We start from the raw sequence: 54,947 nt of genomic DNA on the forward strand, positions 1-54,947 counted from the left end.
AACCACGATGACACGCGCCGCGTTACAAGGGGTGTGGATGGCACCGCCGCAGGCCTACCTTCATGGCGGGAGCACAGCCATGAAGCGTTTGATCTTTGCAGGTATGTTGCTGTTGGCGTCGGGCACGGCGAGCCTCGCCGACGGACTGTTCTGGGTGGTCGGCAATCGCGCCACCGGAAAATGCAACATCGTGACCAGCAATCCCGTGATCTTCGGCGACGTCTGGTTCGGTGACGGTCCTTACAAATCGAAGGCCGACGCCAAGCTTGCCCGTTCGACCATCCGCGCCTGTCCCGCACCCACGCCTGACGAGGAAAAGGACGAGGACAGCACGAACTAGGTCGACAGCAATCTAGTGCAAAACGCTGCCTTCGCGCTCGGCGAGGCCGCGATCGACCGCTGCGGCGTAGGCCTTTGCAAGCTCCGTCTCGAGGTGCTCGTTGATCAGCAGCAGCGCGCGCACGGCACCGCGCAGGTCACCGTGGCAGCTTGCCACGATCTCGTCGATCGCAGTATCTTTGGATCTCAGGCTCATCGAAATTCTCCGGTTCAAATCAGGATAAATCCTGCCGGTCTTCCCGCATCCCTGAGGGTTGCGAGCACGATCGGCGCCCACCTGCGTCTAAATGGCGGAACCGACCATGGCGATTATAAGGAAGCCGCGATGACGAGTGCATGAAGCTGTTTCGAAGCCTGCGTGCTCCGGGGAGCAGTATTGATTTCATTGCGTTTTTCTCGCTTGAATTATGCACATATCCACAGCCCCGGCATTTCAAGTGGAGCGCGGGGGCTCCCCGGGCGAAACTGCCGGCCGCAAGCCACGTAACTGCCCTGTGCCTTGGGTCGCCCGGATTCCGTCCATGATCGTGATGTCAGTCGTGACCGCGCTGGTTGTGCTGGCGCTGGTCACGCAGGCCGGCGTCCTCGCCGTGCAACGCGCCTTTCCACCGCAGGGCCGGATGATCGAGGTCGAGGGTGCCGTGCTTCACCTCGTCGATATCGGCCCGCGCGATTCGGGCCTGCCGATCGTGATGCTGCACGGCGCGAGCTCCAACCTCGAGGCAATGCGGCGGCCGCTCGGCGATCTCCTCGCCAGGAACCATCGCGTCATCCTGATCGACCGTCCCGGCCACGGCTGGAGCACGCGGGCGCGGCGGCAGGATTCGACGCCGGAGGTCCAGGCGCGAATGATCGATGAGGCGCTCGGCAAGCTCGGGATCGATCGCGCGGTGTTCGTGGTGCATTCCTGGAGCGGCGCGCTCGGCGCGCGGCTGGCGCTCGATCATCCCGGCCGCGTCGCGGGCCTTGTGATGCTCGCGCCCGTCACCCATCCTTGGCGCGGCGGCGTCGGCCGCTACAACGAGATCATCGCAACGCCCGTAATCGGCCCGCTGCTCGCCTACACCATAACCCTCCCGCTAGGCTATTTCCTGAGCGAGTCCGGCGCGCGCAACGTCTTCCTGCCGCAAACGATGCCGGACGGTTTCGTGCAGGACTCCGCGACGCCGTTGCTGCTGCGCCCGCGCGAGTTCATCGCCAATGCCTATGATCTGGTGTCGCTGAAGCAGGCGGTGGCTGCGCAAGCTCCGCGCTACGGCGAGATAACGGCGCCGGTCACGATCATCGCCGGCGAACCCGACAAGACGGTAAAGACCGCCATTCACGCCCGCCCGTTCGCCGCCACCGTGCAGAATGCCAAGCTGATCGTGCTGCCTGATCTCGGCCACATGGTGCAGAACGCGGTGCCCGATCTCGTGAAGACAGAGATCGAGACGATGATCGGGAAAATCGTCCCGGCGCAGGCGACCGCCGATTAGAGCGTTTTCGAGCGAAGTGGATGCCGGTTCGCGTGAAGAAAACGCGTCAAAACGAGAAGCTGGAGCTTCGGTTCAGAACCGAAGCTCCAGCGGCCGCCGTTCCCGCGCTTACTGCTTGATCTTTCCGTCTTTGTCGAACTGCGACACGTAGGCCCAGAGATTGTTGATCTCGGTCTCGTTCTTGATGCCGGCGAACGCCATCTTGGTGCCGGGGATCTTGGCCTTGGGGTCCTTGATGTATTCCTTGAACACGGCCTCGTTCCAGGTGATGCCGGAATTCTTGTTGGCGTCGGAGTAATTGTAGTCCGGCGCGGTGCCGGACTTGCGGCCGTCGAGGCCGTTGAGCTCGGGGCCGACCTTGTTCTTGGCGCCTTCGCCGATCGCGTGACAGGCCAGGCATTTGTTGAACGACGACTTGCCGGCCGCGACGTCCTGCGCCATCGCGGCGGGTGCGGTGGCAATCGCGGTGAGGATGGTCAATGCGCCAAAAATCAGTTTTGTCATCGGGTGCTCTTCGTCTCTTCCCTGGGGGCTGGTCAGTTGCATGCCTGATCGGCAACGGTCGGACCTGCCGGTTTTGGCAGGCCTGCTCGGATTGGACAAGCCGCCAAACCATGGCAGGTTTCACGATTTCCTACTTGTCCCAGAGCGAACTCGCGCAGGATCGTCGATCCGACTTTCGGACGGCCTACCCAAACCACCGCGGACGTGGTTGATTTACCGCGACAAATCGATCATGCGGCCTTGGCCGGAAGGATATGCCATGAAGGAAATGTTATGGCCATCATGATGCCCGCGAGCGACCAGGCCGTGCTCGCGCGCCGCGCCGAGATCGTGGCTGCATTGCGCGCAATCGTGCCGGGCGAAGGCGTGATCGACAGCGCCGCCGAGATGCGGGCCTATGAATCCGATGGGTTGACGGCCTATCGGCAGCCGCCGATGGTCGTTGTGCTGCCCGACACGACCGAGCAGGTTTCGCTGGTCCTGAAATATTGTGCAGGGCAGGGCATCAAGGTGGTGCCCCGCGGCTCCGGCACCTCGCTGTCCGGCGGCGCGCTGCCGCTGGAAGACGGCGTGCTTCTGGGCCTCGGCAAGTTCAAGCGCATCCGCGAGATCGATTTCGACAACCGCGCCGTCGTCACCGAACCCGGCGTCACCAACCTCGCGATCAGCCAGGCCGTCGCCCATGCTGGGTTCTACTACGCGCCGGATCCGTCATCGCAGATCGCCTGCTCGATCGGCGGCAATGTCGCGGAGAATTCCGGCGGCGTGCACTGCCTGAAATACGGCATGACCACCAACAACGTGCTCGGCTGCGAGATCGTGCTGATGAGCGGCGAGATCCTGCGCATCGGCGGCAAGTCGGCGGAAAACTCCGGCTACGATTTGATGGGCGTCATCACCGGCTCGGAAGGCCTGCTCGGTGTCATCACCGAGATCACGGTGCGCATCCTGCAAAAGCCGGAGACGGCGCGCGCGCTGATGGTCGGCTTCGCGCAAGTCGAGGCGGCCGGCGAATGCGTGGCGCGCATCATCGGCGCCGGCATCATTCCCGGCGGCATGGAGATGATGGACAAGCCCGCGATCCACGCCGCGGAGGCCTTCGTCCATGCCGGCTATCCGCTCGATGTCGAGGCCCTCCTCATCATCGAGCTCGACGGTCCCAAGATCGAGGTCGACGAGCTGATCACGCGGGTCGAGACGATTGCGAACGCTTGCGGCTCGACCACCTGCCAGATCTCGACCTCGGAAGCCGAGCGCAATCTGTTCTGGGCCGGCCGGAAAGCCGCCTTCCCCGCCGTCGGCCGCATTTCGCCCGACTATCTCTGCATGGACGGCACCATCCCCCGCGGTGCGCTGCCGAAGGCGCTGGCGCGCATCCGCGAGCTCTCGGAAAAGTACCAGCTTGGTTGCGCCAACGTGTTCCATGCCGGCGACGGCAATCTGCATCCGCTGATCCTCTACGATGCCAACAAGCCCGGCGAGATCGAGCGCGCCGAAGCCTTCGGCGCCGACATCCTGCGCGCCTGCGTCGAGTTCGGCGGCGTGCTCACCGGCGAGCACGGCGTCGGCATCGAGAAGCGCGATCTGATGCCGGAAATGTTCAGCGAGATCGACCTCAACCAGCAGCAGCGTCTGAAATGCGCCTTCGACGCGCAGGGCCTGCTCAATCCCGGAAAGGTGTTTCCGACCCTGCACCGCTGCGCCGAGCTCGGCCGCATGCACGTCCATGCCGGGAATCTGGCATTCCCGGACATCCCCCGGTTCTAGGCGCTTGCGCCGATGGAAGGGCTTGCGATGCACGCCTCTTTCCTCGGCAATGCCTACAGCAGTCCGTATTGCGCCCGCTCGCGCTTCGCCAGCAGCGGCAGGGCTTCGCCAGCGATCCAGGTCTTGAAATGCGCGCTCTCCTGGTGCGCCTTGAATGCCGCCTCGTCGCGGAACAGTTCGTAGAACAGGAACTGGGCCGGATTGTCCTTTGCGCGCGAGATCAAGAACAGCTTGACGCCGTCCTCGCGCTGGGCCTCCGGCAGGAAGCGGTCGAGGATCGCGGCGATCTTGTCGGCCTCGCCCGGCTTCGCTTCCCATTGCGCGACGACGAGCAGGCCGCCGCCGTCGACGGCGTCGCTGAGCGATTTCTGCGTGGCATAGTGGTTCATGATGTCGTCTCCGTCGGTTGGTCTCTCGGTGCAGATTTGTAGCGATCGGCTGTCGGCTTTGGTTCGCCGGTGATCGAAGTGTCGATGTCGTGAATGCTTCGATGAGGATCGAATCTTGGCCGTGGCTCCGAGGTCGAGCCGGATCGCGCGGCAATGGCCGCTGTCGTCACGCTGCATTTGATTTTGGCGGCGAATTTCGCTACCGCCTTTGCCCGTGGATACGCTCAAGGTACGAGACGCCAAAGACGTCGAAGAGGTGGTGCGCGCGGCGATTGCCAATGAGCAGCCGCTCGAGATCATCGGCCATGGCTCCAAGCGCGGCATCGGCCACGCGATGGCGACCAACGCCGTGCTCGACGTCTCCGCGCTGAATGCCATCACCGGCTACGAGCCCAACGAACTCATTGTCACGCTCCAGGCCGGGGCGCCGCTGGCCGACGTGCTGTCGCTGATCGATGCCAAGAACCAGCAATTCGCCTTCGAGCCGATGAACACCGCGCCGCTGCTCGGCACGCCCGCGCTCGGCACCATCGGCGGCATGATCGCGGCTGGCCTGGCCGGTCCGCGCCGGATCAAGGCGGGCGGCGCGCGCGACCATCTGCTCGGGGCGCATGCCGTCTCCGGTTTCGGCGACAGCTTCAAGACCGGCGGCAAGGTGGTGAAGAACGTCACCGGCTACGACCTCTGCAAGCTTCTCGCCGGTTCCTGGGGCACGCTGTCGGTCATGACCGAGGTCACGCTGAAAGTGATGCCCAAGCCGGAGGCCGAGCGGACGCTGTTGCTGCGCGGGCTCGACGATGCCGCCGCCAACAAGGCAATGACGGCGGCGCTCGGCTCGCCTTTCGATGTCTCCGGGGCCGCGCATCTGCCGACATCGGCGTTCCGGACCGAGATCGAAGGTCTCGGCGATATCGCAGGCCAGGGCGAGGCGCTGACCGTGCTGCGGCTCGAGGGCATTGCCGCCTCGGCCGCCCACCGTGCCGGCTCGCTGCGCGAATTGCTGGCGCCGTTCGGAACCGCAATTCTCGTCGAGGACACGGCGTCAGCGGCGCTGTGGACCACGATCCGCGACGTCCTGCCGTTCGCGGCCAGTGGCGCGCTGGGGGCCTGGCCGGTCTGGCGGATCGTCTGCCCGCCGGCGTCGGGCGCGGCGCTCGGGACCCTGCTGGCGCGCGAGACCGGTGGCGACGTGATCTACGATTGGGGTGGTGGACTGATCTGGGCGGCGGTGCCACCGAAGCCGGACGCGCATGCTCGGGCCGTGCGCGAACGTACGAATGCCGCCGGCGGGCACGCCACGCTGATCCGGGCGGCCGAGGACATCAGGCGCGCGATCGATGTATTCCACCCGCAAGCCCCTGGCCTTGCCGCGTTGAGCGAGCGGGTCCGCGCCAGTTTCGATCCGAAGACCATCCTCAACCGGGGGCGGCTGACGCGAGGCACTGCCGCATGAAGACCGAATTTTCACTCGCGCAGCTCGCCGATCCCGACATCGCGGAAGCCGACAAGATCCTGCGCGCCTGCGTCCATTGCGGCTTCTGCACCGCAACCTGTCCGACCTATGTGCTGCTTGGCGACGAGCTCGATAGCCCGCGCGGCCGCATCTATCTGATCAAGGAGATGCTGGAGAAGGACCAGACGCCGACGGCCGAAGTGGTCAAACATGTCGACCGCTGCCTGTCGTGCCTGGCCTGCATGACGACCTGCCCCTCGGGCGTGAATTACATGCATCTGGTCGATCAGGCCCGGGTCAGGATCGAGCAGCGTTACGAGCGGCCGCTCGCCGAGCGGCTGCTGCGCCGAGTGCTGGCCTTCGTCCTGCCGCACCCGCAGCGTTTCCGCGCCAGCATGTGGCTGGCGCGGCTGGCCCGCCCGCTGGCCGCGTTCCTGCCGACGCCGCGGCCGTCGGCGACGCCCGGCCTGGTTCTGCGCCTCAAGGCGATGCTGGCGCTGGCGCCGGACCGGCTGCCGCCGCCCGGGCCCGCCGCCGGCAGTGTGTTCGCGGCACTCGGCAAGAAGCGCGGCCGGGTCGCGCTGCTCCAGGGCTGCGCCCAGCAGGTGCTGGCGCCGCGCATCAACCAGGCCGCCATCAGTCTCCTCACGCGCCACGGCATCGAGGTCGTCCTTGTCAGGGACGAGCAGTGCTGCGGCGCCCTGACCCATCACCTCGGCGACGATCAGGACGCATTGGCACGGGCTCGCGCCAATGTCGCGGCGTGGCGCGCGGAAGCGGCCGGCGAGGGGCTCGACGCCATCCTGGTGACGGCGTCAGGCTGCGGCACCGTGATCAAGGACTACGGCTATCTTCTGCGCGAAGACGCTGCGTTTGCCGCCGATGCGGCGAAGGTCTCTGCGCTCGCCAAGGACATCACTGAATACGTCGCCGGCCTTGGACTCGCGGCCACGACGCGACAGGACAACATCGTCGTCGCTTATCACTCTGCGTGTTCGTTGCAGCACGGGCAGAAAATCACGGGCCTTCCGAAAGAATTGCTTTCCAATAACGGATTCGTGGTGAAAGATGTGCCGGAGAGCCATTTGTGTTGCGGTTCGGCGGGGACTTACAACATTCTCCAGCCCGAGCTTGCGGGCCGGTTGCGCGATCGCAAGGTCGCCAACATCGCGAGCGTCAAGCCGGACATGATTGCCGCAGGCAATATCGGCTGCATGGTGCAGATTGCCAGTGGCACGTCAGTTCCGGTCGTACACACGATTGAGCTTCTCGATTGGGCTACGGGCGGGTCGCAGCCGGCATTGAACGCGCAAGACTGAGCTTTCGAAGACTAAGCTTTCGAAGGCTGAGCTTTCGTCCGGAGATAACGGCTGAAGACACCCGATCGACCATTGTTCGGCGGCAACAGGAGGATCACGATGGCGAAAGCGAAGAAGAAAAAAAGCAAGAAGGCCAAAAAGGCCAAGAAGGCAGTAGCGGCGAAGAAGACCTCAAAGAAGGCAGCCAAGAAGTCCGCGAAGAAATCCGCGAAGAAGTCTGCCAAGAAGGCTCCAAAGAAATCTGCGAAGAAGGCCGCGCCAAAGAAGGCCGCTAAGAAGGCTGCGCCTAAGAAGGCCGCCAAGAAGGCTGCGAAGAAAGCGGCGCCGAAGAAGGCGAAGGCAGCTCCGAAGCCGTCAACGCCGGCAGCTCCGGCTCCCGAGCCTGCCGCCGAGACAAGCTGGGCGATGCCTTCGTCTTCTGCGGACACGACACCGGCCGAAGGACAAGGTTAGGCCCAAGGTCAGGCCAAAGGCTGGATCCAATCCGACGACCATGATCGGCAACAGGAAGGCCGCAGCCGGCGATGCTGCGGCCTTTTTGCATCGGCGCGTCGGCGCGCGGGGATGATCTCGTCGGGAAGCAGCCTGATTCGTGGCACGGGCAGCACGGTACCGCCGGACCCGTACTAACGCGGGCCTCCCAGTGCACTTTGGAATGCAAATAATGTGATCGAGAAGACACACGGGCTGACAACCTTTCGTGGAATCGTCAGAACGCCCAAAAAGTCGGCAGATGCCCGCGTTTTTTGCTTCACGGTTTGCCTCACCCCATCCAGATTGCCGCAGTTACGAAATTTGCAATCAGGTCGAGCGTTCCGGGGGCTTCCGGGATCCGGCTGGGGTCTTAGAACTGGTGATGGGGATCGAAATGAAAAAAGTGGCTTTGTTGGCAACGGCGCTGGCAATGGTGACGGGCTCGGCTTTCGCGGCAGACATGCGAGTGAAGGCACTGAAGGCCCCGCCGGTGGTCGCGTTTGATCCCTGGGATATCGCCTTCGGCGGCGCCATCATGAGCGACTACATCTTCCGCGGCGTCACGCAGTCGAACCACAAGCCGTCGGTCGCGGCCTATTTCGAGCCGCGCTACAACGTCAACAAGGACCTCCAGCTCTACGTCGGCGTGTCCGCCGAGAGCATCTCCTTCGCCAATCGCGCTGCTGCTGAAGTCGACATCTACGGCGGTATCCGCCCGACCTTCGGCGCCTTCGCCTTCGATATCGGTGTCTGGGGCTACCTGTATCCGGGCGGCAGCTGCGCCGACAACGTGCTCACCGGCGGCATTCCGGGCGGCAACGTCTGCGGCGTCAGCACGACCACTATCTTCCTCGCCGACGGCAACGTCATGAAGAAGGACGTCAGCTTCGTCGAAGTCTACGGCAAGGTGAACTACACCATCAACGACAGCTTCACGGTCGGCGCGACCGAGTACTACTCGCCGAACTTCCTGAACTCGGGTGCCTGGGGCAACTACGCTTCGTTGACCGCCAAGTACACGGCGCCCAGCACGGCCTTCGGTGCTTCCGGCATGGGCATGTACGTCTCGGGTGAGTTCGGCCGGCAGTGGTTTGGTACTTCGGACGCCTTCTACGGCACCGGCGTCGGCACCGTTTTCGCCAACGGTATCCCCTACAAGGACTACAACACCTGGAACATCGGCATCGGCTTCACCTACAAAGTGTTCACGCTGGACCTGCGTTACTCCGACACCGACCTGAACAAGGGTGATTGCAACGCCTTCACCAGCGCCTTCAACGCCACCGGCACCACCAACGTCACCGCGATCAATCCGGGCGGTGCTGGCTCCAACTGGTGCGGCGCGGCCGGCATTGCCAAGCTGTCGTTCGACCTGACGGCCATGAGCAACCTGAAGTAAGCTTCTTCCCGAAGCGACTTGATGAGGGCGGCAGGGCAACCTGCCGCCCTTTTGCTTTGGGGCTTTGGGGCGTAGGCCAGGGGCCCGCATGGTTCGAGACGGCCGCCTCCGGCGGGCTCCTCACCATGAGGGGTCACAGATCTCACCGCGAGGACAGACCTCATCCTGAAGGCCGAAAAAGGCGGGCGTCTCGAAGCACGGCCGCAACCAAGGGCCATAGCCTCAGAGCTTCGTCGGGCCGTCTCAGCGTGCCGCGCTCGGCTCCTTCTCGACCGGCACACCACCGTCACCGAGGACGTGGATCGCGCCGTGCTTCACCATCGTCACCTTGCGGGTATGGAAGGCTTCCAGCGTCGAGCGGTGGCCGATCGAGACGAGGGTGGCCTGTGGCAGCTTCTCCGCCAGCAGCCGGTACAGGCGGGCCTCGGACGGCTCGTCCAGCGAGGCCGTGGCCTCGTCCAGGAACAGATAGTCCGGCGCGTGCAGCAGCGCGCGGGCGAGCCCGAGGCGCTGCTGCTCGCCCAGCGACAGCATCCGGTTCCAATGACCGTCCTCCTCAAGCCGCTCGGCGAGGTCGGGCAGGCCGACCGCGATCAGCGCGTCCCTGACGCGTGCAGTTTCAAATGCGCCCGGCGCGGCCGGATAGACCACCGCGTCGCGCAACACGCCGACCGGGAAATAGGGGCGCTGGGGCAGCATCATCAGCTTCGCTTTTTCCGGGACGAAGATGGTGCCGGTGCCGAACGGCCAGATGCCGGCGATGGCGCGGAACAGCGTCGACTTGCCGGAGCCCGACGGTCCGGTCACCAGCACGCGCTCCGGCGTCTGGACGGAGAAGGCGTCGGTGGCGACCAGCGGCGTGCCGCTCGGCAGGTTCACGCAGAGCTGTTCGAGGGTGATATTGCGATTGCCGCCGGCGGCCTTGAGGGCGATCGCAGGCTCGTGCGGCGGCAGGTGCGCGGCCGCATCGACCGACATCTCGAAGCCGTCGAGGCGGGCGACGATCGAGCGCCATTCCGCCAGCGATCGGTACGCCGTGACGAAGAACGACAATGCGCCCTGTACGCTCGAGAAGGCGGAGGCGGTCTGCATCATGTCGCCAAGCTGGATCTTCTTGGCGAAGAAGGCCGGCGCCACCAGCACGTAGGGAAAGATCACGGCGGCCTGCTGATAGCTCGCGGTGAACGCGGTGAGGCGCTTGGTGCGGCTCATGATGGCATACCAATTGCCGATCACGAAGCCGAAGCGGTCCAGCAGCCGGCCGCGCTCGGCGCCTTCGCCCTTGAGCAGCGCGATCTGCTCGGAATTCTCGCGGACGCGGACGAGGTTGAAGCGGAAGTCGGCCTCGAAGCGCTGCTGCTCGAAATTGAGATTGACCAGCGGGGCACCGATCCAGTGCGTCAGCGCGGTGCCGAAGATCGCGTAGACCAGCGCGCCCCAGCACAGATATCCGGGGATCATGAGGTCGGCGCCGAACAGGTGCAACGGCGCAGCGTTGGAAAGCCCCCAGAGGATGATCACGAAGGAGAACAGCGTCACGATCGACGAGAGCAGGCCGAGCCCGATGGTCAGGGTCTGCTCGACGAAGTTCTTGACGTCCTCGGTGATGCGCTGGTCCGGGTTGTCGGCCGCATCGCCCTTAAGCTGCATGCGGTAGTGGGTGGCGCCTTGCAGCCATTCGCCCAAATAGTGCCGGGTCAGCCATTGCCGCCAGCGGATCTGGAGCCACTGGTTCAGGTACAGCTTGTAGACCGCCAGCGCGATGAAGGCGGAGGCGAGGCCGATGAAGATCCAGATCTCCCTGACGAAGCTATCCCAGTCACTTGCCTGCAGTGAGCTGTAGAACCGGTTCTGCCATTGATTGACCAGGACGTCGATCGCGACCAGCGCCAGCTCCATCGCGATGACTGCGGCAAGCAGGCCGCGGCCGGCCCATTTGTCCTCCGACCGGAAATAGGGGGCGGCGATTCGCCAGACGATCGCGAGCGTGGCGCTGATGTTCTTCACAGAGCTCTGTCTCCTGAGGGATGTGCACAACTGCCCGGGGCCAAAGACTTGGGACGACGGCGGAAATCGGCGCGCTTAGACTAAAGTCGCAAGTCCTGCAATTTGCGTTGGCTTGTCGCAGCTTGCAACCCTAGCATGGGGCTCGACGGCGCGGGGTGGGGGCCTTCGGGATTTCGCGAGCTTGTGAGCGGACGGGAACCGCTGCATTCGCGAGGAATTCGCGTCCAGCTCGGGGGTTATCGCTTCAGCGTCAAGCAGGATCGGCTGTCCACGCGGGCCGCCTGCAGCACACATGCGTGGGGGAGGAAGATCATGTGGAATCAAGTTTATGACCCGTTGCACAGCCCCGTGCTGTCGACGATCGCGGCGGCAGTCCCTGTCGTCACATTGCTGGTCCTGATCGCGAGCGGACGGGTCCAGGCTCATATCGCAGCGGTCATCGCTGTGATCGTGGCCAATTTGATCACGATCTTCGTCTTCACCATGCCGGCGAACATGTCGATCCGCGCCTCGGTGCTGGGCATCGTCACCGGGTTCTTCCCGATCGGCTGGATCGTTCTCAACGTCATCTTCCTCTACCAGGTGACGGTGAGCACCGGGCGCTTCGAATTGCTCAAGCGCGCGGTCGGCGGCGTCACCGAGGACCGGCGGCTGCAATTGCTGCTGATCGCGTTCTCGTTCGGCGCCTTCTTCGAAGGCGCCTCGGGCTTCGGCACGCCGGTCGCGATCACGGGCGCCGTCCTGATCGGCCTCGGCTTCTCGCCGCTTGCAGCAAGCGGCCTGTCGCTGATCGCCAACACCGCGCCGGTCGCTTATGGGGCGCTGGGCACGCCGATCCAAGGCCTTGCCTCGGTGACCGGGCTTGATCCCTACATCCTCGGCGCGATGGTCGGCCGGCAATTGCCGTTCTTCTCGCTGATCGTGCCGTTCTGGGTGGTGTGGGCGTTCGCGGGCTGGAAGGGCATGAAGGACGTCTGGCCGGCGATCCTGGTCACCGGCGTGTCGTTCGCGGTCCCGCAATTCGTGATCTCGAACTACGTCAATCCCTGGATCGTCGACATCGGGGCGTCGCTGATCTCGATGGGGGCGCTGATCCTGTTCCTGAAGGTCTGGCAGCCCAGGCAGCTCTGGCTGTCGCCGGCGCTGCGCGGCCGCGATGAATCGGCCGCCACCATGGCCGCGGCAAAACCGATGGACAAGACGCCGCTGACGCAGAGCGAGCTGTTCAGCGCGCTGCTGCCGTGGATCATCGTCTGCATCGTGATGCTGATCTGGGGCAATGGTGGATTCAAGACCTGGGCGAACTCGATCTTCACCTGGAACTATCCCGTTCCCGAGCTGCATCAGATGATCAACAAGATGCCGCCGGTCGCGCCGGGGCCGACGAAAGAGAGCGCGGTGTTCGGCTTCACCTATCTCTCGTTCACCGGCACCGGCATGCTGATTGCGGCGATCATCTCAGGCTTCCTGATGGGCGTCGGTCCTGGCCGGCTCTTGACGGAATACGGGCGCACCATCCGGCTTTGCGCGATCTCGCTGATCACGATCTCGGCGATGCTCGCGATTGGCACGCTGACGCGGCTCTCCGGCGTGGACGCGACGCTCGGTCTCGCCTTTGCTGCAACCGGCGTGCTCTATCCCTTCTTCGGCACGCTGCTCGGCTGGTTGGGCGTGGCGCTAACGGGATCGGATACCGCTTCCAACGTTCTGTTCGGAAATCTTCAGAAGATCACCTCCGAGCAGCTTGGTCTGTCGCCGATCCTGATGGCTGCGGCGAACTCGTCCGGCGGCGTGATGGGCAAGATGATCGACGCCCAGTCGATCGTGGTCGCGTCCACCGCGACGAATTGGTACGGGCACGAGGGCACGATCCTGCGCTTCGTGTTCTGGCACTCGATCGTGCTGGCCTCGTTGGTCGGCGTGTTCGTGACGCTGCAGGCCTATGTCTGGCCGTTCACGGCGATGGTCCTGAAGTAGCAGGCCACGCCCGGCTTCAAGCCAAATCCCCGCGAGGTTGCTCCTCGCGGGGATTTTTGCGTGGCCCATGGGCGAACCTTCTCAACGGCGCCGCCGTCTTATAGAAGGTGCCGCAAATCACGTCGGTCGAGAGGTCTCATGGTTTCGTTCAGGCAGATGGTGTGTGCGGCGGTTGCAACGCTCGCGATGTCCACGCTCGCGCGTGCGGAGGACGGTTTTCCGTTCGGCACCGAGATGACGCTGGAGGCGCTGCCGCAGCCGGGCTCGAAGCGGATTCCGAACATCGAGATCGGCGACAATGGCGAAGTCGTGCTGGAGCTCTGGTGCAAGGGCGGCAAGGGCCAGTTCTCGGTTGCCGGCAACACCGTGATCTTCGTCCCCGGCCAGATCCAGGACCGCTCCTGCCCGCCGGCAAGGGCCCAGGCCGACGACGATCTCGTTGCAGCCCTGGGCAGTGTCGAGACCTGGAAGCGCCAGGGTGACGTGCTCACGCTCGTCGGCCCCAAGCCGCTGCGCTTTCGCGTCAACGGCAATTAGCCCCTGCTGTCATTCCCCGCGACCCGGCTACGCCAAGGCTTCGCCGGGGTTGAGGTCCAGGGGCGCCGAAGCTTTAGCACAGGCGGCAGGCGGGGAATCCAGTACGCCGCGGCTTCTCGATTCATCAAAACCTTCTCGGAGTACTGGATCGCCCGGTCAAGCCGGGCGACGACCGAGAGTTGATATGCGGGCTACATCACTTCCACACCGACTTGTCGGCGTCCCAGCGCTGGCCTTTCAGCTCCTTGGTGAGCGCCTCGACCGAACCGTTGTCGTCGGGCTGATCGCCTTCCTCGTCCGCGGTCGCTTCGTCCGAGAGATTGAGCTTGGCGCCGCTGCTCTCGTCAGTGGTCGTGGTCGCGGGACTCCCGATCCAGAGCATGAGCTTGTCGGTCGTGCCGGGCTTGTCGGGCGAGACGAGGCCCGCGACCTCGATCGTGTCGGTGAGCTCGAGCGCGGGAAAATCCTGGTTCGGTCGCTTGAACACCAGCTTGAGCTTGCCGGTCGCCGGGTTGAAGCTTTGCGAGACCGGCTTTGCCGCGAGCGTCCTGCTCAGCACGCCAGCCACCGCGGCCGCGAGCTTGTCGTGGTTGATCTTGTCGCCCTCGCGCCAATCGGCGGCGGCAATGCGGATGGTGCGGTCCATCTCGGTCATGCCCGCGGTCCAGCCCGCGGCGGTGACGCCGGGCGTCGCCTTGAATTTCGCCAGCAGCGCGCCGGCGCGCTCCGGATCGACCGACATGTTGATGGTCTGCTCGCCCGCGCGCAGCGCGTCGCAGCCGACGGTGAGACTCGCCAGCGTCACCTCGACGTCCTGGCCCTTCAGGCTCTTCAGGAACTCGGTCGCGGCATCCAGCTTGACCTTGACCGCGATCGCTTCCGGCGAGACGTCGGTGAAGTCCTTCGGCTGCGGCGTGATGCCGTCGTCGGAGGTCTGGTTGTCGAGGAATTCCTTCTCGCTGAGATCGGAATTGTCGGGCGAGGTGACCTCGGTCACGGTCTGGCCAATGCTGATCTGGCCGCGGAATTCGAACGTGTCTCCGGCCTGTTTGCGCAGCAGCTTGACTGTGACCGGCGCCTTCGCGCCGAGGCTCTGCGTCGTACCCGTCAGGTTCTGGCCCGCGACCTGGAGATTGACGACGAAGCGGTCCTTGCGGTCGGAATTCTTCGCGACGGGATAGCAGACGTCGAGCACGGCTGCGGTGACGGTCTTGCCCTGGCGTGTCTCTTTCAAGATCACGTCGGCATTGCCGTCCATCAGCCCGTCGATCGAGGTGAAATAGCGCGTCTCGACGCCGCCGGGCGCCGTGGCCTTCGGCGCCAGCTTCATCTGGGCGGATGCGACCTCTGGCGAACCTGCAAGCAGAGCCGCCAGAACGGCCGTGGAGCAAAACACAAGCGCGCGCATCGACGAAATCCCCGGGCAAAGTGGGCATGATCCGGAAAGTGTGAAGCGGTTTTCCGACGAGATCAGGCCCAAACAATTCGAATCGGCCGTCACCGTAGTGGGTTTTGGCCGCCGGTTGAATTGGAAAGCACGGGCCATGATCGGCAAAAAGAAGGCCGCCCGGAGGCGGCCTTCGCAGCACTGTCAGGCGAGGTTCGGCCTTAGAAGCCGCCCATACCGCCACCGGCCGGCATGCCGGAGGCGGCTTCCTTCTTCGGCGACTCCGCGACCATGGCCTCGGTGGTCACCAGCAGACCGGCGATCGATGCGGCGTCCTGGAGCGCGGTACGCACCACCTTGGCGGGGTCGATGATGCCCTTCTCGACCATGTCGACATACTCCTCGGTCTGGGCGTCGAAGCCGAAGGTCTCGGACTTGTTCTCCAGGATCTTGCCGACGACGATCGAGCCTTCCACGCCCGCGTTCTCGGAGATTTGGCGGATCGGGGCTTCCAGTGCCTTCAGCACGATGTTGATGCCGGCCTGGACGTCGGCATTGGCGTTGGTCAGACGGCCGACCGCCTTCTTGGCGCGGAGCAGCGCGACGCCGCCGCCGGGGACGATGCCTTCCTGCACCGCGGCGCGAGTGGCGTTGAGCGCATCCTCGACGCGGTCCTTCTTCTCCTTGACCTCGATCTCGGTGGCACCGCCGACGCGGATCACCGCGACGCCGCCTGCGAGCTTGGCGAGGCGCTCCTGGAGCTTCTCACGGTCGTAATCCGAGGTGGTTTCCTCGATCTGGGCCTTGATCTGGCCGACGCGGGCCTCGATCTCCGGCTTCCTGCCGGCGCCCTTGACGATCGTGGTGTTCTCCTTGTCGATCACAACCTTGCCCGCGCGCCCAAGCATCTTCACCGTCACGCTCTCGAGCTTCATGCCGAGGTCTTCGGAGATCAGCTGGCCGCCGGTGAGGATCGCGAGGTCCTCGAGCATGGCCTTGCGGCGGTCGCCGAAGCCCGGCGCCTTGACGGCGGCGACCTTCAGGCCGCCACGGAGGCGGTTGACGACCAGGGTGGCCAGCGCCTCGCCCTCGACGTCCTCGGCGATGATGACGAGCGGCTTGCCCGACTGCACCACGGCTTCCAGCACGGGCAGCATGGCCTGCAGGCCGGACAGCTTCTTCTCGTGCAGGAGGATGTAAGCGTCCTCGAGCTCGGCCGTCATCTTCTCGGGGTTGGTGACGAAGTAGGGGCTGAGATAGCCGCGGTCGAACTTCATGCCCTCGACGATGTCCACCTCGGTGTCGAGTGACTTGTTCTCCTCGACGGTGATGACGCCCTCGTTGCCGACCTTCTGCATCGCCTGCGCGATCATCTTGCCGATGGCGGCATCGCCGTTGGCCGAAATGGTGCCGACCTGGGCGACCTCGGAGGAGGCGGCGACCGGCTTGGCGCGCTTCTCGATGTCCTTGACGACGGCCGCGACCGCGATGTCGATGCCGCGCTTGAGGTCCATCGGGTTCATGCCGGCGGCAACCGACTTGGCGCCTTCGCGGACGATGGACTGGGCCAGCACGGTCGCGGTGGTGGTGCCGTCGCCGGCGAGGTCGTTGGTCTTGGAGGCGACCTCACGCACCATCTGGGCGCCCATGTTCTCGAACTTGTCCTCGAGCTCGATCTCCTTGGCGACGGTGACGCCGTCCTTGGTGATGCGGGGCGCGCCGAACGACTTCTCGATGAGCACGTTGCGGCCTTTCGGGCCGAGCGTCACCTTGACGGCGTTGGCGAGAATATCGACGCCGCGCAGCATGCGTTCGCGCGCGTCTCCGGAAAACTTGACGTCTTTGGCAGCCATGGTCTGCAATTCCTCTTCTTCGTGATGTGTCTTGCTAATTGGGTCGCCTCATTCCGGGGTCCGCGATCGAACCCGGCGGAATGATGCATGCCCGGATCGAGTGACCCGGGCATGCATTCAGCGGCCGTTCAGGCGTCTGGCCTTAGGCCATCACGCCCATAATGTCCGACTCCTTCATGATCAGGAGCTCATCGTTGTCGATCTTGACCTCGGTGCCCGACCACTTGCCAAACAGCACACGGTCGCCGACCTTGAGGTCGATCGGGATCAGCTTGCCGGCCTCGTCGCGACCACCGGGGCCGACGGCGACGACTTCGCCCTGGGACGGCTTTTCCTTGGCCGTGTCCGGAATGATGATGCCGCCCTTGGTCTTTGACTCGGCGTCGATACGTTTGACCACGACACGGTCATGCAGCGGACGAAATTTGGATTTAGTCATGACGTTTCCCTTTGGAGGCTCGCTTCGGAAGGAGAGGAAGTGGGCGGGCGGCGCTTCCGTCCACCCTTCCCGAGGATCGATCGGCGCGCGTTAGCAATCCATCTTTCAGAGTGCTAATGGTGCGCCCGGGAATATGGCTTGGCCGCGATCCTGTCAAGCAAAGGTGGTTAAGCGATTGGTGAGACGGATATAGGATGGTGACATTGGAAACTTGTTCGGGGTGCCGGCGTATTAAAGGACGTCATTGCTCCGGCAGCGGTTTTGCGCTTGGCTGCGTAAGGGGTGCGGCCATGGTTTTGTCCGGGGGAATGCCATGATCAGTTCAGCTCACGCGCGCACGGTCGCCAATCTGGCGGCGGCTTCTTGCCTGGCGCTGCTGCTTGGTGCCTGCGGCGGCGGCATGAGCCTGCCGTCCTTTTCTTCGTCCTCACCGCCCCCCGAGGCCGAGCCCGGCACCGGTCCGGAAATGCCCGCGTCGATCCGCGCCGACGAGATCGTCGGGCGCTGGGGCCTGGCCTCGTTCCAGAACCCGGCCGACCGCGCCCGCACCGAGGCTGCCGCCCGGGCCCAATGCAAAAATCCTTACGTGATCACGGCCGGCTCCTCCGGCGGCGTGATCATGCATCTGGCCGACCAGGCAACACCGCAGGAGCTGCGCCTGAAGGGCTCGCCGAGCGGCAAGAACTATATCGGGCCGGCAGGTCCGACGCCCGGCGACCAGGACCGCGAGATCGTCTCCTTCGACGGCCGCGTCCTCATCACCCGCTTCATCGACAAGGACGCCGCCACCCGCTACGGCAACATGGTCTACGTCCGCTGCGCGCCGAGGGCGTAGTCTCTATCCTTCGTCATGCCCCGCGACCCGGCTACGCCAAGGCTTCGCCGGGGTTGAGGTCCAGGGGCGCCGAAGCTTTAGCGTAGGCGGCAGGCGGACATCCAGTACGCCGCGGCTTCTCGGCTCAATCATTGCCGTCTCTGGAATACTGGATCGTCCGCCTGCGCGGACGATGACAGCGGGGGACGATAGACAACAAAAAAACGCCGGCTTGCGCCGGCGTTTCGTTATTCAGAGCGTCGCGTCCGTTCAGTCGAACAGCGCGTCGATGTCGTCCTGCGAGGCGTGGCCGACGTCGCCTGCGAGCTTCGGGCCGTTGAGAAGCTTGTCGTCATCGCTGCGGGTGTCGACCTGCGGCACGACGTGGGACTTGATCGCGTCGACGCCGCCCCAGATTTCCATCATGGAATTGATGTGCTGCTCGATGAACTTCATCGTGCTCATGACCTTGCTGATGCGCTGACCAGTCAGGTCCTGGAAGTTGCAGGCTTCGAAGATCGAGATGACGCGTTCCTGGATATCGTCGGCGAGCCGCTTCTGCTGATCGGCCGATTGCACCTTGGCCATCGCGCTGGCCGCCTGGTCGATCGACTCGGCGGCTTCGAGGATCTGCTGGGTCGCCTGTTCGGTACCGCCGACGACCGCGCCGAGCTCGCCATTGACCTTGGCCATTTCGCCGCCGTCGAAGCTCTTGCCATGCAGTGTCGCGATCTCGCGCTTGGTGCGGTCGATGGCGTCGTGGATGAGGTCGAGCTCGACCTTCAGCTTCTCGCACTGCTCGATCTGCGCTCGGTAAGTATCGAGCATGGTACGGGCTTCCGAGAGCTCGTGGGCGGTGGAGGCGTCGATCGCCGCCATGGCGGCGCTGCCGGACAACGGCGCGGTGCCCTTCGCCATCTGCGTGCGGATCGCACGCAACTCGGCCATGATCTCGCTATGCATCGGCGCAGCCTCCTCAATCATTTCGGGGCTGGGCATCTCGCCGACAATAGCCTCCTCGACACGAAAACGTTTGCGGTGAATAGCCATCAAGAACTCCCCCCACCTCACTCACGCGTCTTTGTAGGCAGAAGCGATTTAACACGAAGTTCACAGCCGGAACTGTCGTACGGCTGTGCGCGACGGCTTGCAAACGAGCGATTAACCATGCGTGCGCGGCGTTCATCGAAAATAAACGCTGATCGCCAAATTGCGCCGCTGCCGACGACGTGGTGAATCGAAATGGCGTTTCCGTTTACCAAACAAAACGGCTTTTGCTCTTTATTGACCACGTCGCGGGTGCGGATCAGCCATCACCTCGCCACGACGCATGTGATCTAGACGAAACAGTACAGAGTACGTCGATGTTCAAGAAAATGTCTGTTGCGCTGCTTGGCAGCGCTTGCACCTTCCTTGCCGGCGTCAACAGCGCCAGCGCCTTCGACAATAGCGTGCCGAACGATCCGCCCGCGGTGCTGTACCAGCCGCAGGTGCCGCCTGCGCCGGTTCGCGTCGCGTCCAATTCGAACATGGGCGGCGGCTTCATCGAGTTCATCTTCGGTGACGGGCCCGGTCGCGGTCCGGCCTACGCTCCGCAGCAGCCGGTGTATCAGCAGCAGCCGGGTTATTATGACCAGCGCCGCCTGCCGCCGATGGGCGAACCGCAGATGCAGGACGCAGGTCTCCAGCAGGAGGCGGTCGACCCGCGGCAGCGTCAGTTCGATCCGAAATTCGAGAAACAACTCGTTGACTATAGCGGCAACGAAAGCGCCGGCACGATCGTGGTCGATACGCCGAACAAATTCCTCTACCTCGTCGAGGGCAACGGCCGCGCGATGCGCTACGGCATCGGCGTCGGCCGCCCCGGCTTCACCTGGTCCGGCGTGAAGTCGATCACGGCCAAGCGCGAATGGCCGGCCTGGACGCCGCCGGCGGAAATGATCGCGCGCCGTCCTGACCTGCCGAGGCATATGGAAGGCGGCCCCGAAAATCCGCTCGGTGCGCGCGCGATGTATCTCGGCTCGACGCTCTACCGTATCCACGGCTCCAACGAGCCTTGGACCATCGGTACCAACGTCTCCTCGGGCTGCATTCGCATGCGCAACGAGGACGTCATCGATCTCTACGGCCGCGTCAACGTCGGCACCAAGGTCGTGGTGATGTAGGCGCATAGCGCTCGGAACCAAAAACGGCCGCCTCATCGGCGGCCGTTCTCGTTTGGAGCAAGGATAAGAAGCGTCAGGCGTAATCGCTGCCGCCATCATCTCCGCCGCCGAAATCGCCGTCGTCGGCGAGGTCGACATTGCCGCCGTCATTGTCGTTCTGATCGTTGTAATTCTGGTCGTCGTTCGAAGCGTGGTCGGCGAAGCCCTGCCGGGAAGCATCGCCGCGGTTCGAGCCGATGTCGTCGAGGCCGGCATCGCGCGCGAGCGAGCCGCCGGACTGATCGCTGCCGGTCCAGGGGCTGCGATCGCCCAGGGCATTGGTGTCGCCGAAGGCCTGCTGATGCGATCCGCCCATCATGCCGCGGATGCTGGAGAGCAGCAGCGAGCCGCCGACGACGCCGGCCGCGGCGGCCGCCGCCGTGCCGAGGAACGAGCCACCGCCACCGCCGATCGGCGGCGCACCATAGCCCTGACCCGGTCCTTGGCCGTAGGCCTGCCCGTACGGTGGTTGGCCATAGCCCGGCTGGGGCTGCTGCATCGCCTGGCCGCTGTTCCATACCGGCCGCGAGTCACGCGGCGGCACGTTCGGAACCGAGCCGCGGGACGGGCCCCCGCCGAATAGCGTGTCGCGCATGGTGTCCAGGAAACCGCCGGACTGCGCCTGCTCGGGCGCCTGCGCCGCCTCCAGCTCTTGGATGCGGTTGTGAGCACGCTTCAGCGCCTCGTCCTGCAACAGCACGGTCTGCACCAGCGCATAGATGGCGCCGGGCGCCTTGCGCAGGCCGTCGGAGATCGCGGCGATCGCGTCGGGATCGCGCGGTGCATTTTCCAGTTTCGAAAGCCGGTCGAAAAGCTCGTCGACGAGCTGGCGTTCCTGCGGCGTCATGGTCAGTCTCCCTCGCGCAAAACAAGCGCGAGGCAGATGTAGGGTTCCATTGTGGCCCCAACAGTGCCGGCTGGATTAAATTTCGGTATGCGACAAGCTGCCCCGCGGGGCGGCTTTCTCGCAAACTTCGCCGGTTTTACCCCAGCGTGACGCCGCTGTCCGTCAGCAGGCGCGCAAAGGCATCGCCGGCGAGATAGGAGTGCTCGCGTTCGCGGACATCCGTCATCGGGTCGAGCCCGGTGAGAATTTCGTCGACGAAGCCGGGATGACACATCACGAGGCCGCCATCCGGCAGGCCTTCGAGAAATTGCCGCATCAGCTCGCCGAAATCGGCCGCCCGCGTGAAATCATAGGCGCCGGCGAAGCCGGGATTGAAGCTGAGGCCCGCGCTGACGGCACGGCGGCGGAATTGCGCGCTGAGAATGTCGAGCACCATGGCTTTCGGTGAGGCCAGCCGCTGCATCAGCGGCAGGTCGCGGCCGCCCTGGCGCACCCAGGCTTTTGGCGCGACTTCGCTCACCGCATCGACAAAGCCGTCGCGCACCTGCGGGTAGAGCTGCACATGCTGATGGCCGTCGACGAAGTCAGGCGCGCGTCCGAACGCTTTCGCGAAGGCTGCCAGCTGCGCCTTGACCTCGTTGCGAAAGAACTCGCGGTCGAGCCTTCGCGCAAGACCCGCGCGCAGCAGCTTCGGAAACGGGAGAAACATGTCGCCGTCGAGCGGACGGAAATGCATGGTGAGCGGCCGGAACGGTGCCGACAACGTCACGTGCAATCCGATCGCGCAGCGTGGGCTCGCTTGCGCTGCCGCCTGGAGCGCTTCGATCTCGCTGCGCTCGACCGCAGGTCCCACCATCATCACCGAGGTAGCGTTGAGACGGCCGCGTTCGATCAGGTCGCGGATGGCGCGATTGACGCCCGGGCTGATGCCGTAATCGTCGGCGCAGAGCCAGATCCGCCGCAGCGGCGCGGCCGCGCTCATTCGGCCGCCGTCCTCTTCGAGGCGTCCAGGCTTGAAGCGTCCTGGGCCTTCTCGGTTTCGAAATGCTTTTCACTGTGCTCGGCGACGAAGTAGATCGGGCGCGCCTTCAGCTCGGAGAGGATCTTGCCGATATATTCGCCGACGATGCCGATCATGATGAGCTGCACGCCGCCGATCGTCATCAGTCCGATCACGAGTGAGGGATAGCCGGGCACCTGCTTGCCGGTGGTCAAGACCTCCCAGAGGATCGACAGACCGAACAGGAACGCTCCGCCGGCGAGGATCACGCCGAGCAGGCTGGCGAAGCGCAGCGGCGCCACCGAGAACGAGGTGACGCCTTCGATCGAAAGACCAAGCAGGCGTGCGGCGCTGAAGGTCGTCACGCCATGGGTGCGCGGCGCGGGCTCGTAATCGACGCGGATCTGGCGGAAGCCGATCCAGCTCGCGAGGCCCTTGAAGAAGCGGTTGCGCTCGGGCAGCTGCCTCAGTGCTGCGACCGCGCGCGGCGACAGCAGGCGGAAGTCGCCGGCGTCTTCGGGAATCTTCTGGCGCGCGCCCCAATTGATCAGCGCATAGAAGCCGCGCCCGGCGAGCCGCCGCAGGAAGGGCTCGTTGTCGCGATGCGCCTTGGCGGTATAGACGACGTCGTAGCCGTCCTCGATCCAGTGCCGCACCAGTCGCTCGACCAGCGACGGCGGATGCTGGCCGTCGCCGTCCATGAACAGCACCGCGCCGAGCCGGGCATGGTCGAGGCCAGCCATCAGCGCGGCCTCCTTGCCGAAATTGCGCGACAGCGACACCACCTGGACGTCGACCGCGTCGGCCGGCAGCGAGCGGGCGATCGACAGCGTCGCGTCCGCGCTACCGTCGTCGACATAGACGACCTCGCAAGCCAAGCGATAGCGCTGCCGCAAGGTCTTTGCGAGATCGCAGATGCGCTGGTGTAGGGCGGCGAGGCCCGCGGCTTCGTTGTAGAGCGGGACGACAATCGACAGCCCCTTCGCGGCGGCGCTTGCCGCGTTGGTCGTCATGCCGGAAACGTCAGAGCCCAGCGTCATCGATCAAGGTTCCAGAGGCGTTCAAGGTCATCTCAACAGCATATGGTAGCTGCCGTTTGCTGTCGCTACGCTGAACGGAATTGCTCAACAAACTTTGGGCTCACTGCCGCAGGAACGCCTCGAGCCTGGCGAACAGCGGGTTCTCCCGGTCGAACACGTAATCCAGCGAAACCACCGAGACGGTCTCGGCGCCATGCCCGCGCAGGAAGCTCGCGAGTGCATAGAGCTGGCCCGGCGGGCAGTGCAGCGTGAGCATGCCTGACGAGGTCGGTCCGCCGAACGGGGCTTCGACGCCGAAGCGCTCATGGGCCTCGGTGAGCATGGCCGCGTCGCACTGGCGGAAGCGGGTGCGGACTTCGCGGTATTTGTTGGCCCGCGCCCGCGCCGCGATGTGATCGAGGATGATTCGCGCGGTCTCCCGCGCTTGCGGCGACCAATCGGCGTCCCTTGAGGCGACCAGATTGGCCTGGCTGCGCAGGATCACGCCGTCGTCGAGCACCCGCAATCCGTTGGCGGCGAGCGTCGCGCCGGTCGTGGTGATATCGACGATCAACTCGGCGCTGCCGGCGGCCGGTGCGCCTTCGGTCGCGCCCGTGCTTTCGACGATGCGGTAATCGGTGATGCCTTGGCTCTGGAAGAAGGCGCGGGTGAGATTGATGAACTTGGTTGCGACCCGCATCCGCATGTGATGCTGCTCGCGGAAGCCGGTGGTGACGTCGTCGAGGTCGGCCATGGTGCGGACGTCGATCCACGCCTGCGGCACCGCGACGACGACGTCGGCATAGCCGAAGCCGAGGCCTTCGATCAGGGAGACGCGCTTGTCGGCGTCCGCGATGGTCTCCCGCACCAGATCCTCGCCAGTGACGCCGAGATGCGCCGAGCCGCGGGACAGTTGCGAGGCGATTTCGCTCGCCGAGAGATAGGCGACCTCGACATTGTCGAGGCCAGCGAGCGTGCCGCGATAGTCGCGGGCGCCGCCCGCCTTCGACAGCTTCAGCCCGGCGCGGGCGAAGAAGGCCTCGGTATTTTCCTGAAGGCGGCCCTTGGAGGGAACGGCCAGAACGAATGGCGCGCTCATGACTTAAGCTCCCACCTTGCGGCCGATCCGGGTCAGCGCATCCACCCAGACCGAGAAACCGACCGCGGGGATCGGCTCGGCCGATCCAAGCTGGGTCATCAATCCGTCATAGCGGCCGCCGGCAACCAGCGGCTCGGCGCCGTTGCCGCGGTGATGCAGCTCGAATTCGAAGCCGGTGTAGTAGTCGAGCCCGCGCCCGAACGCGGTGGAAAAGCGCGTCGCCTTCACATCGATGCCGCGCGCGGCCATGAAGCCGACCCGGCTTTCGAACTGGTCGATCGCAGCACTGAGGTCGAGCTTCGCATCATTGGTGAGCGCGCGCAGCTCGGCCACGGCGTCATCGGGGTTACCCGATATCGACAGGAAACGTTTGAGCACGGCGATGGCCTCGCGCGGCAGCGCGCCGCCCTTCAGCGTCGACTGCTCGAGGAAGCGGTCGGCAATCTCGGCGGTGGTGCGGCCGCCGACATTGGTGGTGCCGGCGATCGACATGAGGTCGGTTACGAAAGCGAGCGCTGCCTTGCGGTCGGAGCCGGCGAGCGCCGCGAGCACGCCCTCATATTCGCTGCGGGTCGCGGTGGTCGCGGCTGCCAGCCGCTCGAGATCTTGCTCCAGGCTGATCTTGCGGTTGAAATCCTTGACCAGGCGGCGGCGCCAGACCGGATAGAGGTCGAGCGCGTCGAGCAGCGCGTTGAACAGCGCCACGTCGCCGGTGCGGATCTCGACGTCGCGAACGCCGAAGGCGGCGGTCGCCTCCAGCGCCAGCGCCAGCATTTCGGCATCGGCCGCGGCGCGGTCCTGGCGGCCGAACGACTCGATGCCGGCCTGCAGGAATTCGCTGCTCTGGCCGCTGCGGTAGCGGAACACCGGGCCGAGATAACTGAACCCGGCCGGCTGGCCGGCACGGCCAGAGCTGAGGTAATCGCGGGCCACCGGTATGGTCAGGTCCGGGCGCAGGCAGAGCTCATCGCCGGATAGGTCCGTGGTCAGGTACAGGCTCTTGCGGATGTCCTCGCCGGAGAGATCCAGGAACGGTTCGGCCGGCTGCAGGATGGCGGGCTCGGCCCTGACATAGCCGGCCTGCGCGAACGACAGCAGCAGCGTGTCCGCCCAGGCGGAGCCGGCAGCATTTGAGGTGGCAGTCGCGGTCATCTCGGGGTCCATCGTCCCGGTGGAACCGGGCAGGGCAAGCAGGGAACGAATTGCCGCAGGCCTTAGCATGGCCCGGAAGCGGTTTCGACCTCCAAAGGATCAATCGCTTAACAGCGCCGGAGCGACGCACCGTCAGCAGAGGATGCGAAGCCCAATTCAGGCGTCGTCGCCAAGCTAGGTAATATAATACCTAATCGCGCTGCGGCCGATCGAGTTAGGTTGGACGCCTCACCCTCATTCATTCGGCCAGCGAGCTCTCCGGGCCGCTTCCACGAAGGAATGGCCGCCTGGCCGGAATGCTCGCTGCCTCACATGTAACCTCATCCGCGAGCTGCTTGGCCCGGTTGAGGGTGTCCACTGGTCGCATGCTCAATTTGGGTAGGGCGGACGGTCCGTTCGCAGAGCCTTCGTTTACAATGCGAAAGTTGGTTTCCGATTCATGCGGCAACGCACAGACGTTATCGGAACGGTCGCGCGACACACGCTGGCCTATATGCTGTTTTGATTAGCGAGATGTTCCGGCACTACGACTTAGATCCACTCGACCTTCTGATCGTTCGTGCCATTCTCAATGCCCCGCGACCTGCGGCGCGCCGGGGCCAGAGCGCCGGGTGGTTTGCGCCGCGCTAAAGTCGCCGTCTCTACGAAGAACGTCAGGTAAGCAGCAGAACATGGATCAAAGCCGTCTAGTCCCTGCTCGCGAGGCAATGCAAAAGATAGCGGCGGATCGCTTGATGTCGTTCCAGGATCTCAAGCCGTCCTCGGCGCTCGAGCTCAAATCGTATGACATCGATCATTTCGGTGAGACCGAGAAATACGCCGGCGCATCGAGCATGCCGTTGTCTGTCGGGACGACCGCGATCATGCGTGCCCGGCTCACCTTGCCGACCCTGACCCTGTCGCTGTTGAAAACCTTCCCCCGGATCATTCGCGGCTATCAGCTCACCAATGCTGCCGCAGTGGTGGTACCGATGGATCACGTGACCTCTGCCCGCATAAACGGGCAATCGACCGGCGGTTCTGTTGTCATTCTAAAAGGCGGTTCAGATTGCTTGGTGCATGAGCCGGAGGGGCGTCTGCTGGCGGTGGTCTACTTCAGTCCATCCGGGCGGGAGCCATTGCCTGAATTGAGCGATGGATGCCATTTGCTGAATCCGGCGCCGGACGTGCTTGCCTCGCTGCGCCGTCTGATCTCGATCTCGCTTGAAACCGCGGCAAATGACCCGGACTTCCTGAATGAGCCGGCTTCGCAAACGATTGTCGAACGGTCACTGCTCAGCACGATGGATGCGGCGATCTGGTCCAGTGTCGCAAGCGCACCTGCGTCGTCCACCACCGAGCATTATCGGCGGATCGTGGCTGATATGGAAAAACTGATTCGGCGCGATCTGATGATCTGGCACAAGACCACCGAACTGGCGGAACAGGCGGGCGTGTCGGTCCGGACTCTCCAGAGTGCGACACGGGCCATCTGCGGCATGAGCCCACATCGCTATAGCCGGGTCTTGCGCCTCTGGTCGGTACGCAAGCAACTGCGCACCGGCCGAGCAGGCCGGAGTGTGAAGTCCTGCGCGCTTGCGCATGGTTTCTGGCATCTCAGCGAATTCGCAGCGAGCTACAGAGAGGCTTTCGGAGAGTTGCCTTCGGAGACCCTGAACCGATCGCTACGAGGCGAATAGCAACGTGCCTTAGCCGCGTTCGCCACCCCAGTCGCCCAGCACCGCCTGCACCAGCGCCAGCGCGGCCACCGCGGCGGTGTCGGCCCGCATGATGCGGGGTCCGAGCGCCAGCCGCAGGATTTTCGGCTGCCGCAGCAGCAGGACCCGCTCTTCCTCGGCAAAGCCGCCTTCGGGTCCGATCAGCACGTCGATTCCCTCCCCGGCGCGTGCGGCTTGCAAGCTCCGAATGGGGTTTTCGAGCTCCGCCGCCTCGTCGCAGAAGATCAGCAGCCTGCCAGCGGCGCGCTGGGTCAAGAAGCGCTCCAGCGGCACCGGCTCGGCAACGGTGGCGATGCTGAGAATGCCGCATTGCTCGGCCGCCTCGACGACATTGGCGCGCATCCGCTCGGTATTGACGCGTGAGGCCTGGGTGAATCGGGTCAGAACCGGCTGCAGGCTGGCGGCGCCCATCTCGATGGCCTTCTGCACCATGTAGTCGAGCCGGGCATGCTTGAGCGGAGCGAAGATGTAGGCGAGGTCGGGCAGCCGGTCCTGCGGCCGGGTCTGCTGGAGGATGACGAGACCGTCCGGCCGCTTGCGGCCTTCAATGGCGGCCTGCCACTCGCCGTCGCGGCCGTTGAACGCCAAAACCTCGGCCCCGGCGGCAAGCCGCAGCACATTGCCGAGATAATTGCTCTGGTCGCGGTCGAGCTCGACCCTGCCGTCCTGGGCAAGCGGGGCGTCGACGAACAGGCGGGGGCCGCGGAAATCGTGGGAAGGCATCGTCAAAGGTCCGATTTGCCGCCGTTCTTAACCGAAAGCAGTCCTTTCGGGGTAAATTTTGCCAAAATGGTGCGTCGGCGCGCCGCGCTCCCGCCCTATTCAACGGGTTGTTAAGGGCCGGCGGGAATCGTAAAATCGCGAGCACGCCGGTTGCGCTTCAATTGGGAAGACGCCGAACCCCGCAAGCTCCTGCCGGAGAGACTGCCTTGATGATCCGTCATTTGATGGTTCCGATCACTGCCGCCATGGTCACGATGGGCGCCGTTGGTGCCTATGCGCAGGGCTTCCCCGCGCCGCTGCCGGGCCAAGCCCCAACCAGTTCCGCCTTCCCGCCCGTCAATGGCTCGGCGCCCGTCGCCTCCGTCGGCGGCGCGCCGCAATCCTCCTTCCCCGTGGATGGCGCCGCTCCTGTCGGTGGCGCCGGCGCCTTCAGCGCGGCCCCGCCGACGCAAGCCGGTCCCGGCGAGGACTGCATGAAGGCGTTCATGCCTCTGCGCGAAGATGCCGAAAAACGCGGCAAGCTGATCAAGGCCGCGAGCGACCGTCACGCCCCGCCTGACGAGGCCTGCAAGCTGATCCGCAACTTCAGCCAGGCTGAGACCAAGATGATCAAGTACATCGAGGCCAATGCCTCGAAGTGCGGGATTCCGGCGCAGGTCGGCGCGCAGATGAAGGACGGCCACAAGAACACCGAGGCCATGGCGGCGAAGGTCTGCAATGTTGCGCAGCAGATGCAGAACCAGCCGCGCGGACCGGCCGGTCCGTCGCTGAGCGAAGTGCTGGGTTCGGGCTCGCCGCCCGAGGCCAATGCCGGTAAGAAGGGCGGCAGCACCTTCGACACACTCAACGGCAACGTCCTGACGCGATGAGCGACACGTCAGCCCGAGTTGCCGATTCCACCGGCAACTGGGTCGATACGCGTGCGCCGCAATGGGCGCGGCCTTATCTGCGCTTGTCCCGCTTCGATCGTCCGATCGGCTCCTGGCTCCTGTTGATGCCGTGCTGGTGGTCGGCGGCGCTCGCCGCCGGCATGGCCCATGACGTCCGCGGCCTGCCGCTCACCATCGTCCTGTTCTTCATCGGCGCCTTCGTCATGCGGGGGGCAGGCTGTACCTGGAACGACATCACCGACCGTGACCTCGACGACAAGGTCGAGCGCACCCGCTCGCGGCCGCTGCCCTCCGGCCAGGTGAGCGCGAAGCAGGCGCTGGCGTTCATGGTCGCGCAGGCGCTGATCGGGCTCGTGGTGTTGCTGCAGTTCAACCGCTTCGCGATCCTGACCGGCATTGCCTCGCTGCTGATCGTCGCGATCTACCCGTTCATGAAGCGCATCACCTGGTGGCCGCAGATCGTGCTCGGGCTCGCGTTCTCCTGGGGCGCCCTGATGGGATTTGCCGTCACCTTCGGGCGGATCGATGTCACCGCGCTCGTGCTCTATGCCGGCGCGATCTCCTGGGTGATCGGCTACGACACGATCTACGCGCATCAGGACGCCGAGGACGATGCGCTGATCGGCATCAAGTCCACCGCGCGCCTGTTCGGTGCGCATACGCACCAGGCGCTGATACTGTTCTACGGCCTCGCGGTGCTGCTGATCGGCGTGGCGCTGGCGTCGGGCGATGCGCGCTGGCCGGCCTGGCTCGGACTTGGGGCCTTCGCCGTGCATCTGGCCTCGCAGATCGGGCGGCTGAATATCAGCGATGGCGATCTCTGCAAGCGCCTGTTCTACTCGAACCGCGACGCTGGGCTGTTGTTGTTTGCGGGTTTGCTGGCCGACGCGGTGATGCGGACGGCTTAACTCCGGGCGATGATCTCGCGCTCATCGCGATGCACCGACAACTCCCGTGCGACACCGGTGCGGCGGCGCATCAGAAATTTCGGACGGCGGTCGCGAATCGGGTTGGCGCGGCGACGGCGCGGCGCGGGCTGGCGTGCGCCTTCGTCGAGCTGCGGAAGTGCGAACAGCTCGCTCCAGATTGCCCAGGCCTCAACGAGTTCGTCGCCGTCGGCGCTGACCAGCAGCGGAATGGAGAGCGAGGGATCGCGATGAACGAGGACGAGGGTCTGGGCCTCGTCCTTGCCGCGCAGCGCGACGCCGGTGAAGTCGCTGACGCGAACATTGATTGCCATCCGCATGCCGCGGACGGCACGGTGCAGCACGACACGTTCGCGATGAAGCTCGATCTGCCGTACATATCCGTCGGCGCGCGGATCATGCGCATCGAAGCGGACCGGAAGGGAAAGGGGGTCGAGCCGCAGGGAGCGGCTCGACCCGGCGGGAGCGATCCCGCTTGTTGCTGTTTGACGCCTCACGGCTTTAGTTCTCCCCGCCAGGATTATGTTCCCGGTCGATGCGAGGACCTTAGCGCGAGCCTTTCCGAAACCGCTTAAAAAGGCTGGTTAATCCAACCTCACCGCCGCGCATGATTGACAAGACCTTGGCGCGCATGATTGACGAGACGTTGCGCGCAAGGTGCGAATCTGAGCTTTTGGTGGGCTGAAAATGCTTGAAGTCCGCGCGATCAGGGCACATCTGTGGGTTCCGGTCCCGCAGCCCGCCCCAACAGGATTTCGTTTGTGAACCCTTCACCAAGCTCGACGCTTTCGCCCAAGGATTCGTCCACAGCCAGCCGCGACCTGTTCGACCAGTCTGCGCTCTCCGATCTCGCGCAGCGGCTGGTGGAGGCTGCAAGGCGCGCCGGCGCGGATGCGGCCGATGCAGTCGCCGTGCGTGGCGTCTCGCAAGGCGTCGAGGTCCGCGACGGCCGCGTCGAGGAATCCGAACGGTCCGAGGGCGACGATGTCGGCCTGCGCGTGCTGGTCGGCCGCCGTCAGGCGGTGGTCTCGACCAATGATACCAGCGGCGATGCCGTGACCAAGCTTGCCGAGCGAGCGGTTGCGATGGCGCGCGTCGCGCCCGACGACAAATATGTCGGCCTTGCCGATCCGGCACTGCTCGCGCGCGACTTCCCCGATCTCGATCTGCTCGACCCTGACGTGCCCGCGACCTCGGAACTCGAGCGTCGCGCGCTCGAAGCCGAGGCTGCGGCGCTTGGTGTGAAGGGCGTGACCAAATCCGGCGGCGCCTCGGCCTCCGCCGGCATGGGCGGCATGGTGCTCGTCACCAGCACCGGCTTCCACGGTTCTTATCTGCGGTCCAGCCAGGGCATCTCCGCCACCGCCATTGTCGGTGACGGCACCGGCATGGAGCGCGACTACGACTTCACCTCGGCGCCGCATGGTGTAGACCTCTTGTCACCGGAGATCGTCGGCCGTTCCGCGGGCGAGCGCACCGTGGCGCGCTTCAATCCGCGCAAGGTCGAGACCTGCAAGGTGCCTGTGGTGTTCGATCCGCGCGTCGCGGGCTCGCTGGTCGGTCACGTCGTCGGCGCCATCAATGGCGCTTCGATCGCGCGCAAGACCAGCTTCCTGAAGGACACGCTCGGCCAGCAGCTGTTCGCCAACAACATCCGCATCATCGACGATCCGCTGCGCAAACGCGGCCTGCGCTCGCAGACGTTCGACGCCGAAGGCGTCGCCGTGAAGAAGATCGCGCTGATCGACGAAGGCGTGCTGACGACCTGGCTGCTCGATTGCGCGACCGCGCGTGAGCTCGGCCTCACCACCACCGGCCATGCCCACCGCGGCGTGTCCTCCTCGCCGTCACCCGGCCCGTACAATCTGCATCTTGAACCCGGCACGCCGACGCCGGCCGAGCTGATCTCCGACATCAAGCAGGGGTTCTACGTCACCGATTTGATCGGCTCGGGCGTCAACGGCGTCACCGGCGATTACAGCCGCGGCGCCTCCGGCTTCTGGATTGAGAACGGCGAACTCACTTATCCCGTGAGCGAGGTGACGATCGCCGGCCATCTGTTCGAGATCTTCAGGTCGATGCAGCCGGCGAACAATCTCGAGTTCCGCTACGGCGTCAATGCGCCGACGGTGCGCATCGAGGGTTTGACGCTTGGCGGACGTTGACGCGAACGCAACCGGTGAAGCCATCCTGACGCGCGACGCGGCGCTGCTGCAAGAGACGGTGCGGGAGGCGGGCGCACTCGCGCAGTCGATGTTCCGCACCGAGCTGAAGAAGTGGACCAAGGGCGCGTCCTCGCCGGTCTCGGAAGCCGACATTGCCGTCAACGATCTCCTGGAAGCGCGACTGCGCGCGGCGACGCCCGACTATGGCTGGCTGTCGGAGGAGAGCGCCGACGACGAGGTGCGGCTGTCGCGGCGGATGACCTGGATCGTCGATCCCATCGACGGCACCCGCAACTATCTCAATGGCCATGACGAATGGTGCGTCAGCGTGGCGCTGGTCGAGGATGCCTCGCCAGTGCTGGCCGCGGTGTTCGCGCCGACGAGCGAAGAGTTCTTTTTCGCCGCCCGCGGCCAGGGCACGACCCTCAACGAGGTGCCGGTGCGGGCGACGTCGGGATCCGAGCTTGACTTCTCGCGGGTCGCGGGTCCGAAGCCCCTGGTCGAGCGCCTGAAGCCGTCACTGGGCGAGATCAAGCTGCATCCGCGAATCGGTTCGCTCGCGCTGCGTCTGTGCCGGGTCGCTCATGGCGCGCTGGATGCGGCTTTTGCGGGCGGCAACAGTCATGATTGGGACCTTGCGGCGGCGGATTTGATCGTGCAGGAAGCCGATGGTAGGATGAGCGATCTCTCCGGAGATCCCATCCTCTATAACCGCCGGCAAGTCACGCATGGGGTGCTGGTGGCAGCGGGTCGCGATCGTCATGCGAACATTGTCTCGCATTTTCGAAACCGCCCCTTGCCGTGAAGCGCTTTCTCGTGCTTGTCGAACACTGCTTTGCCGGGCAGCCCGTTAGGAACAGAACCGATGCCAGATAGTGCCCCGCAACAACTGCTCCACCTCGTCGTCGGCGGCGAGCTCGTCGATCTCGAGCACAACACCTTCAAGAACCTCGACGACGTTGAGATCGTTGGCCTCTATCCGAACTATGCGACCGCGCACGCCGCCTGGCGCGCCAAGGCGCAGAGCACGGTCGACAACGCGCAGATGCGCTATTTCATCGTCCATCTCCACCGGCTGCTCGACCCGAATCAAGAACCGGCGCGTTGAAAAAGCTGCTTCGCAATACGCTGAGGAGCAGCTTCGTTCAGCGTGCCGTCGGAATCCTGGCGGCCGAATATCTGCGTCTGGTCTGGCGGACGAACACATTCACGTTCGATCCGCCTGACGTCTATGACCGCGTCGAACCGCAGATCCCGGCGATCTTCGCCTTTTGGCACGGCCAGCATTTCCTCACCCCCTTCATCAAGAACAAGGACTGGTACAAGGCCAGGGTCCTGATCTCCCGTCACCGCGACGGCGAGTTCAACGCGATTGCCGCCGAGCGGCTCGGCATCGGCACCATCCGCGGCTCCGGCGACCATGGCGGCGCGTTTCACCGCAAAGGCGGGGTCGGTGCCTTCAAGGAAATGGTGCGGACGCTCGAGGACGGTTGTAATGTCGCGCTGACCGCTGACGTCCCCAAGCGCTCGCGCGTGGCTGGGCTCGGCATCATCATGCTGGCACGGGAATCGGGGCGGCCGATCATGCCTTTTGCGATGGCGACCAGCCGCTTCGTCCGGCTCAAGAACTGGGACCGCACCACCATCAACCTGCCGTTCGGGCGGGGCGCGTTGGTCGGCATCAAGGAAATCCACGTTCCGCCGGATGCGGACGCCGCCACCATGGAAGCGCTGCGGCTCGAGCTGGAGGAGACCTTGAACGAGGCGACCCGCCGCGCCTATGCGCAACTCGGCCGGCCGGGACCTGCAGATGCCTAAATCGCTACCGGGCTCGCTGCCGTTGACGCTGCGGATGTACCGGCGCCTGGCGCGCGGCCTGGTGCCGCTCGCGCCTGTGCTGATCAAGCGGCGCCTGAAGCAGGGCAAGGAAGATCCCGCGCGCGTCGGCGAACGGCGGGGCCTGTCCCGGGACGTGCGACCGCACGGTCCGCTGGTCTGGATTCACGGCGCCAGCGTCGGCGAGGTCCTCGCCGCGGCGGCCCTGATCGAGCGCTTGCGCGATCTGAACCTGCGCATTCTGCTCACCTCGGGCACCGTCACGTCGGCTGCTATTGTCGCAAAGCGCTTTCCGCCCGACGTCATCCATCAATACGTGCCGTATGATTCCCCGCGCTACGTCGCGCGCTTCCTCGACCATTGGAAGCCGTCGCTGGCGCTGTTCATCGAATCCGATCTCTGGCCGAACCTGATCCTGGCAGGCGCTGCGCGTCGCGTGCCGATGGTGCTGATCAACGGGCGGATGTCGCCGCGCTCCTTCCCGCGCTGGCGCCGCATGCAGGGCACCATCTCGGCGCTGCTGTCGCGTTTCGACATTTGTCTGGCGCAGTCGAAGACCGATGCCGAGCGCTTCTCGGCGCTCGGCGGCCGGGACGTCGTCACCACGGGCAATCTCAAGCTCGACGTGCCGGCGCCGCCGGCCGATCCTGCCAAGCTCGAACGGCTGATGGCGATGACGCGCGGGCGTCCGATCATCGTCGCGGCCTCGACCCATCCGGGCGAGGAGGAGATGCTGGTGGCGGCGCATCGCAGCCTCAGCGGTTTCTTCCCGCAGCTCCTGACCGTGATCGTGCCGCGCCATCCGGATCGCGGCTCCTCGATCACAGGCCTGATCACGGCGTCCGGCCTGAAGCCGGCTCTGCGCTCGCGCGACGAGCTGCCGACGGCGACCACCGACGTTTATATCGCCGACACCATGGGCGAGCTCGGCCTGTTCTATCGCCTCTCGGACATCGTGTTCATGGGCGGATCGCTGATCCGCCATGGTGGCCAGAATCCGATCGAAGCGATCAAGCTCGGCGCGGCCATCGTCCATGGTCCGCACGTCTTCAATTTCGCCGACGTCTACGAGGCGCTCGATCACAGCGGCGGTGCGCGCCAGGCCGACACGCAGGAGCTGCTGATCAAGCAGCTCGGCCAGCTGCTCGCCGATCCTGCCGTGCGTCACAAGATCCAGCAATCGGGCGCCGGCGTGGTCGAGGATCTCGGCGGCGCGCTCAACCGCACCATGACCGCGCTCGAGCCTTATCTTCTGCAGTTGCGGATCGAGATGGGGGCCGCCAATGCGTGAGCCGGCCTTCTGGTACCGGCCACGTTCGCTCGAATCGTACGCATTGGGGCCGCTGGGTGCGCTCTACGGCGCGATCACCGAACGGCGGATGCTGCGCGCGGGCGTCGACGCCGGCATCCCCGTGATCTGCGTCGGCAACTACCATGTCGGCGGCGCCGGCAAGACGCCGACCGTGCTGGCGCTGACGAAGCTCCTGCGCGAGCTCGGCGAGACGCCGGTGGTGCTCAGCCGCGGCTATGGCGGTAGCCTCAGGGGCCCGGTAATGGTCGACCGCATGCGTCACACCGCGTCCGACGTCGGCGACGAGCCGCTGATGATGGCGCGCGACGTTCCCGTCACGGTCGCGCGCGACCGTCTCGACGGCGTCGTGCTGGCGAAGTCGCAAGGCGCCACCGTGATCCTGATGGACGACGGTTTCCAGAACCCGCGTCTTCTCAAGGACACCTCGCTGATCGTGATCGACAGTGAGCGCGGCCTCGGCAATGGCAAGGTGTTTCCGGCCGGTCCGCTGCGTGCGCCGCTGAAGGCGCAGCTCGCGCGCACCGACGCGCTGGTCGTGATCGGCGGCGGCCGCGCCGCCGACGATGTCGCGGCCGAGCTAGCCAGGCGCAACAAGCCGGAACTGCGCGCGCGGCTGAAACCCGACGCCGAGGCGGTCGCAAGACTGTTGGGCAAGCCGGTGTTCGCGTTCGCCGGCATCGGCGATCCCGAACGGTTCTTCCGTACGTTGCGCGCCCGCGGCATCGACCTCGCGCGCACGCGCGCCTTTGCCGATCATCACATGTTCTCGAACGAGGAGATCGCAGCCATCGCTGCGGAGGCGGGGCGCGAGCAGCAAACATTGGTAACGACGGAAAAGGATCTTGCTCGCCTGCACGGCCGTGAAGGCGTGCCGGATGACATCGTGCCTTTCGCGGTGCAGCTCGAGTTCGATGACCCGGTTGCGCTTCGGCAATTGATCAGCGATCATCTCTACAAGGCGCGCGAGCGGCGGTTTTCCAGGCGATGATCTCGTAAGGTGGGCGAGATCTGATCGGGACGACATGTCGCACTGATGAATTTCCTTCCGCACGTTCGGGAGTTGATGTAGCCTCGCATGAGAGCCGTCACCGGGACGTGCCGAACTCCCGGAAATCATCGACGGCGTTTATGCCCACGGCGGGCAGTACCTTCATCATTTCAGATGCAGCGGCCGTAACGACGAGTTCGGAACGGCAGGGAAAGTCATTGCCAAAAACCCAGAGGAGAACATGCCATGCATTTTTGCCTCACCGGACAATACACACCCCGCGCTCTCAATGCCATTTTGGAGAACCCCAAGACCGATCGTCAGGAGGCGGCAAGAAAACTCATCGAAGCGGCCGGCGGAAAGCTGATTTCGATGTTCAGCGTTGCGGCCGACGGCCCAGGCGTGTTGGTGATTTTCGATGTGCCTGATCCGGGTGCGGCTCCGGCCATCTCCGGCCTGACCGTCACGGCGGGCACCCTGCAGAACGTGAAACTGACGCGGCTGTTCACGCAGGACGAGATCAAGCAGGTCCGCCAGAACGCGGCGAAGCTGCGTTCTTCGTATACTCCGCCCGGAAGCTGACATCCGGATCTAAAGCGAAGCCGCCGCAGTCGAAGGAAGCGGCGGCAACGCTCACCTCACAGCAAGAAGCACGTCTGCAACCGAGGCAAGGCGAAGGCCTTCCAGCCTGCGTTGACGAACCATGCTGTCCGGTGCGTGCTGCGTCCGCGGCGTTCAGCAGTCAATCATGCTCACCACGCCCCAACGGCCATCAATCCGATAATGGTCAGGCACGAGACGCAGGCCACCATGGCGGTATAGTACTCGGGTGTATTCATTGCTGCCTCCCAAACTGTTGCCAACTGCTTGGTCACTGCTACGGGGAGAGATCGCCGGTCTCGGGCCGCTTCAATTCGGCGCGCGGCGACCGGTCTTGCGTTGTGCGTCCGTCCTCTCATCGTCACCCTGATCCGGATGATGATGCGCGTCGAGAGCTTCAAAGCGTTCAGCTGCGATCAGAAGCTGTTTCCGCATTTCAGCGAGGCGGGCGCGGCAATATTCACGATAGAGCAGGTCTAATATGGTGGGCATGATCACCCCCATCGTTGATTTTCGATTACAGATATTCCACCGCAAATTTTCGAGGTGATCGTAGCCCGACAGATGGCTCTTCGATATGAGCCCGTTCACAGACTGCGCCAATTCCAGAGCTCAGTGGCCGCTTGGCTGACTTGATTGTCTGTGCGATAAAAAGAGCAGGGCCAGTTACCTAAGATGAAGCATAGCGGCGCTTTGTTTCACCAAGACTTCGTCAAACAACCTAAGAGCGCCAATCGCAACAAAGAATCCAACCACAACGCGAAATAACTAACCATGGAGTGCAAGCACTCTTCGATGCAACGCGGATTGGCATAACGGAAATCATCTCGGCTGTGAGAGCAGCATTTCTGATGCGTCCGAACATGCCTCGTGAAAAAGCTGCACCGCTCGTGCTATGCCGGCAGGGCAGCTGCGCTTTGCCCATCGACAGCAGCCTGCCATTCAGGCGCCATTCATCGCAAGCTCCTATCGTTTTCAGACGCTCAGGAGAATGCGATGAAGTTGCCGTCCGCCGCCGTTGCCGCCAGTCTTGTGGGTCTGATCATTGCGCCGGTGTTTGCACAGACGGCACCGCCGGCGGCGTCCACCGCCACAGTGCCGGTCCCCGCGACCAAGCGCGTGACGTGTCTTTCCACGACGGCAAGCCTGAAGGGACAGGACAAGCGCGACCAGATGCAGCTCTGCATGGCGCAGGCGCGGCTCGATTGCCTGAAGCAGGCGATCGATCAGAAGATCGTCGGCGAGACCAGGAAGAGTTTCATCAAGACCTGCGTGGGCGCGGATGGCGCGGAGCAGCGATAGACGCGCGGCTGCGGCCTCACGCCTGCGGCTTGGGCGCGCCCGGGTAATGCCGCTCGAGCACGGCGGCGGGCGTGGCATAGGCTTCCTGCAGGTCCACGCTCCAGTATTTCAACTCGTCGAGCGGAATGCGCGTATCGGTGATCGCGCAGCGCACGAAGGTCCCCGGCGAGATCACGCGGAAATCGCCGTCGAGATACTGCACCTGCGCTTCGCCATGGCCCGAAGGGCCGAACTTGTTCAGCACGGTCGAAAGTCTCCGTGGAAGGCCGCTCCGGGATCACCTGGGAGGGCACGATGTGTTGGACGGGATGTAGCACAGATAGGGTGGCTTGTCCGCCCGGTAAACCCACCGGTTTGTGATGTTTTGGCGGCGTTTCCGCATGATAGTGCTTGAGCGAAGGATCCAACGGCAAAGTTCGATGCGCCTTCCGTTCACCGCCCTGTTCCTGACCTTCCTGCTCTCGGCCGCGCACGGCTCGCCGGCACCGCAGCCGGTCGAGATTCCGCTGGCGTCCGGCGTGCTGCATGCGCAGCTCTACAAGCCCGAGGGCACCGGGCCGTTTCCGACCGTGATCGCGCTCCACGGCTGCGGCGGCCTCGGTGGCCATTCCGATTCCGTCCTGCCGCGCTATCGCGAATGGGCCGAGCGGCTGCTCAAATCCGGCAACGCCGTGCTGCTCCCTGACAGCTACGGCTCGCGCGAGCTCGGGCCGCAATGCCGCGTCAAGGAGATCCACGTCAAGGCGCGGCGCGAACGCGTCACCGATATCGCGGCGTCGCGCGCCTGGCTGATGAAGCAGAGCTGGGTTGCGCGCGACCGTGTCAGCCTGATGGGCTGGGCCAACGGCGCCAGCGCGCTGCTCTGGGCCGTGCGTCCGCAAAACCTTGCGCGCGAGACGGGTCCGGATTTCCGCGCCGCGATCGCGTTCTATCCGGACTGCAGGATTTCCGCCGGCCTCGGGTGGAGCACACGGGTGCCGACGCTGGTGCTGATCGGCGGCAATGACGACGTCTCGTCGCCGCCGGCCTGCCGCCAGATGGTCGAGGGCGCGCATGGCCGCAGCGCGCTCGCGCGCATCGTGGTCTATCCCGGCGCCTATCACGACTTCGACCGCGCCAACACGCCGCTGCACGCAGCGAGCGGCAGCACCGACGCCGCCGCGCCCGAGCACGGCCATCTCGGCACCGATGCGGCAGCGCGCGCGGAGTCGCAGAAGGAAGTGGCGGAGTGGCTGGCGCGGTGATGGCAGTGCCGTAGCCCGGATGAGCGTAGCGATATCCGGGTAGGCCTGTCCCGCATGTCGCTGCGCTCATGCGGGCTACATGTGGCGAGCGGGCTCGCCGCGCCGTAGCTCGTGAGAAGCGAAGGCGGGGCCGCCGAAGGGAACAACAGCGGACAGCCCCGCATCGACCACCGCCCTGCACGGAAAATGGCCGACCGTGACTCTACGGATCGCGCGCCGTTGTGGTTTCAGCCCGTGACGACGCCATCATTCGACCACGATGTCGATTAAACGCAATCCCATGCGCAACCGCTTCGTCCTGTTCTCCTCCGCCCTGATCGTCTTCACCGTCGCGGTCTTCCTGTTTGAAGCCCATGCCGGCGCGCCGCAACGCGCGCCGGAACATTGCGGCTTCTGGACCACGATCGACGCGGGATTGTCCTGCCGCTGAGACGCGCAGTCTTGTAGCCCGGATGAGCGTAGCGATATCCGGGGCCGCTACTCCCGCATGTCGCTACGCTCATGCGGGCTACGACAGCGAGTTCGTGACACGCGTCCCACACACTCACTGTCATCGCCCGGCTTGACCGGGCGATCCAGTACGCCGAGGCGGTTGTGATGGATCGAGAAGCCGCGGCGTACTGGATTCCCCGCTCCTGTGCGCAATTGCGCACAAGGCGGGGAATGACAGCCAGGGTGGAACGCCGCCCTCCGCCTAAAACAAATTCCCCTGATCCACCGGCTTGCCCACGCGCTTCGGCGCAGGCTTGGCGTCCTGCGCGGCTGGCTTCGCTTGCGCCGGCGCGCGCTTCGCTGCAGCCGCGGGCCGATCCGCATCCGCGGTCGCACCGACACGGCCATCCGCAAACTCGATCTCGACCCGTGCGCCGGGACCGATCTCATTCGCCGAATGCAGCGGATGGCCGGCCTCGTCCCGCACCAGGGCAAAGCCGCGCGCGAGCACGCCGCGATAGGACAAGGCGGAGAGCAGCTTGCCGCTGTTCTCGACGCGGGCATCCAGCCGCTGCAACAGCGTCACCAGCGCGCGGCCCGCGCGCTCGGCAAGGCGATGCGTGCGCTCGCGCTGGCGGTGAATCGCGTTGCGCTGCGCCTGCGCATTGGACAGTTTTGAGGCGCGCAAGCGCACCTCCAGCCCGGCAAAGCGGTCGCGCCGCCGCCGCAAGAGCGAGCGTGCGGATAGGCCGAGCCGTTCGCCGCACACGGTGAGGCGATGATCAGCCTGCGCGATCTGGCCGTGCAGCACCCGCAGCGTCAGCTTGGCGCCTGCGGCGGTGAACCTTCGGAAATGCGCGTGGGTGTTGGCCTTGAGGCAGCGGGGCAGGGACGCACCCGCCGAATCCAGCCGCTGCCGCGGGATCGCCAGCAAATCGCCGGCGGCCGGCAGCGCGCGCGCGGCGGCACGCAGCTCGCTGCGGCGGCTCTCATGGCCGCGCTGCCAGCAGGACCGGGTACGTCGCCCGAGATCGCCGACCTCGACAAAGAGATCGCTGCGCACCGGCACGGCCATCTCGGCCGCCGCCGTCGGCGTCGGTGCGCGCTTGTCGGCGACGAAATCGATCAGCGTGATGTCGGTCTCGTGCCCCACGGCCGAGATCAGCGGGATCATGCTCTCGGCCGCGGCGCGGACCACGATCTCCTCGTTGAACGACCACAGGTCCTCCAGCGAGCCGCCGCCGCGCGCGACGATCAGCACGTCGGGGCGCGGAATCCTGCCGCCCTCCGGCAGCGCATTGAAGCCGCGGATCGCGGCCGCGACCTGCTCGGCCGAGCCTTCGCCCTGCACCTTGACCGGCCACACCAGCACATGGCGGGGAAAGCGGTCCTCCAGCCGATGCAGGATGTCGCGGATCACGGCGCCGGTCGGCGAGGTCACCACGCCGATCACCTCCGGCAGCCACGGCAGAAGCTGCTTGCGCGCCTCGTCGAACAGGCCTTCGGCGGCGAGCTTCCGCTTGCGCTCCTCCATCAGCGCCATCAGCGCGCCGATGCCGGCCGGCTCCAGCGCCTCGATCACGATCTGGTATTTCGAGGAGCCCGGATAGGTCGTGAGCTTGCCGGTGGCGATGACCTCGAGCCCCTCCTGGGGCTTGAAGCGCATGCGCCCGTGCACGCCCTTCCAGATCACCGCCTCGATCTTGGCGCTCTCGTCCTTGAGCGCGAAATAGCAATGGCCGGACGAATGAGCCCCGCGGAAGCCGGAGATCTCGCCGCGGACCCGGACATGGCCATAGGTGTCCTCGACCGTCCGTTTCAGGGACTGGGAGAGCTCCGAGACGGTGAATTCGGGAGTGTTGAGCAGGGGTTCCGCTGAAGGCATCGGCAAACGATTCGGCATGTGGGGATCAGACCCGACGTTAAGGATTTTTGCAGCGCCGCGCCAATCCGGGTATTGACCAAAAGAGTACTCTGCAATATAGAGTTCTCTATAGCTGAATAGGCTGAGAGGAGTAGATCATGGCAATTCGAGTGCTGCGCGGCGTTGTGAACGGGCTGAAATGGGCCCTGTGTGCGGTCGGCTGTGTGGCGCTGATCCTGGCTGCCATGATCGCAACGCCGCTGGAGCGGCCGCCGGAGATGAAGTCGGTCTCCGACTCATCGAAGGGGATAGACTGGTCCACGCTGCCTCCGCTCGAGCGCTTCCAGGCCCGCGACGGCACCTGGATCGGTTTCCGCCACTACGCTGCCAATGGTCTTGCAACCGGCCGTGGCGCGATCTTCATCCACGGCTCGTCCGGCTCCAGCGGCACCGTCAATCATGCCCTGACCCATGCCATCGCCGCGCGCGGCGTGGAGACCTGGGCGCTCGACATCCGCGGCCATGGTGGCTCCGGCACGCGCGGCGATATCGGCTATGTCGGCCAGCTCGAGGACGACCTCGTCGACTTCGTCGCTCAAATCCGCAAGACCGCGCCGGAGCTGCCGCTCACCTTGATCGGCCATTCCGCCGGCGCCGGCTTCTCGCTGCGCGTCGCCGCGACGCCGATCATGCAGGACATGTTCGTGCGCACCGTGCTGCTCGCACCCTATCTCGGCTATGACGCGCCGACCAACAAGCCGCATGCCGGCGGCTGGGCCAATGTCGACCTGCCGCGCTTCTTCGCGCTGGCCACGCTGCGCAAGATCGGCATCGACTGCTGTTCGCAGCTTCCGGTGCTCGCGCTCGCCGTGCCGGCGAGTTCGGCAAAATATCTCGTCGCCACCTATTCGGACCGCCTGACGCGCAATTTCGCGACGCGCGGCTATCGCCTCGATCTTCCGGCGGCGACACGTCCGGTCACGATCTTCGGCGGCGCCGAGGACGAGATGATGATCTCGGATAAATATGCAGAAACCGTGCAGGCGGTGAAGCCATCGGTCGACGTCAAGATCATCGACGGCATCAACCACATGGGCATCGTCACCAACCCGAAGGCGATCTCGGTCATCGCCGACGATGTGGCGACGCGCGGGACAGGGCAGTCATGATCGACAGCAAGGAAGCCTCCGCGGCGCTGGCCGATATCGACGACATCGTCCAGCGCGTGAAGCAATCGCAGCTCTACGAGCTGGCGAGCCACGCCGCCGTCTGGTGGGGCGCATTGGTGTTCGCGGGCAATCTCGTGACCTGGCTTTGGCCGGTCTATGCGGGCTACGCCTGGGTTGCCGTGGACGTTTTGGGCGCCGGCGGTCTGGTGGTGCTGCGCATTCTCAATCCGCCGCATCACCCCCATGGCGCCGCCTTCAACATCAGACTGCTTCTGGTGTTCGCGCTGTTCTTCGCCTTCGGTTATCTCTGCACCAACGTGATCGGTCATTTCGGTCCGCGCCAGCTGGGCACGTTCTGGCCGCTCTACTTCATGCTGTTCTATTCGCTGGCGGGTCTCTGGTTCGGCTATGCCTTCATGGCGATCGGTCTCGGTATCTCCGCGCTGACGCTGATCGGCTATTTCTACATCGGCGAGGCGTTCCCGCTCTGGATGGCCTTCGTCAATGGCGGAGGCCTGATCCTCGGCGGCCTCTGGATGCGGCGGATCTGATGGCCGAGCTCGACGACATCATCCACCAGCCGTTGCGGCTGAAGATCATGGCGGCACTGAACGCGCTGCCGGCCACCGCAGGATTGGAATTTTCCCGGCTGAAAAAGCTCACCGGCGCCACCGACGGCAATCTCGGTGCGCATATCGAGACGCTGGCCAAGGCGGGCTACGTGTCGGTGGAGAAAGCCTTCGTCGGCAAGAAGCCGCAGACCACGGTGACCGCGACCGCTGCGGGGCGCGGAGCGTTCGCGCGGCATGTGGCGACGCTGCAGGAGATTATTGCGGGGAAGCAGGGGTAGGACGTACTCATAAATGTCGGCTTACCAACGCAAAGCGGAAGTCTCCCACCTCGGGCATGATCGATGGCTTGTGACCCGAAGCTGACCTGCGAGGCTCGCCCGTACAACGATAGTCCATATCAATTGGGGATTGCCGGCATTGCGATGGCCGATTGCTGCGGGTCCAAAGCTATCTCGATACACGCTCCTTCAAAACTGTCCGCACCTTCAAGTGCCAGAAGCTCATTGCGACGATTGAGGGCACCCACGACATCGATTAATCTATGTTAAGGCCGCGCCCGTAACTGGGAGGTAAAATGTTCCCAACGGGGAAGGCGTGCGATGGACTACCGCGCTTATATCATGGGCGAGGACGGGCGGATCAGCGGCGTTCATGAGATCGATTGCGCCAACGACGACGAGGCCACAGCCAAAGCGAGACAGCTGCTCGACGGCCACGATTTAGAAGTGTGGCACAGAGATCGGCGCGTCACTGTTCTCAAGCACCACACAAGACAGTAAGGCCGCTCAGTGGCGGTCGCGGCCATGCAATGTCCCCGGTCAGGCGGCCCTTAGCGGACATGCTCATCAGCTTGTCCTGACGCCGATAACCGCCATTAGCGGACCCTCGCGAACCCGTACCTACGGGGGGAACCAAGGGGCCCGTGATGCGTTAAGAGCAGTTCGGCGGGCCGGAGGGGCGTCCGCCCATTGCACGAACGACGCTCGTATCGGGTCGTCGTTCCTCTCGCCCCCGAGAGCCGGGCACCCGCATGTCGAACGTAGAAGAATTCCCACTCTCCGCCCGGCACCGCCCCACGGAGTTCGAGGCCCTGGTTGCGGCCGGCGCTGCCGCGCTCGATGCCATTCCGGGCGCAGTCTATCTCTGTGACGCGGAGGGGCTGCTGGTCGCCTATAACGCGGAGGCTGTGGTGCTGTGGGGGCGCACACCTGATGTTGGGAGGGAGCGCTTCTGCGGTTCACACCAGCTCTACCTGCTGGATGGAACTCCCCTCGCGCATGCCGACTGCCCCATGGCCACCGCCGTTCGCGCGGGAACGCCGACGCGCAATGCCGAAGTGATAATGGCGCGGCCGGATGGCTCTCGCTTCACGGCCATGGTCAACATCCGGGCGTTGCGCGACTTTTCTGGTCGCATCCAGGGCGCCATCAATTGCTTCCAGGACATCACCGGACGCAAGCAGGTCGAGGAGGAAGTCCGCCGCACGACGCAGGATCTGCAGGACTTTTTCGACAACGGCGCGGTGGGCCTTCACATCGTCAGTGGCGAGGGAATTATCATTCGCGCCAATAAGGCCGAATTGGATCTGCTTGGGTACCGGCCCGAGGAGTATATCGGGCGTCATGTCGCCGAGTTCCACGCCGACGCTCCCGTGATTGGCGATATTCTCCAGCGTCTTTCATGCGGTGAGCCGCTGCAGCGCTACCCTGCCCGGCTGCGCGCCCGCGACGGCACGATCAAGCATGTCCTGATTACCTCGAACAGCCGCATTGTGGACGGCAAGTTTGTCAACACGCGCTGCTTCACGACCGACGTCACCGAACTGCATGCTGCCGAAGAGGCACGGCAAGCAAGTGAGGCGCGGCTTGCGGCGACTTATGAGGCCGCCAGCGTCGGCATTTCGGAGACCGACGAGAACGGTCGCTTCTTGCGGGTGAATGATTCCCTCTGCCGCATCACCGCGCGCAAACGCGACGAACTGTTGGGGATGACCTTCCTCGACTACACCGATTCCAACGATCAGACCGAAGATGCCGAATTGTACGCGCGGCAAGTCCGCGGCGACATCGAGAACTACACGGTTCGCAAGCGTGTACTACGGCCTGACGGGTCCGTTCGCCATCTGGATATCTTCAGTTCGTCGGTGCGGGATTCGGAAGGCTGCTTCCTTTATGGCGTGCGGGTCGCTCAGGATGTCACCACCACCAAGCAACTGGAGGATCGCTTGCGTGAAGGCGAGCAGCGCATGCGCGATCTCCTCGAGGCGTTGCCAGCAGCCATCTACACGACGGACGCCAAGGGGCGCATTAATTTCTTCAATCGGGCTGCCGTCGAGATGGCGGGCAGAACGCCGCAGCCAGGCGACGAATGGTGTGTGACCTGGAAGCTCTATTGGCCCGACGGCTCGCCGCTGCCGCACAATGAATGCCCGATGGCTGTTGCGCTGCGCGAAAACCGGCCGGTTCGCGGTGCCGAAGCGGTGGCCGAACGTCCAGACGGCAGACGCGTGCCGTTTATTCCTTTTCCAACGCCGCTGCGCGACGCGGACGGCAATCTTGTCGGCGCCATCAACATGCTCGTCGACATTAGCGAGCGGAAGAACGCCGAGAACGCTCAAAAGGCTCTCATCGACGAACTAAACCACCGTGTGAAAAACACCCTGGCCACGGTGCAATCTCTGGCGAACCAGACCGCCCGTCACGCCGCCGATCTGCAGGAATTTCTGCCGACCTTCACGGGACGGCTGCTTGCGCTCGCCCGCGGACATGACCTGCTGACGAAGCGAAACTGGCAGGATACGCCTTTCGAAAAGCTCGTCCACGATATCGTCGCTCCGATGTCGGGCGGACGGGTGCTGACTAGCGGGCCGCACGTTGAACTAGACGCCCGCATGGCACTTAGCATCACCATGGTGCTCAACGAGCTTCTGACCAATGCGGCGAAGTACGGCGCACTCTCAGTGCCGAATGGATCAGTTTCGCTCACTTGGCGGATCAGCGCCGGCGAGCGCTCGCAAGCCGTGCTGGATTGCGAATGGCACGAACGTGGCGGACCACCTGTTACGCCTCCAAAGCGGCGCGGCTTCGGCACGCGGTTGATGGAACGTTGCGTCGAGCATGATCTCGCAGGTGAGTTCGATCTGGTATTCGAGCCGGAGGGCACTCGCTGCCGCATGGTGTTTCCCATTATGCCTGCAGCGTCCAATGGTTGAGCTGTCCGGCGCCAAGGTTCTCCTGGTCGAAGATGAGGGCCTTGTGGCCCTCATGCTCGAAGATATGCTTGAGGAACTGGGCTTGAAGGTCGTTGCCTCAGCAGCCCACGTACAAAAGGCGTGCGAACTCGCGACGACGGCATCGTTCGATTTGGCGCTCCTTGATGTGAACCTGGCTGGCGAACTTGTTTTTCCGGTAGCTCGCATCTTGCGGGAGCGAAGGATTCCCTTCCTGTTCAGCACGGGTTACGGCGGACCTCCGCTCGAGGAGGAGTTCAACAGTTCGCCCGCGATAGGCAAGCCGTTTTCTATCGATCAGTTGAACGAGAAATTGCGGGCGATTCTGGCGCTCCCATAGCAGGACGGCTTCGCGCGTTTCCTTGCGTCGGATGCCGATCCGGGCGCCGTGTGCAGGTGCCGAAAGCGAGTACGATTCTCCGGGGTCCGAGGCATCAAGGGGCCAACGCTGCTTTACTGGTACAAAGCTCGTAGGATGGGTTGAGCCCTTGCGAAACCCATCGCTTCTCTATCCCCGTTCTCCGAAATCGCGGCCGTCATCCGACTGATCGCCGGCCCAATCGGCCGGGTAATTGCCGAACTTTATGTGGCGATGAAACGAGGAGGGCGCCCAGTCACGGACTCTGTCGACGAGCCCGTGCTTGACCGGATTGATATGAACATAGTCTACATGCCGCGCGAAATCAGCTTCGTCGCGAATGGTATGCTCCCAATATCTGCTTGCCAGATGCCCCGTTCACCTTTGGCCGCGCGGCTTGGGGATATCCTCTCGTTGCGCGCCAAGCCGCGCGAAAAGGTGGATTTGATCAACTGCCAGCGCATTGCAAAATCGGCACCACCTTCTGGCAACGTCCACACCGTGTGAAGGTGATCAGGCAGCACCACGATGGCATCGATCGTGAATGGATGGCGTCGGTGCGTTTCACGAAACGCCGTGCGCAACAACCCGATATGATCCGTCAGCAACGCTAGCTTCCGCTCCGCCAGGTTGACCGTGAAGAAGAAGCACCCACCCGGAAGAAAGTTGCGGCGGTACGCGGTCATGACGGGACGTTACCACGAAACAAGTGCGATGGGTTTCGCAAGGGCTCAACCCATCCTACGGGCTGCTTACGGTACAAGGTGAGCGTAAAATGGGTCCGTTAGAGCGACTGCGTGGATGGTTTTCAACTGGGTTACTGCCACCGGCGCAATGCCCGCGTTCCGAAGGAGCGAGAGGAGCATCAAAAACTTTGCGTGCGAAATGCGATTTGGAAGTGAAGTGTTGTGAGCAACGATGAACTTTCTGATGGCTGTGAAGCCAGCAACGGTATTAGCAAGCTCGCGGTGAAGCTGCGTTACACTTGAGGTAGCAAAGCCCCCTGCCTTGCGAAGTATTGCCTCAAACTTTGATTGAAGCGGAGAGCCAACAAATCTGGAAAACATTCCTGCGACTAATCGAGTGAGATGCTCGTTGCTTCCCCACATGGAGGCCTTCGTGTCAATTATTGCCATGAGTTCATCGTTCGATGAGTACTTCGAAGCAAGCCAGATTTGGGCATACAAGCTCCATATAGACGAAGAACCGAGACCACTTAGCGTTTGTTTGATGTGTCCACGTACCCAACTATTGTCCGGCAAACGTGCCGCCACAATGGCACTGGCGATTTCGACAAGGGACGCGTCATCTACGAGATGGCCATCTTGAAGGATTTGGGTAAGCAAGTTGAGCTTGAGAGCAGGAGAGCCGGTCAATCCCATCGCTGGTCGTCTGCGTATGGTCCCGATGAATTCGGGCTCGCGCCTCAGCGGCGAGCGCTGGAATGACGGGGAGTTCGGGCGCCGCCCCCTTGAGCCCGGCCCCGATTCGTGCGACCTCCGCCCCCAGCAAATCCCTCATTTCTGAGCCCTCGATGCACATTCTCCTGCTTGGTTCCGGCGGTCGCGAACATGCCCTGGCGTGGAAGATCGCGGCCTCTCCCCTGGTGACCAAATTCTGGTGCGCGCCGGGCAATGCCGGGATCGCGCGCGAGGCGGAATGCGTGGCGCTCGATGTCGCCGACCATGCCGCCGTGATCGACTTCTGCAAGACGAATGCGGTCGAGCTCGTGGTGGTCGGCCCGGAGACGCCGCTGGCGGCCGGTATCGTCGATGACCTCACCGCCGCCGGCATCAAGGCGTTCGGGCCGGACAGGATCCCCGCCCAGCTCGAAAGCTCGAAGGGCTTCACCAAGGCGCTGTGCACCGAGTTCGGCATTCCGACCGGCGCCTACAAGCGATTCACCAACGCCGCCGATGCGCGTGCCTACGTCCAGAGCCAGGGCGCGCCGATCGTGGTCAAGGCCGACGGTCTTGCCGCCGGCAAGGGCGTCGTCGTCGCCAAGTCGGTGCGCGAGGCGGAGGACGCCATCGCCATGATGTTCGACGGCACCTTTGGCGAGGCCGGCGCCGAGGTCGTGATCGAGGAGTTCTTGCCGGGCCGCGAGATCAGCTTCTTCGCGCTGTGCGACGGCGAGACCGCCATTCCGCTGGCCTCCGCGCAGGACCACAAGCGCGTGTTCGACCATGACGTCGGCCCGAACACCGGCGGCATGGGCGCCTATTCGCCGACGCCGCTGGTCACGCCGGCGATCCATGACGCGATCATGGCCAAGATCATTCTGCCGACGGTATCAGGCATGAAGCAGCGCGGCACGCCGTTTCGCGGCATTCTCTACGCCGGGATCATGCTGACGACGCAAGGGCCAAAACTGTTCGAGTTCAACGTCCGCTTCGGCGATCCCGAGTGCCAGGTGCTGATGCTCAGGATGATGTCGGACATCGTGCCGGCCTTCCTCGCCGCCTGCGACGGGCAGCTGAAGAACTTTGACCTGCGCTGGCATCCGGAGGCCGCGCTCACGGTGGTGATGGCGGCAAAGGGATATCCCGGCGATTACCAGAAAGGCACGCGGATCGAGGGGCTCGATGACGCCGCCAAGGTCGAGACCGCCGAGATCTTCCACGCCGGCACGGTCGAGAAGGACGGCGCCATCCTCGCCAATGGCGGCCGCGTCCTCAATGTCTGCGCGCTCGGCAAGACCGTGACGGAAGCGCAGGTGCGCGCCTACCAGGCCGTCGACCGCATCAATTGGCCGGAAGGCTTCTGCCGCCGCGACATCGGCTGGCAGGCCGTGGACGCCGAGAAGTCCAAGGGCTGACACGCTTTTTTCGCACGCGCGCGCAATTTCCGCCGTGCCCGTCGGCACTCCGAATTTGTGTAGGCGGCTGTTGGACTTAGCTACTGTGCATGGGGTTGTTTTTCGACTTTTTTGTTTTGGGGCATTCTCAAGACCGAGCAGATCCCACGCTGACAGATAAGGATGCAGAAGATGTCCGATCTCGCCGACCTCTATCCCGGCTTCGCCTCCGAATGGATCAACACCTCCTTCGGCCGCATCTTCGCCCGCGTCGGCGGCAAGGGACCGCCGCTGTTGCTGCTGCACGGCTTCTCCGAGACCAACGTGATGTGGCACCGCGTGGCGCCGCAGCTGGCCGACCGGTTCACGCTGATCATCGCCGATCTGCCCGGCTATGGCTGGTCCGACATGCCCGAGAGCGACGCGCTGCACATGCCCTACAGCAAGCGCGCGATGGCCAAGGCCATGGTCGAGGCGATGGAGCGCCTCGGCCACGTGCACTTCGCGCTCGCCGGCCATGATCGCGGCGGCCGCGTCTCGTATCGGCTGGCGCTCGATCATCCCGGCCGGCTGTCGAAGCTTGCGGTGCTCGATATCCTGCCGACCTACAATTACTGGGAGCGGATGAACCGCGCCTATGCGCTGAAGATCTATCACTGGACTTTTCTGGCGCAGCCCTATCCGCTGCCGGAGACGCTGGTCGCGAGCAATGGCGAGTTCTTCCTGCGCTTCAAGATGGCGAGCCAGACCAAATCGAAGACGCTCGATGCGATCGACAAGCGCGCGCTCGAACACTACATCGCCCCGTTCCGCGATCCCGCCCGCGTCCACGCGATGTGCGAGGATTATCGCGCCGGCGCCTATTTCGACTACGATCTCGACAAGGCCGATTTCGAGGCCGGCAAGAAGATCACCATTCCGATGCTGGCGCTGTGGGGCAATGCCGGCGTGGCGCAAGCCGCCGCCACCCCGCTCGACATCTGGAAGCAATGGGCGACCAACGTGGACGGCATGCCGGTGGATTCCGGCCACTTCCTCACCGAGGAAAATCCCGGCGTCACCGCGAAGGCGCTGCGCGAGTTCTTTGCCGCGCCTTAGCGCCGCTCGCGAAAGAAGTCCTTCAGCATCCGCGCCGACTCGCTTTCGCCGACCCCGGAATAGACATCCGGGACGTGATGGCAGGTCGGCGAGGTGAAGAACCGCACACCTGATTCAACCGCGCCGCCCTTGGGGTCGGCGGCGCCGTAATACAGGCGCCTCACCCTTGCAAACGAGATCGCGCCCGCACACATGGTGCACGGCTCCAGCGTCACGTAGAGGTCGCAGTCGACCAGACGCTCGCTGCCGATCTTTTTGGCCGCCTCGCGCAGCGCAACGATCTCGGCATGGGCCGTGGGGTCGTAATCGGTTAACGTCCGGTTCGCCGCGGTGGCGATGACCTCGTAATTGCGGACCACGACACATCCGATCGGAACTTCGCCCGCCTTTCCGGCGTTTTCGGCCGTTTTGAGCGCCAAATCCATGAAAGAGGGGGCTTTCAAGCCTCGTATCATCGCGAGAAACCTGCTAGTAGCTGCGCCTTCAGCAGAAGTGCTTGACCGAATTTGCCTGAGCATGCGGCTCGAGACGAGCGCGCACAATGCTTTCTGGCCATCCCCTGAGTGAGATTATTCATGCCTCGCGACAGCGACAAAGACAACGATTCCCGCGGCCGGCGTGATCGCGGCCCGGCCAAGGGAGGCCCGGCCAAGGGCCGGTCCGGCAAACCACGCGGGCCCGACAAGAAGTTCGCCAAGCGCGGCCCTCCCGGGGACAAAGGCGACGCCCGCCCGCCCCGCGGCGACCGCGACAGCCGTCCATCATTCCGCCGCCGCGAGGAGGGCGATGCCCCGCGCCGCGACTTCAGCGACCGCCCGAAGTTCAATCGCCAAGACCGGCCGCGTGAAGACCGGCCGCGCGGCGAGGATCGTGGCGAGCGCAGCTTCAAGCCGCGTGGCGATCGTCCCTTCAAGCCGCGTGAAGACCGTCCGTTTTCCGATCGTCCGTCGCGCGACGGCGAGAAGCGCCCGTTCAAGCCCCGTGGTGACCGCCCATTTTCTGATCGCCCCTCGCGCGATGGCGACAAGCGGCCGTTCAAGCCGCGCGGTGATCGCCCGTCCTATGGGCGTGATGACCGTCCGCCGCGCAGGGATCGCGACGATTCCCGTCCGGCCGGCCGAACCGGTGACGCGAAGTTTGGCGACAAGCGACCTTATGCGCCGCGTGGCGACCGTCCGGAACGCAAGTTCGACGGCGAGCGGAAGTTTTCGCGCGGCGCACCGGACCGCAATCGCAGCGAGCGCAGCGATTCAAAACCCTGGCAGAAGCGCGATGCGGCGCCTCGCGGCGACCGGCCGCCGCGCAAGGACTTCAGCAAGGGTCCGCGCAAGGATTTTGGCGGCAGCGACCGCGGTGGGGACAAGCCCTGGCAGAAGCGCGACGATCGTCCATCGGGTGATCGTCCGTTCCGCGAGCGCCCCAAATTCGATCGTCCTCGCGATGATCGTCCGAGGTTCGATCGCGGCGGCGATCGCCCGAAATTCGATCGTCCGCGCGAGCGTTCCGAGGGCCGTTCCGACTGGCACGAGCATCCCCGCAGCGAAGCGCGTTCCGGCGATCGTCCACGCCGCGAAAACGAGGACGAGAGCAGGATCTTCGAGAAGCGTCCGGCCTTCGGCGGTCGCGGCGCCTATCGCGAGCGCGATCGTGATTCCGAGCGGCGGCCGCGCCGCGAGGAAGAGACCAAGCCGAAGAAGGCCGGCGAGCGTATCGCCAAGGTGCTGTCGCGCGCGGGCCTCGCCTCGCGCCGCGATGCCGAGGAGATGGTCACGCAGGGCCGCGTCAGCGTCAACGGCCGTGTCATCAATTCGCCGGCGCTCGACATCACCTCGAACGATGTCGTCACTGTCGACGGCAAGCCGTTGCCGGAGCGCGAGCGCACGCGGCTGTTCCTCTATCACAAGCCCCGCGGCCTCATGACGACGCATGACGATCCCGAGGGCCGTCCGACCGTGTTCGACAATCTGCCCGAAGGTCTGCCGCGGCTGATCAGCGTCGGCCGGCTCGACTTCAACACCGAGGGCCTGCTGCTGCTCACCAATGATGGCGGGCTCGCGCGCACGCTCGAGCTGCCGGACACCGGCTGGCTGCGCCGCTACCGTGTCCGCGCCCATGGCGACGTCACGCAGGCGCAGCTCGACGAGCTGAAGAACGGCATCGAGATCGAGGGCATCAAATACGGTCCGATCGACGCCACGCTGGAGCGTGACCAGGGCGCGAATGTCTGGCTGGTTTTCGCGATCCGCGAGGGCAAGAACCGCGAAGTGCGCAACGTCTGCGCTCATCTCGGGCTCGAGGTGAACCGGCTGATCCGGGTCTCCTACGGCCCGTTCCAGCTCGGCGAGGTCCCCGAGGGCCAGGTCGACGAGATCAAGTCCCGCGTGCTGCGCGACCAGCTCGGCGAAAAGATCATCGAGAAATCGGGTGCGCAGTTCGACGTGCCGCAGAAATCTGCCTCGCATGAGGGCGACGACGTGCCGCGCGAGAAGAAGCCGGCGACCAAGCGCGGCGTGATCAACGACCGCAAGGGCCGCCGCGTGCTGGTGCAACGCACCGGCAGCGAGGAAGCGCGCGAGCGCAACGAGGCTGAGGCGAGCGGCTACGGCCCGCCGCGCCGTCCCAAGCGCGGCTATCACGGCAAGCGCGATCTGGCGCCGAAGGAGGACTGACGTTGCGCGTCGTCGGCGGTCGATTGAAGGGGCGCAATCTGGCCTCACCGTCCTCGCGCGACATCCGCCCCACGGCGGACCGCCTGCGTGAGTCCGTGTTCAACATCCTCGTGCACGCCTATGACGATCCGATTGCGGATGCGCGCGTGCTCGATCTCTTCGCCGGCACCGGTGCGCTGGGAATCGAAGCGTCTTCACGCGGCGCGAAGTTCACGCTGTTCGTCGACAACGGCGCGGAAGCGCGCGCCCTGCTGCGGAATAATGTCGAGACGCTGGGCCTGGGTGGCGTGACAAAAGTCTATCGCCGTGATGCCACCGATCTCGGGCCTGCGCATCCGGTCGAGCCGTTCTCGCTGGTGTTCCTCGATCCGCCCTATGGCAAAGGGTTTGCGGAGAAGGCGCTTGCGAGCTTGCGCGACGGGGGCTGGCTCACGCCGGGCGCGCTGCTCGTGGTGGAAGAGGCGAAGGCTGCGCAGTTCGTCACGCCGGAAGGCTTCGAGGAATTGGAGCGGCGCGCTTATGACGACACGGAGTTCGTGTTTTTGAAGCGGCCGTAATTTCGAACGTTACCGTCGCCCGAACAGCTTCTCGACATCCGACAGCTTCAGCTCGACATAGGTCGGCCGGCCGTGATTGCACTGGCCGGAGTTCGGGGTGTCCTCCATCTCGCGGAGCAGGGCATTCATCTCCTCCGGTCGCAGCCTGCGGCCGGCGCGCACCGAGCCGTGGCAGGCCATGGTGGCGGCGACGTGCATCAGGCGGCGCTCCAGAGGCAGCGCCTCGTCCCACTCGGCCATGTGCTCGGAAAGATCGCGCAACAGGCCGCCGGCGTTGGTCTTGCCGAGCAGCGACGGCGTCTCGCGCACCGCAACCGCGCCGGGGCCGAAGGATTCGATCGCAAGGCCGAACGACGCCAGCTCCTCGCTGCGCTCGAGCAGGCGCTCCACCGTGGCCTCGTCCATCTCGACGATCTCGGGGATCAGCAGGATCTGCCGCTGCACGCCGTTGGCCGCCAGCGAGGCCTTCAGCCGTTCATAGACGATGCGTTCATGCGCGGCGTGCTGGTCGACGATGATCAGGCCGTCGCGGGTCTGCGAGACGATATAGGTCTCGTGGATCTGGGTGCGCGCAGCGCCGAGCGGGCGGTCGACCAGGTCACTGACTGGCTGGGATTCGATCCGCACGTCCGCGCTGGGTGCGCCGACATCGAACGCGGCCTGTGCGCGCTCGGCGAAGGCCGGCACGGCGGCACCGTCGAATGACGGCATCGGCGCGACCGGGGCGGATGGCGACTGGCGCCAGTCCCAGCTTGCCGGGCGCGGCGTGAATGCGGGGCGGAACGAGGACAGCGCGCTTTCGCCGCTGTTGGCGGCGGTGCGCCGGCCCTCCCGCGCAAGCCCGTCCTTCAATCCGTGCACGATCAGCGCGCGGACCAGGCCGGCGTTGCGAAACCGCACCTCGGTCTTGGCCGGATGCACGTTGGCGTCGACCTCGCGCGGATCGAGCGTGACAAACAGCGCCAGCACCGGATGGCGGTCGCGCGGCAGATAGTCGGCATAGGCCCCGCGGACTGCCCCTAGGATCAGCTTGTCGCGCAC

General features: G+C 64.6%; 55 protein-coding genes and 1 pseudogene (1 of these 56 running past the window's edge). 34 read left to right on the forward strand and 22 right to left on the reverse strand.

Annotation, left to right across the window (positions count from 1 at the left end; translation table 11 throughout):
• The first annotated feature begins 79 nt into the window (after nucleotides 1-79).
• Nucleotides 80-340, forward strand: coding sequence for a hypothetical protein (locus IVA93_RS04715; protein ID WP_018453420.1), 261 nt, complete (start codon nucleotides 80-82; stop codon nucleotides 338-340).
• A gap of 12 nt (nucleotides 341-352) precedes the next feature.
• Here IVA93_RS04715 and IVA93_RS04720 read toward each other — a convergent pair whose 3' ends face one another.
• A complete protein-coding gene (locus IVA93_RS04720) occupies nucleotides 353-535 on the reverse strand; it encodes a hypothetical protein (RefSeq protein ID WP_007596968.1) in 183 nt (60 codons plus the stop codon).
• A 325-nt stretch (nucleotides 536-860) separates the two neighbouring features.
• On the opposite strand from IVA93_RS04720, the gene IVA93_RS04725 reads away from it, so the two are divergent.
• Nucleotides 861-1,817: an alpha/beta fold hydrolase gene (locus IVA93_RS04725; protein WP_018453421.1), complete on the forward strand. Its 957-nt coding sequence runs from the start codon at nucleotides 861-863 to the stop codon at nucleotides 1,815-1,817.
• A 108-nt stretch (nucleotides 1,818-1,925) separates the two neighbouring features.
• On the opposite strand, the gene cycA is transcribed toward IVA93_RS04725, so the two are convergent.
• Complete coding sequence (gene cycA, locus IVA93_RS04730) at nucleotides 1,926-2,321, reverse strand: cytochrome c-550 CycA (protein WP_018453422.1); 396 nt, start codon at nucleotides 2,319-2,321, stop codon at nucleotides 1,926-1,928.
• Nucleotides 2,322-2,594: 273 nt separating this feature from the next.
• On the opposite strand from cycA, the gene IVA93_RS04735 reads away from it, so the two are divergent.
• Nucleotides 2,595-4,088 carry an FAD-linked oxidase C-terminal domain-containing protein gene (locus tag IVA93_RS04735; RefSeq protein ID WP_018453423.1) on the forward strand — a complete coding sequence of 498 codons (1,494 nt, stop codon included), beginning with the start codon at nucleotides 2,595-2,597 and terminating at the stop codon, nucleotides 4,086-4,088.
• Between the two features lie 53 nt (nucleotides 4,089-4,141).
• Here IVA93_RS04735 and IVA93_RS04740 read toward each other — a convergent pair whose 3' ends face one another.
• Entirely contained in the window at nucleotides 4,142-4,477 is a 336-nt protein-coding gene (locus tag IVA93_RS04740) for a putative quinol monooxygenase (RefSeq protein ID WP_026232528.1), read from the reverse strand.
• A gap of 214 nt (nucleotides 4,478-4,691) precedes the next feature.
• Here IVA93_RS04740 and IVA93_RS04745 point away from each other — a divergent pair, with 214 nt between their 5' ends.
• The 4 genes from IVA93_RS04745 (at nucleotide 4,692) to IVA93_RS04760 (ending at nucleotide 9,122) form a co-directional block, all read left to right on the forward strand.
• On the forward strand, nucleotides 4,692-5,930 hold the full coding sequence (locus tag IVA93_RS04745; RefSeq protein WP_018453425.1) for an FAD-binding protein: 1,239 nt from the start codon (nucleotides 4,692-4,694) through the stop codon (nucleotides 5,928-5,930).
• A complete protein-coding gene (glcF, locus tag IVA93_RS04750; RefSeq protein WP_018453426.1) occupies nucleotides 5,927-7,249 on the forward strand; it encodes a glycolate oxidase subunit GlcF in 1,323 nt (440 codons plus the stop codon). The genes IVA93_RS04745 and glcF overlap by 4 nt, the downstream gene beginning before the upstream one ends.
• A gap of 99 nt (nucleotides 7,250-7,348) precedes the next feature.
• Nucleotides 7,349-7,702, forward strand: coding sequence for a histone (locus IVA93_RS04755; protein WP_083926345.1), 354 nt, complete (start codon nucleotides 7,349-7,351; stop codon nucleotides 7,700-7,702).
• A gap of 415 nt (nucleotides 7,703-8,117) precedes the next feature.
• Nucleotides 8,118-9,122: a TorF family putative porin gene (locus IVA93_RS04760; RefSeq protein WP_026232529.1), complete on the forward strand. Its 1,005-nt coding sequence runs from the start codon at nucleotides 8,118-8,120 to the stop codon at nucleotides 9,120-9,122.
• Nucleotides 9,123-9,365: 243 nt separating this feature from the next.
• On the opposite strand, the gene IVA93_RS04765 is transcribed toward IVA93_RS04760, so the two are convergent.
• Nucleotides 9,366-11,129, reverse strand: coding sequence for an ABC transporter ATP-binding protein/permease (locus tag IVA93_RS04765; RefSeq protein WP_018453429.1), 1,764 nt, complete (start codon nucleotides 11,127-11,129; stop codon nucleotides 9,366-9,368).
• 312 nt (nucleotides 11,130-11,441) lie between these two features.
• Between IVA93_RS04765 and IVA93_RS04770 the strand changes: the two genes are divergently transcribed.
• Entirely contained in the window at nucleotides 11,442-13,106 is a 1,665-nt protein-coding gene (locus IVA93_RS04770; RefSeq protein ID WP_026232530.1) for an L-lactate permease, read from the forward strand.
• A gap of 138 nt (nucleotides 13,107-13,244) precedes the next feature.
• Nucleotides 13,245-13,643: an META domain-containing protein gene (locus tag IVA93_RS04775; RefSeq protein ID WP_018453431.1), complete on the forward strand. Its 399-nt coding sequence runs from the start codon at nucleotides 13,245-13,247 to the stop codon at nucleotides 13,641-13,643.
• A 196-nt stretch (nucleotides 13,644-13,839) separates the two neighbouring features.
• Here the strand turns inward: IVA93_RS04775 and IVA93_RS04780 are convergent, their stop codons facing one another.
• The 3 genes from IVA93_RS04780 to IVA93_RS04790 form a co-directional block, all read right to left on the reverse strand.
• Nucleotides 13,840-15,051, reverse strand: coding sequence for a hypothetical protein (locus tag IVA93_RS04780; protein WP_018453432.1), 1,212 nt, complete (start codon nucleotides 15,049-15,051; stop codon nucleotides 13,840-13,842).
• Between the two features lie 200 nt (nucleotides 15,052-15,251).
• The gene (groL, locus tag IVA93_RS04785; RefSeq protein WP_018453433.1) at nucleotides 15,252-16,883 is read right to left on the reverse strand and encodes a chaperonin GroEL; all 1,632 of its coding nucleotides are present in this window, start codon (nucleotides 16,881-16,883) and stop codon (nucleotides 15,252-15,254) included.
• Between the two features lie 142 nt (nucleotides 16,884-17,025).
• Nucleotides 17,026-17,322 (reverse strand): co-chaperone GroES, encoded by a 297-nt coding sequence (locus IVA93_RS04790; RefSeq protein ID WP_007596954.1) that lies wholly within the window; start codon nucleotides 17,320-17,322, stop codon nucleotides 17,026-17,028.
• Nucleotides 17,323-17,635: 313 nt separating this feature from the next.
• Here IVA93_RS04790 and IVA93_RS04795 point away from each other — a divergent pair, with 313 nt between their 5' ends.
• Nucleotides 17,636-18,157, forward strand: coding sequence for a hypothetical protein (locus tag IVA93_RS04795; protein ID WP_018453434.1), 522 nt, complete (start codon nucleotides 17,636-17,638; stop codon nucleotides 18,155-18,157).
• A 249-nt stretch (nucleotides 18,158-18,406) separates the two neighbouring features.
• On the opposite strand, the gene IVA93_RS04800 is transcribed toward IVA93_RS04795, so the two are convergent.
• A complete protein-coding gene (locus IVA93_RS04800) occupies nucleotides 18,407-19,186 on the reverse strand; it encodes a protein phosphatase CheZ (protein ID WP_018453435.1) in 780 nt (259 codons plus the stop codon).
• A gap of 314 nt (nucleotides 19,187-19,500) precedes the next feature.
• Between IVA93_RS04800 and IVA93_RS04805 the strand changes: the two genes are divergently transcribed.
• Nucleotides 19,501-20,301 (forward strand): L,D-transpeptidase, encoded by an 801-nt coding sequence (locus IVA93_RS04805; protein WP_018453436.1) that lies wholly within the window; start codon nucleotides 19,501-19,503, stop codon nucleotides 20,299-20,301.
• Between the two features lie 73 nt (nucleotides 20,302-20,374).
• Here the strand turns inward: IVA93_RS04805 and IVA93_RS04810 are convergent, their stop codons facing one another.
• The 5 genes from IVA93_RS04810 to IVA93_RS04830 form a co-directional block, all read right to left on the reverse strand.
• Entirely contained in the window at nucleotides 20,375-21,187 is an 813-nt protein-coding gene (locus IVA93_RS04810) for a DUF2076 domain-containing protein (RefSeq protein ID WP_018453437.1), read from the reverse strand.
• A gap of 136 nt (nucleotides 21,188-21,323) precedes the next feature.
• Nucleotides 21,324-22,169 (reverse strand): ChbG/HpnK family deacetylase, encoded by an 846-nt coding sequence (locus IVA93_RS04815; RefSeq protein WP_018453438.1) that lies wholly within the window; start codon nucleotides 22,167-22,169, stop codon nucleotides 21,324-21,326.
• Nucleotides 22,166-23,227 (reverse strand): glycosyltransferase family 2 protein, encoded by a 1,062-nt coding sequence (locus tag IVA93_RS04820; protein WP_018453439.1) that lies wholly within the window; start codon nucleotides 23,225-23,227, stop codon nucleotides 22,166-22,168. Before IVA93_RS04820 ends, IVA93_RS04815 begins: the two co-directional genes overlap by 4 nt.
• Before the next feature lie 100 nt (nucleotides 23,228-23,327).
• Nucleotides 23,328-24,305 carry an ATP phosphoribosyltransferase gene (gene hisG, locus IVA93_RS04825; protein WP_018453440.1) on the reverse strand — a complete coding sequence of 326 codons (978 nt, stop codon included), beginning with the start codon at nucleotides 24,303-24,305 and terminating at the stop codon, nucleotides 23,328-23,330.
• A gap of 3 nt (nucleotides 24,306-24,308) precedes the next feature.
• Nucleotides 24,309-25,457 (reverse strand): ATP phosphoribosyltransferase regulatory subunit, encoded by a 1,149-nt coding sequence (locus IVA93_RS04830; RefSeq protein ID WP_026232531.1) that lies wholly within the window; start codon nucleotides 25,455-25,457, stop codon nucleotides 24,309-24,311.
• 734 nt (nucleotides 25,458-26,191) lie between these two features.
• Here IVA93_RS04830 and IVA93_RS04835 point away from each other — a divergent pair.
• Nucleotides 26,192-27,136: a helix-turn-helix domain-containing protein gene (locus IVA93_RS04835; RefSeq protein WP_240543985.1), complete on the forward strand. Its 945-nt coding sequence runs from the start codon at nucleotides 26,192-26,194 to the stop codon at nucleotides 27,134-27,136.
• 9 nt (nucleotides 27,137-27,145) lie between these two features.
• On the opposite strand, the gene IVA93_RS04840 is transcribed toward IVA93_RS04835, so the two are convergent.
• Complete coding sequence (locus IVA93_RS04840; protein WP_018453443.1) at nucleotides 27,146-27,898, reverse strand: 16S rRNA (uracil(1498)-N(3))-methyltransferase; 753 nt, start codon at nucleotides 27,896-27,898, stop codon at nucleotides 27,146-27,148.
• Between the two features lie 209 nt (nucleotides 27,899-28,107).
• On the opposite strand from IVA93_RS04840, the gene IVA93_RS04845 reads away from it, so the two are divergent.
• Entirely contained in the window at nucleotides 28,108-28,767 is a 660-nt protein-coding gene (locus IVA93_RS04845) for a hypothetical protein (protein WP_026232533.1), read from the forward strand.
• Entirely contained in the window at nucleotides 28,764-29,696 is a 933-nt protein-coding gene (gene ubiA, locus IVA93_RS04850; RefSeq protein WP_018453445.1) for a 4-hydroxybenzoate octaprenyltransferase, read from the forward strand. Before IVA93_RS04845 ends, ubiA begins: the two co-directional genes overlap by 4 nt.
• On the opposite strand, the gene IVA93_RS04855 is transcribed toward ubiA, so the two are convergent.
• Nucleotides 29,693-30,211 carry a DUF6101 family protein gene (locus IVA93_RS04855; RefSeq protein WP_247541484.1) on the reverse strand — a complete coding sequence of 173 codons (519 nt, stop codon included), beginning with the start codon at nucleotides 30,209-30,211 and terminating at the stop codon, nucleotides 29,693-29,695. The genes ubiA and IVA93_RS04855 overlap by 4 nt on opposite strands.
• Nucleotides 30,212-30,475: 264 nt before the next feature.
• On the opposite strand from IVA93_RS04855, the gene IVA93_RS04860 reads away from it, so the two are divergent.
• From IVA93_RS04860 to IVA93_RS04890, 7 genes are all read left to right on the forward strand, one after another.
• The gene (locus IVA93_RS04860) at nucleotides 30,476-31,879 is read left to right on the forward strand and encodes a TldD/PmbA family protein (protein ID WP_018453447.1); all 1,404 of its coding nucleotides are present in this window, start codon (nucleotides 30,476-30,478) and stop codon (nucleotides 31,877-31,879) included.
• Complete coding sequence (locus IVA93_RS04865) at nucleotides 31,866-32,684, forward strand: inositol monophosphatase family protein (protein WP_018453448.1); 819 nt, start codon at nucleotides 31,866-31,868, stop codon at nucleotides 32,682-32,684. Before IVA93_RS04860 ends, IVA93_RS04865 begins: the two co-directional genes overlap by 14 nt.
• Nucleotides 32,685-32,744: 60 nt before the next feature.
• Nucleotides 32,745-32,987 (forward strand): DUF4170 domain-containing protein, encoded by a 243-nt coding sequence (locus tag IVA93_RS04870; RefSeq protein ID WP_007596929.1) that lies wholly within the window; start codon nucleotides 32,745-32,747, stop codon nucleotides 32,985-32,987.
• Entirely contained in the window at nucleotides 32,984-33,697 is a 714-nt protein-coding gene (locus tag IVA93_RS04875) for a lysophospholipid acyltransferase family protein (RefSeq protein ID WP_018453449.1), read from the forward strand. The genes IVA93_RS04870 and IVA93_RS04875 overlap by 4 nt, the downstream gene beginning before the upstream one ends.
• A complete protein-coding gene (locus IVA93_RS04880) occupies nucleotides 33,660-35,006 on the forward strand; it encodes a 3-deoxy-D-manno-octulosonic acid transferase (RefSeq protein ID WP_018453450.1) in 1,347 nt (448 codons plus the stop codon). Before IVA93_RS04875 ends, IVA93_RS04880 begins: the two co-directional genes overlap by 38 nt.
• Nucleotides 34,999-36,015: a tetraacyldisaccharide 4'-kinase gene (gene lpxK / locus IVA93_RS04885; RefSeq protein ID WP_018453451.1), complete on the forward strand. Its 1,017-nt coding sequence runs from the start codon at nucleotides 34,999-35,001 to the stop codon at nucleotides 36,013-36,015. Before IVA93_RS04880 ends, lpxK begins: the two co-directional genes overlap by 8 nt.
• A gap of 246 nt (nucleotides 36,016-36,261) precedes the next feature.
• Nucleotides 36,262-36,597, forward strand: coding sequence for a GYD domain-containing protein (locus tag IVA93_RS04890; protein ID WP_007596925.1), 336 nt, complete (start codon nucleotides 36,262-36,264; stop codon nucleotides 36,595-36,597).
• Between the two features lie 327 nt (nucleotides 36,598-36,924).
• Here the strand turns inward: IVA93_RS04890 and IVA93_RS04895 are convergent, their stop codons facing one another.
• Nucleotides 36,925-37,119: a hypothetical protein gene (locus IVA93_RS04895; RefSeq protein WP_083926320.1), complete on the reverse strand. Its 195-nt coding sequence runs from the start codon at nucleotides 37,117-37,119 to the stop codon at nucleotides 36,925-36,927.
• A 492-nt stretch (nucleotides 37,120-37,611) separates the two neighbouring features.
• Between IVA93_RS04895 and IVA93_RS04900 the strand changes: the two genes are divergently transcribed.
• On the forward strand, nucleotides 37,612-37,917 hold the full coding sequence (locus IVA93_RS04900; protein WP_018453454.1) for a hypothetical protein: 306 nt from the start codon (nucleotides 37,612-37,614) through the stop codon (nucleotides 37,915-37,917).
• A gap of 16 nt (nucleotides 37,918-37,933) precedes the next feature.
• Here the strand turns inward: IVA93_RS04900 and IVA93_RS04905 are convergent, their stop codons facing one another.
• Nucleotides 37,934-38,161, reverse strand: coding sequence for a DUF2093 domain-containing protein (locus IVA93_RS04905; protein ID WP_007596922.1), 228 nt, complete (start codon nucleotides 38,159-38,161; stop codon nucleotides 37,934-37,936).
• A gap of 175 nt (nucleotides 38,162-38,336) precedes the next feature.
• Between IVA93_RS04905 and IVA93_RS04910 the strand changes: the two genes are divergently transcribed.
• Complete coding sequence (locus IVA93_RS04910; RefSeq protein WP_018453455.1) at nucleotides 38,337-39,161, forward strand: dienelactone hydrolase family protein; 825 nt, start codon at nucleotides 38,337-38,339, stop codon at nucleotides 39,159-39,161.
• A gap of 259 nt (nucleotides 39,162-39,420) precedes the next feature.
• A complete protein-coding gene (locus IVA93_RS04915) occupies nucleotides 39,421-39,591 on the forward strand; it encodes a hypothetical protein (protein WP_198293346.1) in 171 nt (56 codons plus the stop codon).
• A 264-nt stretch (nucleotides 39,592-39,855) separates the two neighbouring features.
• On the opposite strand, the gene xseA is transcribed toward IVA93_RS04915, so the two are convergent.
• Nucleotides 39,856-41,478, reverse strand: coding sequence for an exodeoxyribonuclease VII large subunit (xseA, locus tag IVA93_RS04920; protein WP_026232534.1), 1,623 nt, complete (start codon nucleotides 41,476-41,478; stop codon nucleotides 39,856-39,858).
• 137 nt (nucleotides 41,479-41,615) lie between these two features.
• Here xseA and IVA93_RS04925 point away from each other — a divergent pair, with 137 nt between their 5' ends.
• From IVA93_RS04925 to IVA93_RS04950, 6 genes are all read left to right on the forward strand, one after another.
• Nucleotides 41,616-42,626 (forward strand): alpha/beta hydrolase, encoded by a 1,011-nt coding sequence (locus IVA93_RS04925; RefSeq protein WP_026232535.1) that lies wholly within the window; start codon nucleotides 41,616-41,618, stop codon nucleotides 42,624-42,626.
• Nucleotides 42,623-43,177 (forward strand): hypothetical protein, encoded by a 555-nt coding sequence (locus IVA93_RS04930; RefSeq protein ID WP_247299349.1) that lies wholly within the window; start codon nucleotides 42,623-42,625, stop codon nucleotides 43,175-43,177. Before IVA93_RS04925 ends, IVA93_RS04930 begins: the two co-directional genes overlap by 4 nt.
• The gene (locus tag IVA93_RS04935) at nucleotides 43,177-43,476 is read left to right on the forward strand and encodes a winged helix-turn-helix domain-containing protein (protein WP_018453460.1); all 300 of its coding nucleotides are present in this window, start codon (nucleotides 43,177-43,179) and stop codon (nucleotides 43,474-43,476) included. The genes IVA93_RS04930 and IVA93_RS04935 overlap by 1 nt, the downstream gene beginning before the upstream one ends.
• Nucleotides 43,477-43,797: 321 nt before the next feature.
• A complete protein-coding gene (locus tag IVA93_RS04940) occupies nucleotides 43,798-43,977 on the forward strand; it encodes a hypothetical protein (protein ID WP_018453462.1) in 180 nt (59 codons plus the stop codon).
• Between the two features lie 251 nt (nucleotides 43,978-44,228).
• Nucleotides 44,229-46,409, forward strand: a complete 2,181-nt coding sequence (locus IVA93_RS04945; RefSeq protein WP_018453463.1) for a PAS domain-containing sensor histidine kinase — start codon at nucleotides 44,229-44,231, stop codon at nucleotides 46,407-46,409.
• On the forward strand, nucleotides 46,402-46,767 hold the full coding sequence (locus IVA93_RS04950; protein WP_018453464.1) for a response regulator: 366 nt from the start codon (nucleotides 46,402-46,404) through the stop codon (nucleotides 46,765-46,767). The genes IVA93_RS04945 and IVA93_RS04950 overlap by 8 nt, the downstream gene beginning before the upstream one ends.
• A gap of 168 nt (nucleotides 46,768-46,935) precedes the next feature.
• Here the strand turns inward: IVA93_RS04950 and IVA93_RS04955 are convergent.
• Nucleotides 46,936-47,471 (reverse strand): annotated as a pseudogene (locus tag IVA93_RS04955) (REP-associated tyrosine transposase).
• 66 nt (nucleotides 47,472-47,537) lie between these two features.
• Nucleotides 47,538-48,167: a hypothetical protein gene (locus IVA93_RS04960; RefSeq protein WP_018453465.1), complete on the reverse strand. Its 630-nt coding sequence runs from the start codon at nucleotides 48,165-48,167 to the stop codon at nucleotides 47,538-47,540.
• Between the two features lie 152 nt (nucleotides 48,168-48,319).
• On the opposite strand from IVA93_RS04960, the gene purD reads away from it, so the two are divergent.
• Nucleotides 48,320-49,603, forward strand: coding sequence for a phosphoribosylamine--glycine ligase (gene purD / locus IVA93_RS04965; protein WP_018453466.1), 1,284 nt, complete (start codon nucleotides 48,320-48,322; stop codon nucleotides 49,601-49,603).
• Nucleotides 49,604-49,774: 171 nt separating this feature from the next.
• Nucleotides 49,775-50,680, forward strand: coding sequence for an alpha/beta fold hydrolase (locus tag IVA93_RS04970; protein WP_026232536.1), 906 nt, complete (start codon nucleotides 49,775-49,777; stop codon nucleotides 50,678-50,680).
• On the opposite strand, the gene IVA93_RS04975 is transcribed toward IVA93_RS04970, so the two are convergent.
• Nucleotides 50,677-51,135, reverse strand: a complete 459-nt coding sequence (locus tag IVA93_RS04975; RefSeq protein WP_039798664.1) for a nucleoside deaminase — start codon at nucleotides 51,133-51,135, stop codon at nucleotides 50,677-50,679. The genes IVA93_RS04970 and IVA93_RS04975 overlap by 4 nt on opposite strands.
• A gap of 120 nt (nucleotides 51,136-51,255) precedes the next feature.
• Here IVA93_RS04975 and IVA93_RS04980 point away from each other — a divergent pair, with 120 nt between their 5' ends.
• Both IVA93_RS04980 and rsmD read left to right on the forward strand, forming a co-directional pair.
• Complete coding sequence (locus IVA93_RS04980) at nucleotides 51,256-53,349, forward strand: pseudouridine synthase (RefSeq protein WP_018453469.1); 2,094 nt, start codon at nucleotides 51,256-51,258, stop codon at nucleotides 53,347-53,349.
• A 2-nt stretch (nucleotides 53,350-53,351) separates the two neighbouring features.
• A complete protein-coding gene (rsmD, locus tag IVA93_RS04985; RefSeq protein WP_018453470.1) occupies nucleotides 53,352-53,906 on the forward strand; it encodes a 16S rRNA (guanine(966)-N(2))-methyltransferase RsmD in 555 nt (184 codons plus the stop codon).
• Between the two features lie 9 nt (nucleotides 53,907-53,915).
• Here the strand turns inward: rsmD and mutL are convergent, their stop codons facing one another.
• A protein-coding gene (gene mutL / locus IVA93_RS04990; protein WP_018453471.1) for a DNA mismatch repair endonuclease MutL crosses the window boundary here: on the reverse strand, nucleotides 53,916-54,947 show its 3' portion. It continues 780 nt past the right edge of the window; the window shows 1,032 of its 1,812 coding nt (coding positions 781-1,812); the start codon falls outside the window, past its right edge; it ends in the stop codon at nucleotides 53,916-53,918.

It is taken from the genome of Bradyrhizobium sp. 155, from assembly GCF_023101105.1.
In the GTDB taxonomy this organism is placed as follows: domain Bacteria; phylum Pseudomonadota; class Alphaproteobacteria; order Rhizobiales; family Xanthobacteraceae; genus Bradyrhizobium; species Bradyrhizobium canariense_D.

Excerpts from the sequence above, each read along its gene's own strand:
- IVA93_RS04715 (WP_018453420.1), top strand. The coding sequence starts at position 80 with ATGAAGCGTTTGATCTTTGCAGGTATGTTGCTGTTGGCGTCGGGCACG.
- IVA93_RS04720 (WP_007596968.1), bottom strand. The coding sequence starts at position 535 with ATGAGCCTGAGATCCAAAGATACTGCGATCGACGAGATCGTGGCAAGC.
- IVA93_RS04725 (WP_018453421.1), top strand. The coding sequence starts at position 861 with ATGATCGTGATGTCAGTCGTGACCGCGCTGGTTGTGCTGGCGCTGGTC.
- cycA (WP_018453422.1), bottom strand. The coding sequence starts at position 2,321 with ATGACAAAACTGATTTTTGGCGCATTGACCATCCTCACCGCGATTGCC.
- IVA93_RS04735 (WP_018453423.1), top strand. The coding sequence starts at position 2,595 with ATGGCCATCATGATGCCCGCGAGCGACCAGGCCGTGCTCGCGCGCCGC.
- IVA93_RS04740 (WP_026232528.1), bottom strand. The coding sequence starts at position 4,477 with ATGAACCACTATGCCACGCAGAAATCGCTCAGCGACGCCGTCGACGGC.
- glcF (WP_018453426.1), top strand. The coding sequence starts at position 5,927 with ATGAAGACCGAATTTTCACTCGCGCAGCTCGCCGATCCCGACATCGCG.
- IVA93_RS04755 (WP_083926345.1), top strand. The coding sequence starts at position 7,349 with ATGGCGAAAGCGAAGAAGAAAAAAAGCAAGAAGGCCAAAAAGGCCAAG.
- IVA93_RS04760 (WP_026232529.1), top strand. The coding sequence starts at position 8,118 with ATGAAAAAAGTGGCTTTGTTGGCAACGGCGCTGGCAATGGTGACGGGC.
- IVA93_RS04770 (WP_026232530.1), top strand. The coding sequence starts at position 11,442 with ATGTGGAATCAAGTTTATGACCCGTTGCACAGCCCCGTGCTGTCGACG.
- IVA93_RS04775 (WP_018453431.1), top strand. The coding sequence starts at position 13,245 with ATGGTTTCGTTCAGGCAGATGGTGTGTGCGGCGGTTGCAACGCTCGCG.
- IVA93_RS04780 (WP_018453432.1), bottom strand. The coding sequence starts at position 15,051 with ATGCGCGCGCTTGTGTTTTGCTCCACGGCCGTTCTGGCGGCTCTGCTT.
- groL (WP_018453433.1), bottom strand. The coding sequence starts at position 16,883 with ATGGCTGCCAAAGACGTCAAGTTTTCCGGAGACGCGCGCGAACGCATG.
- IVA93_RS04790 (WP_007596954.1), bottom strand. The coding sequence starts at position 17,322 with ATGACTAAATCCAAATTTCGTCCGCTGCATGACCGTGTCGTGGTCAAA.
- IVA93_RS04795 (WP_018453434.1), top strand. The coding sequence starts at position 17,636 with ATGATCAGTTCAGCTCACGCGCGCACGGTCGCCAATCTGGCGGCGGCT.
- IVA93_RS04800 (WP_018453435.1), bottom strand. The coding sequence starts at position 19,186 with ATGGCTATTCACCGCAAACGTTTTCGTGTCGAGGAGGCTATTGTCGGC.
- IVA93_RS04805 (WP_018453436.1), top strand. The coding sequence starts at position 19,501 with ATGTTCAAGAAAATGTCTGTTGCGCTGCTTGGCAGCGCTTGCACCTTC.
- IVA93_RS04810 (WP_018453437.1), bottom strand. The coding sequence starts at position 21,187 with ATGACGCCGCAGGAACGCCAGCTCGTCGACGAGCTTTTCGACCGGCTT.
- IVA93_RS04815 (WP_018453438.1), bottom strand. The coding sequence starts at position 22,169 with ATGAGCGCGGCCGCGCCGCTGCGGCGGATCTGGCTCTGCGCCGACGAT.
- IVA93_RS04820 (WP_018453439.1), bottom strand. The coding sequence starts at position 23,227 with ATGACGCTGGGCTCTGACGTTTCCGGCATGACGACCAACGCGGCAAGC.
- hisG (WP_018453440.1), bottom strand. The coding sequence starts at position 24,305 with ATGAGCGCGCCATTCGTTCTGGCCGTTCCCTCCAAGGGCCGCCTTCAG.
- IVA93_RS04830 (WP_026232531.1), bottom strand. The coding sequence starts at position 25,457 with ATGACCGCGACTGCCACCTCAAATGCTGCCGGCTCCGCCTGGGCGGAC.
- IVA93_RS04835 (WP_240543985.1), top strand. The coding sequence starts at position 26,192 with ATGTCGTTCCAGGATCTCAAGCCGTCCTCGGCGCTCGAGCTCAAATCG.
- IVA93_RS04840 (WP_018453443.1), bottom strand. The coding sequence starts at position 27,898 with ATGCCTTCCCACGATTTCCGCGGCCCCCGCCTGTTCGTCGACGCCCCG.
- IVA93_RS04845 (WP_026232533.1), top strand. The coding sequence starts at position 28,108 with ATGATCCGTCATTTGATGGTTCCGATCACTGCCGCCATGGTCACGATG.
- ubiA (WP_018453445.1), top strand. The coding sequence starts at position 28,764 with ATGAGCGACACGTCAGCCCGAGTTGCCGATTCCACCGGCAACTGGGTC.
- IVA93_RS04870 (WP_007596929.1), top strand. The coding sequence starts at position 32,745 with ATGCCAGATAGTGCCCCGCAACAACTGCTCCACCTCGTCGTCGGCGGC.
- IVA93_RS04880 (WP_018453450.1), top strand. The coding sequence starts at position 33,660 with ATGCGCAACTCGGCCGGCCGGGACCTGCAGATGCCTAAATCGCTACCG.
- lpxK (WP_018453451.1), top strand. The coding sequence starts at position 34,999 with ATGCGTGAGCCGGCCTTCTGGTACCGGCCACGTTCGCTCGAATCGTAC.
- IVA93_RS04890 (WP_007596925.1), top strand. The coding sequence starts at position 36,262 with ATGCATTTTTGCCTCACCGGACAATACACACCCCGCGCTCTCAATGCC.
- IVA93_RS04895 (WP_083926320.1), bottom strand. The coding sequence starts at position 37,119 with ATGGGGGTGATCATGCCCACCATATTAGACCTGCTCTATCGTGAATAT.
- IVA93_RS04900 (WP_018453454.1), top strand. The coding sequence starts at position 37,612 with ATGAAGTTGCCGTCCGCCGCCGTTGCCGCCAGTCTTGTGGGTCTGATC.
- IVA93_RS04910 (WP_018453455.1), top strand. The coding sequence starts at position 38,337 with ATGCGCCTTCCGTTCACCGCCCTGTTCCTGACCTTCCTGCTCTCGGCC.
- IVA93_RS04915 (WP_198293346.1), top strand. The coding sequence starts at position 39,421 with ATGTCGATTAAACGCAATCCCATGCGCAACCGCTTCGTCCTGTTCTCC.
- xseA (WP_026232534.1), bottom strand. The coding sequence starts at position 41,478 with ATGCCTTCAGCGGAACCCCTGCTCAACACTCCCGAATTCACCGTCTCG.
- IVA93_RS04925 (WP_026232535.1), top strand. The coding sequence starts at position 41,616 with ATGGCAATTCGAGTGCTGCGCGGCGTTGTGAACGGGCTGAAATGGGCC.
- IVA93_RS04930 (WP_247299349.1), top strand. The coding sequence starts at position 42,623 with ATGATCGACAGCAAGGAAGCCTCCGCGGCGCTGGCCGATATCGACGAC.
- IVA93_RS04935 (WP_018453460.1), top strand. The coding sequence starts at position 43,177 with ATGGCCGAGCTCGACGACATCATCCACCAGCCGTTGCGGCTGAAGATC.
- IVA93_RS04940 (WP_018453462.1), top strand. The coding sequence starts at position 43,798 with ATGGACTACCGCGCTTATATCATGGGCGAGGACGGGCGGATCAGCGGC.
- IVA93_RS04945 (WP_018453463.1), top strand. The coding sequence starts at position 44,229 with ATGTCGAACGTAGAAGAATTCCCACTCTCCGCCCGGCACCGCCCCACG.
- IVA93_RS04950 (WP_018453464.1), top strand. The coding sequence starts at position 46,402 with ATGGTTGAGCTGTCCGGCGCCAAGGTTCTCCTGGTCGAAGATGAGGGC.
- IVA93_RS04960 (WP_018453465.1), bottom strand. The coding sequence starts at position 48,167 with ATGGGATTGACCGGCTCTCCTGCTCTCAAGCTCAACTTGCTTACCCAA.
- purD (WP_018453466.1), top strand. The coding sequence starts at position 48,320 with ATGCACATTCTCCTGCTTGGTTCCGGCGGTCGCGAACATGCCCTGGCG.
- IVA93_RS04970 (WP_026232536.1), top strand. The coding sequence starts at position 49,775 with ATGTCCGATCTCGCCGACCTCTATCCCGGCTTCGCCTCCGAATGGATC.
- IVA93_RS04975 (WP_039798664.1), bottom strand. The coding sequence starts at position 51,135 with ATGATACGAGGCTTGAAAGCCCCCTCTTTCATGGATTTGGCGCTCAAA.
- IVA93_RS04980 (WP_018453469.1), top strand. The coding sequence starts at position 51,256 with ATGCCTCGCGACAGCGACAAAGACAACGATTCCCGCGGCCGGCGTGAT.